At 63.2% G+C, this 57,671-nt stretch carries 46 protein-coding genes, 1 tRNA gene, 1 other RNA gene and 2 pseudogenes (1 of these 50 running past the window's edge); 33 read left to right on the forward strand and 17 right to left on the reverse strand.

What is annotated here, in order from left to right:
* Nucleotides 1-474: 474 nt before the first annotated feature.
* Nucleotides 475-1,665: an AGE family epimerase/isomerase gene (locus ACBR42_RS09205; protein WP_371207813.1), complete on the reverse strand. Its 1,191-nt coding sequence runs from the start codon at nucleotides 1,663-1,665 to the stop codon at nucleotides 475-477.
* Between the two features lie 268 nt (nucleotides 1,666-1,933).
* Between ACBR42_RS09205 and rfaE1 the strand changes: the two genes are divergently transcribed.
* The 3 genes and pseudogenes from rfaE1 to ACBR42_RS09220 all read left to right on the forward strand — a co-directional run bounded on the left by rfaE1 (nucleotide 1,934) and on the right by ACBR42_RS09220 (nucleotide 5,140).
* The gene (rfaE1, locus tag ACBR42_RS09210; protein ID WP_371207814.1) at nucleotides 1,934-3,370 is read left to right on the forward strand and encodes a D-glycero-beta-D-manno-heptose-7-phosphate kinase; all 1,437 of its coding nucleotides are present in this window, start codon (nucleotides 1,934-1,936) and stop codon (nucleotides 3,368-3,370) included.
* Between the two features lie 115 nt (nucleotides 3,371-3,485).
* A pseudogene (locus ACBR42_RS09215) lies at nucleotides 3,486-4,250 on the forward strand (IS5 family transposase).
* Between the two features lie 84 nt (nucleotides 4,251-4,334).
* Nucleotides 4,335-5,140: pseudogene (locus ACBR42_RS09220) on the forward strand (IS630 family transposase).
* 167 nt (nucleotides 5,141-5,307) lie between these two features.
* On the opposite strand, the gene metH reads toward ACBR42_RS09220, so the two are convergent.
* The gene (gene metH / locus ACBR42_RS09225; RefSeq protein WP_371207815.1) at nucleotides 5,308-8,817 is read right to left on the reverse strand and encodes a methionine synthase; all 3,510 of its coding nucleotides are present in this window, start codon (nucleotides 8,815-8,817) and stop codon (nucleotides 5,308-5,310) included.
* A 187-nt stretch (nucleotides 8,818-9,004) separates the two neighbouring features.
* Between metH and ACBR42_RS09230 the strand changes: the two genes are divergently transcribed.
* From ACBR42_RS09230 to ACBR42_RS09260, 7 genes are all read left to right on the forward strand, one after another.
* Nucleotides 9,005-9,376, forward strand: a complete 372-nt coding sequence (locus ACBR42_RS09230; protein WP_371207816.1) for a hypothetical protein — start codon at nucleotides 9,005-9,007, stop codon at nucleotides 9,374-9,376.
* Between the two features lie 87 nt (nucleotides 9,377-9,463).
* On the forward strand, nucleotides 9,464-11,704 hold the full coding sequence (locus tag ACBR42_RS09235) for a peptidase domain-containing ABC transporter (RefSeq protein ID WP_102325144.1): 2,241 nt from the start codon (nucleotides 9,464-9,466) through the stop codon (nucleotides 11,702-11,704).
* Entirely contained in the window at nucleotides 11,701-13,158 is a 1,458-nt protein-coding gene (locus ACBR42_RS09240) for an HlyD family type I secretion periplasmic adaptor subunit (protein ID WP_110547525.1), read from the forward strand. Before ACBR42_RS09235 ends, ACBR42_RS09240 begins: the two co-directional genes overlap by 4 nt.
* A gap of 17 nt (nucleotides 13,159-13,175) precedes the next feature.
* Nucleotides 13,176-14,936 (forward strand): SEL1-like repeat protein, encoded by a 1,761-nt coding sequence (locus tag ACBR42_RS09245; protein WP_371207817.1) that lies wholly within the window; start codon nucleotides 13,176-13,178, stop codon nucleotides 14,934-14,936.
* Entirely contained in the window at nucleotides 14,893-17,850 is a 2,958-nt protein-coding gene (locus ACBR42_RS09250; protein ID WP_371207818.1) for a glycosyltransferase, read from the forward strand. The genes ACBR42_RS09245 and ACBR42_RS09250 overlap by 44 nt, the downstream gene beginning before the upstream one ends.
* A 91-nt stretch (nucleotides 17,851-17,941) precedes the next feature.
* Nucleotides 17,942-19,006: a hypothetical protein gene (locus tag ACBR42_RS09255; protein ID WP_371207819.1), complete on the forward strand. Its 1,065-nt coding sequence runs from the start codon at nucleotides 17,942-17,944 to the stop codon at nucleotides 19,004-19,006.
* Between the two features lie 25 nt (nucleotides 19,007-19,031).
* Nucleotides 19,032-20,285 carry a glycosyltransferase gene (locus ACBR42_RS09260; RefSeq protein ID WP_371207820.1) on the forward strand — a complete coding sequence of 418 codons (1,254 nt, stop codon included), beginning with the start codon at nucleotides 19,032-19,034 and terminating at the stop codon, nucleotides 20,283-20,285.
* A 40-nt stretch (nucleotides 20,286-20,325) separates the two neighbouring features.
* Here ACBR42_RS09260 and ppa read toward each other — a convergent pair whose 3' ends face one another.
* A complete protein-coding gene (gene ppa / locus ACBR42_RS09265; protein ID WP_110547539.1) occupies nucleotides 20,326-20,853 on the reverse strand; it encodes an inorganic diphosphatase in 528 nt (175 codons plus the stop codon).
* A gap of 240 nt (nucleotides 20,854-21,093) precedes the next feature.
* On the opposite strand from ppa, the gene ACBR42_RS09270 reads away from it, so the two are divergent.
* The 3 genes from ACBR42_RS09270 to ACBR42_RS09280 all read left to right on the forward strand — a co-directional run bounded on the left by ACBR42_RS09270 (nucleotide 21,094) and on the right by ACBR42_RS09280 (nucleotide 23,552).
* A tRNA-Ile gene (locus ACBR42_RS09270) sits at nucleotides 21,094-21,167 on the forward strand.
* 100 nt (nucleotides 21,168-21,267) lie between these two features.
* The gene (gene ettA, locus ACBR42_RS09275) at nucleotides 21,268-22,947 is read left to right on the forward strand and encodes an energy-dependent translational throttle protein EttA (RefSeq protein WP_102325150.1); all 1,680 of its coding nucleotides are present in this window, start codon (nucleotides 21,268-21,270) and stop codon (nucleotides 22,945-22,947) included.
* 74 nt (nucleotides 22,948-23,021) lie between these two features.
* Nucleotides 23,022-23,552, forward strand: a complete 531-nt coding sequence (locus ACBR42_RS09280; protein WP_258373466.1) for a GNAT family N-acetyltransferase — start codon at nucleotides 23,022-23,024, stop codon at nucleotides 23,550-23,552.
* 85 nt (nucleotides 23,553-23,637) lie between these two features.
* Here the strand turns inward: ACBR42_RS09280 and ACBR42_RS09285 are convergent, their stop codons facing one another.
* From ACBR42_RS09285 to ACBR42_RS09300, 4 genes are all read right to left on the reverse strand, one after another.
* Nucleotides 23,638-24,252, reverse strand: coding sequence for a phospholipid-binding protein MlaC (locus tag ACBR42_RS09285; RefSeq protein ID WP_102325152.1), 615 nt, complete (start codon nucleotides 24,250-24,252; stop codon nucleotides 23,638-23,640).
* A gap of 18 nt (nucleotides 24,253-24,270) precedes the next feature.
* Complete coding sequence (locus tag ACBR42_RS09290; protein ID WP_102325153.1) at nucleotides 24,271-25,008, reverse strand: VacJ family lipoprotein; 738 nt, start codon at nucleotides 25,006-25,008, stop codon at nucleotides 24,271-24,273.
* A 417-nt stretch (nucleotides 25,009-25,425) separates the two neighbouring features.
* Complete coding sequence (gene thyX, locus ACBR42_RS09295; protein WP_371207821.1) at nucleotides 25,426-26,376, reverse strand: FAD-dependent thymidylate synthase; 951 nt, start codon at nucleotides 26,374-26,376, stop codon at nucleotides 25,426-25,428.
* A gap of 18 nt (nucleotides 26,377-26,394) precedes the next feature.
* Entirely contained in the window at nucleotides 26,395-26,535 is a 141-nt protein-coding gene (locus ACBR42_RS09300) for a hypothetical protein (protein WP_371207822.1), read from the reverse strand.
* Between ACBR42_RS09300 and ssrA the strand changes: the two genes are divergently transcribed.
* From ssrA to ACBR42_RS09325, 5 genes are all read left to right on the forward strand, one after another.
* Nucleotides 26,525-26,848: a transfer-messenger RNA gene (ssrA, locus tag ACBR42_RS09305) on the forward strand. The two genes, ACBR42_RS09300 and ssrA, sit on opposite strands and share 11 nt — an antisense overlap.
* A gap of 205 nt (nucleotides 26,849-27,053) precedes the next feature.
* The gene (locus ACBR42_RS09310; protein WP_102325301.1) at nucleotides 27,054-27,638 is read left to right on the forward strand and encodes an SspB family protein; all 585 of its coding nucleotides are present in this window, start codon (nucleotides 27,054-27,056) and stop codon (nucleotides 27,636-27,638) included.
* A 108-nt stretch (nucleotides 27,639-27,746) separates the two neighbouring features.
* Complete coding sequence (locus tag ACBR42_RS09315; RefSeq protein WP_118962567.1) at nucleotides 27,747-29,399, forward strand: fumarate hydratase; 1,653 nt, start codon at nucleotides 27,747-27,749, stop codon at nucleotides 29,397-29,399.
* A gap of 65 nt (nucleotides 29,400-29,464) precedes the next feature.
* Entirely contained in the window at nucleotides 29,465-29,857 is a 393-nt protein-coding gene (locus tag ACBR42_RS09320) for a VOC family protein (RefSeq protein ID WP_102325156.1), read from the forward strand.
* Between the two features lie 5 nt (nucleotides 29,858-29,862).
* Nucleotides 29,863-30,774, forward strand: coding sequence for an MIP/aquaporin family protein (locus ACBR42_RS09325; RefSeq protein WP_371207823.1), 912 nt, complete (start codon nucleotides 29,863-29,865; stop codon nucleotides 30,772-30,774).
* Nucleotides 30,775-30,783: 9 nt separating this feature from the next.
* Here ACBR42_RS09325 and ACBR42_RS09330 read toward each other — a convergent pair whose 3' ends face one another.
* Complete coding sequence (locus tag ACBR42_RS09330) at nucleotides 30,784-31,278, reverse strand: kinase inhibitor (RefSeq protein ID WP_102325158.1); 495 nt, start codon at nucleotides 31,276-31,278, stop codon at nucleotides 30,784-30,786.
* 103 nt (nucleotides 31,279-31,381) lie between these two features.
* Complete coding sequence (locus ACBR42_RS09335; RefSeq protein WP_102325302.1) at nucleotides 31,382-31,609, reverse strand: hypothetical protein; 228 nt, start codon at nucleotides 31,607-31,609, stop codon at nucleotides 31,382-31,384.
* 202 nt (nucleotides 31,610-31,811) lie between these two features.
* Between ACBR42_RS09335 and queA the strand changes: the two genes are divergently transcribed.
* From queA to ACBR42_RS09360, 5 genes are read left to right on the forward strand one after another with little or no spacing between them, the layout of a single operon-like run.
* Nucleotides 31,812-32,870 (forward strand): tRNA preQ1(34) S-adenosylmethionine ribosyltransferase-isomerase QueA, encoded by a 1,059-nt coding sequence (gene queA, locus ACBR42_RS09340; RefSeq protein WP_102325159.1) that lies wholly within the window; start codon nucleotides 31,812-31,814, stop codon nucleotides 32,868-32,870.
* Nucleotides 32,867-34,027, forward strand: coding sequence for a tRNA guanosine(34) transglycosylase Tgt (gene tgt / locus ACBR42_RS09345; RefSeq protein WP_371207824.1), 1,161 nt, complete (start codon nucleotides 32,867-32,869; stop codon nucleotides 34,025-34,027). Before queA ends, tgt begins: the two co-directional genes overlap by 4 nt.
* A complete protein-coding gene (gene queG, locus ACBR42_RS09350) occupies nucleotides 34,027-35,112 on the forward strand; it encodes a tRNA epoxyqueuosine(34) reductase QueG (RefSeq protein ID WP_174234084.1) in 1,086 nt (361 codons plus the stop codon). Before tgt ends, queG begins: the two co-directional genes overlap by 1 nt.
* Nucleotides 35,109-35,405: a ribbon-helix-helix domain-containing protein gene (locus ACBR42_RS09355; protein ID WP_102325303.1), complete on the forward strand. Its 297-nt coding sequence runs from the start codon at nucleotides 35,109-35,111 to the stop codon at nucleotides 35,403-35,405. Before queG ends, ACBR42_RS09355 begins: the two co-directional genes overlap by 4 nt.
* A 26-nt stretch (nucleotides 35,406-35,431) precedes the next feature.
* The gene (locus ACBR42_RS09360; RefSeq protein ID WP_110547516.1) at nucleotides 35,432-36,247 is read left to right on the forward strand and encodes a TerB family tellurite resistance protein; all 816 of its coding nucleotides are present in this window, start codon (nucleotides 35,432-35,434) and stop codon (nucleotides 36,245-36,247) included.
* Between the two features lie 103 nt (nucleotides 36,248-36,350).
* Here the strand turns inward: ACBR42_RS09360 and ACBR42_RS09365 are convergent, their stop codons facing one another.
* On the reverse strand, nucleotides 36,351-37,499 hold the full coding sequence (locus ACBR42_RS09365) for a P-loop NTPase (protein WP_118962566.1): 1,149 nt from the start codon (nucleotides 37,497-37,499) through the stop codon (nucleotides 36,351-36,353).
* 246 nt (nucleotides 37,500-37,745) lie between these two features.
* On the opposite strand from ACBR42_RS09365, the gene ACBR42_RS09370 reads away from it, so the two are divergent.
* From ACBR42_RS09370 to ACBR42_RS09385, 4 genes are all read left to right on the forward strand, one after another.
* Nucleotides 37,746-38,906, forward strand: a complete 1,161-nt coding sequence (locus tag ACBR42_RS09370; protein ID WP_371207825.1) for an OpgC family protein — start codon at nucleotides 37,746-37,748, stop codon at nucleotides 38,904-38,906.
* A 77-nt stretch (nucleotides 38,907-38,983) separates the two neighbouring features.
* Complete coding sequence (locus ACBR42_RS09375) at nucleotides 38,984-40,552, forward strand: DegQ family serine endoprotease (protein ID WP_371207826.1); 1,569 nt, start codon at nucleotides 38,984-38,986, stop codon at nucleotides 40,550-40,552.
* 6 nt (nucleotides 40,553-40,558) lie between these two features.
* Nucleotides 40,559-41,677, forward strand: a complete 1,119-nt coding sequence (locus ACBR42_RS09380; protein WP_102325166.1) for an FUSC family protein — start codon at nucleotides 40,559-40,561, stop codon at nucleotides 41,675-41,677.
* A 43-nt stretch (nucleotides 41,678-41,720) separates the two neighbouring features.
* Nucleotides 41,721-43,184 (forward strand): mannitol dehydrogenase family protein, encoded by a 1,464-nt coding sequence (locus ACBR42_RS09385; RefSeq protein ID WP_371207827.1) that lies wholly within the window; start codon nucleotides 41,721-41,723, stop codon nucleotides 43,182-43,184.
* A gap of 18 nt (nucleotides 43,185-43,202) precedes the next feature.
* On the opposite strand, the gene ACBR42_RS09390 is transcribed toward ACBR42_RS09385, so the two are convergent.
* Nucleotides 43,203-43,751 (reverse strand): GNAT family N-acetyltransferase, encoded by a 549-nt coding sequence (locus tag ACBR42_RS09390; RefSeq protein ID WP_371207828.1) that lies wholly within the window; start codon nucleotides 43,749-43,751, stop codon nucleotides 43,203-43,205.
* Between the two features lie 81 nt (nucleotides 43,752-43,832).
* Between ACBR42_RS09390 and ACBR42_RS09395 the strand changes: the two genes are divergently transcribed.
* From ACBR42_RS09395 to mdoH, 3 genes are all read left to right on the forward strand, one after another.
* Nucleotides 43,833-44,177 (forward strand): winged helix-turn-helix domain-containing protein, encoded by a 345-nt coding sequence (locus ACBR42_RS09395; RefSeq protein ID WP_102325168.1) that lies wholly within the window; start codon nucleotides 43,833-43,835, stop codon nucleotides 44,175-44,177.
* A 127-nt stretch (nucleotides 44,178-44,304) separates the two neighbouring features.
* Nucleotides 44,305-45,810 (forward strand): glucan biosynthesis protein, encoded by a 1,506-nt coding sequence (locus ACBR42_RS09400; RefSeq protein ID WP_371207874.1) that lies wholly within the window; start codon nucleotides 44,305-44,307, stop codon nucleotides 45,808-45,810.
* Entirely contained in the window at nucleotides 45,786-47,975 is a 2,190-nt protein-coding gene (gene mdoH, locus ACBR42_RS09405) for a glucans biosynthesis glucosyltransferase MdoH (RefSeq protein ID WP_371207829.1), read from the forward strand. The genes ACBR42_RS09400 and mdoH overlap by 25 nt, the downstream gene beginning before the upstream one ends.
* A gap of 21 nt (nucleotides 47,976-47,996) precedes the next feature.
* On the opposite strand, the gene ACBR42_RS09410 is transcribed toward mdoH, so the two are convergent.
* Together ACBR42_RS09410 and ACBR42_RS09415 are read right to left on the reverse strand one after the other, a co-directional pair.
* Nucleotides 47,997-48,449 carry a hypothetical protein gene (locus ACBR42_RS09410; protein ID WP_371207830.1) on the reverse strand — a complete coding sequence of 151 codons (453 nt, stop codon included), beginning with the start codon at nucleotides 48,447-48,449 and terminating at the stop codon, nucleotides 47,997-47,999.
* Nucleotides 48,450-48,863: 414 nt separating this feature from the next.
* Nucleotides 48,864-49,022 (reverse strand): hypothetical protein, encoded by a 159-nt coding sequence (locus ACBR42_RS09415; protein WP_180967544.1) that lies wholly within the window; start codon nucleotides 49,020-49,022, stop codon nucleotides 48,864-48,866.
* A gap of 178 nt (nucleotides 49,023-49,200) precedes the next feature.
* Between ACBR42_RS09415 and ACBR42_RS09420 the strand changes: the two genes are divergently transcribed.
* Nucleotides 49,201-50,517, forward strand: coding sequence for an MFS transporter (locus ACBR42_RS09420; protein ID WP_102325171.1), 1,317 nt, complete (start codon nucleotides 49,201-49,203; stop codon nucleotides 50,515-50,517).
* A 396-nt stretch (nucleotides 50,518-50,913) separates the two neighbouring features.
* Here ACBR42_RS09420 and ACBR42_RS09425 read toward each other — a convergent pair whose 3' ends face one another.
* The 4 genes from ACBR42_RS09425 to ACBR42_RS09440 all read right to left on the reverse strand — a co-directional run bounded on the left by ACBR42_RS09425 (nucleotide 50,914) and on the right by ACBR42_RS09440 (nucleotide 54,160).
* A complete protein-coding gene (locus tag ACBR42_RS09425) occupies nucleotides 50,914-51,192 on the reverse strand; it encodes a hypothetical protein (protein WP_102325172.1) in 279 nt (92 codons plus the stop codon).
* A gap of 131 nt (nucleotides 51,193-51,323) precedes the next feature.
* Nucleotides 51,324-52,394 carry a histidinol-phosphate transaminase gene (gene hisC, locus ACBR42_RS09430; protein WP_371207831.1) on the reverse strand — a complete coding sequence of 357 codons (1,071 nt, stop codon included), beginning with the start codon at nucleotides 52,392-52,394 and terminating at the stop codon, nucleotides 51,324-51,326.
* Nucleotides 52,395-52,482: 88 nt separating this feature from the next.
* Nucleotides 52,483-53,037 (reverse strand): ankyrin repeat domain-containing protein, encoded by a 555-nt coding sequence (locus ACBR42_RS09435; protein ID WP_371207832.1) that lies wholly within the window; start codon nucleotides 53,035-53,037, stop codon nucleotides 52,483-52,485.
* Nucleotides 53,038-53,134: 97 nt separating this feature from the next.
* Nucleotides 53,135-54,160, reverse strand: coding sequence for an MBL fold metallo-hydrolase (locus ACBR42_RS09440; RefSeq protein WP_371207833.1), 1,026 nt, complete (start codon nucleotides 54,158-54,160; stop codon nucleotides 53,135-53,137).
* A 376-nt stretch (nucleotides 54,161-54,536) separates the two neighbouring features.
* Here ACBR42_RS09440 and tkt point away from each other — a divergent pair, with 376 nt between their 5' ends.
* Both tkt and ACBR42_RS09450 read left to right on the forward strand, forming a co-directional pair.
* Nucleotides 54,537-56,648 carry a transketolase gene (gene tkt, locus ACBR42_RS09445; RefSeq protein WP_102325174.1) on the forward strand — a complete coding sequence of 704 codons (2,112 nt, stop codon included), beginning with the start codon at nucleotides 54,537-54,539 and terminating at the stop codon, nucleotides 56,646-56,648.
* A 111-nt stretch (nucleotides 56,649-56,759) separates the two neighbouring features.
* Nucleotides 56,760-57,671, forward strand: partial view of a bifunctional transaldolase/phosoglucose isomerase gene (locus ACBR42_RS09450; protein ID WP_102325175.1) — the 5' end (the start) only. The gene runs 1,947 nt beyond the window's last position; 912 of the gene's 2,859 nt are visible here — the first part of the coding sequence; its start codon is at nucleotides 56,760-56,762; its stop codon lies off the right edge, out of view.

Below are 57,671 nucleotides of genomic sequence, written 5' to 3' on the forward strand. Positions count from 1 at the left end.
TCAGCCGGGCAAGCCGCTCTTCAACGTCAAAAAATCCCGCCTGCTTCATGATCCATACTCCAATCAACGCAAGGAAAATGGAATCACAGAGCAGACCTCAATACCAGAGGGTTTTTCGAACCCTCCACCTGTAACTGGACTCTGAAATCTACTTTCAGCTCCTTTATTTTGTCATACATGGTCATTGACGTTCTCATCGGATATCATGCTTTCAGGACCTTATTTCTGTAGAGAGTATAGAATAAAAATGCCTGTGAAGCGAGGGGGGCGGTCTGCCGTCAAAAAGCATACCCCTTTTTGTTAAGAAGCCATGCCCTGACAGTCTGATCAAAGGCCGTAAGCCATTCATAGAGAAGGGCACTATGTTATGCCATTTAAAAGACCTAATGATGGAGAAGATTGCTCGTTATCAGACGATGTGACAGGCTTCCGCATTTGTATCTGCTAGCGCAGAAAGGACGGAGCACATGGGAATCAATTGGGTTGTGCCGACACCGCGGTCTGTTCCTGCGTAACGGACACCCGCGCGATTTCCCGGGCTGCACCGTAGATATGGTAAAGCGAACTGGCTGGCATATAATCAACGAGCATACGCCCGTCAGGCGTCAACCTGTCTACCCAGCCACCATGCAGGCGTGCCGGTGCATAAAGGGTAAAAAACCGTGTAGCCTGCATAGACAGGAGCGTCCTGTCACAGGGCAATCCGTTTTTCAGGCGCTGGCACAGCAGGCGCATGAATTCGGTCTGGGGCCATATGCGGGTGGATAATTCAAGCTGCGTGCCGGATTCCGTAATTGCATCATATACATCGGCTGTGTCGGGAGCGGTCCCATGGCGACTGCCTGTCTGGAAAAGACCATCGGCTACCCGCAGCAGGGCATCTTCATGGGACTCGTCGGACGCTAGTGTGCAGTATTCGGTAAACAGCCACGACCATTCGAAAAGATGACCGGGCTCTACCCTGTTCTGGCCTGCAGGCTGCAACGGAATCCATTTGGAATCAAAGTATTCCAGCAGCATTCCCGATCCGGGATCGATAAAATGTTTCAGGGCCAACGCAATGATCTGCCTAGCATAATCGAGATAGAAACTGTCAGAGGAGACTTCAAAGAGGGCGAGATAAGCCTCCAGCAGATGCATGTGCGGATTCTGACGGCGGATCATGTCGGGCGTGGGCATGGCGTCGCGATAGCCACCGTTTTCCGCTTTGAAGATCAAGTCGATTTCCAGAACGGTCTGGCGGGCCGTAGCCAGATAAGTCCCATTACCCGTAAGGCGATAGGCCCATGCGTAACCAAAAAGAATGAACGCATGTGCATACAGGTCGCGCGTACGATTGCCCGGCCTGCCATCGGGCGCGAGGGAGAAAATCCATCCCTTTTCCCCATCGCTGCCATGGTAGCGGCGGCCAATCTCCTCCAGACAGTCAATTGCCTGTTCCGCCGCATCATGCACGCCATCCAGTGCGGCACGGCAATAGGTCGCCACCTGACGGGCCTGCACCATCAGACGCAGTTCCGGTAGCAAAACCGGCGTGCCCTCAAAGGTCAGGCGTTCGTGGTAAAGTGTTCTGCTGCGGTCAAAACCACACTGGCTCCACAGGGGAAGCGCCAATTCCTTCAGCCAGTCCTGCCACAGGGTCTTACACAAGCCGAAGTCAATCATCAGGGGTTCCGCAAACACGAAGGGCTGAAAATATGGACAGGAACCATCGCCCTATCAAGTGCCCTGTCCCATTCCCGTGTGCCTGCCACAATCCGCATGGCGATACAAAACTGTTTTCGTGAAATACAACTCGTGGACGCCAGCAGGCTGGGATACTCCCATTGGCAGAACGACCTGTAACCCAGACCTGTCCGTTTTTGATGGGTGAATTTTCATGGTGTTGCCTGTATCTATATCCCTGTAACCCACTCCTGATCGTAAGAAGTTCATGATTGAAAATTTCCAGTTTGGCTCTCTGGTCGTCATCGGTGATCTTCTTCTGGATCAATATATCTACGGCTCGGTGGAGCGGATTTCACCTGAAGCGCCGGTGCCAGTGCTCCGGCGCGACCGACAGGCTTCCGTGCCGGGGGGCGCTGCGAATGTCGCGGTCAATGCGGCAGCACTGGGCTGTGCCGTAAAACTGATCGGTGTGGTGGGCTGCGATCCAGCGGCGGATGCGCTGCGCCATGCGCTGGCACCATGGGACACTATCGACTGCACCGGCATTCTGGCGGACCCTCAATGGACTACCATTACAAAAACGCGCGTGCTGAGTGGGCGCCAGCAGATCGTGCGTATTGATGATGAACACATTGAAACACCGTCGGCACAACTGACCGCCCGGCTCATCGCTGCTGGCAAGGCTGCGATTGCCACATGTGATGTGCTGGTCTGTTCCGATTACGCCAAGGGCGTATTGTCCGAGGATGTGCTGGCAGAACTGATAGCGACCGCCCGCAATCGGGACATTCCCGTTATCGTCGATCCCAAACGCAGGGATCTGGCGGCTTATCGTGGCGCTTCGCTCATTACCCCAAACCGCAAGGAACTGGCCCAGGCGACCGGCTTGCCCCTGCACACGCATGATGAAATCGAGCGTGCCGCTCGCGCGGCATCGGCCGCGTTTGGGGGGGATGTGCTGCTAACCCGCTCGGAAGAGGGCATGACCCTGTGGCGCACGGATGGAACCATGACCGACGCGGCCACCCGCAAATCGGAAGTCTATGACGTGTCCGGTGCGGGCGACACGGTTGTGGCAACGGTGGCGGCAGTGCTGTCCGCTGGCCAGACACTGGATACGGCCATGGTGATTGCGACCACCGCAGCCTCCATCGCCGTTGGCAAACTGGGCACTGCAAGCGTTTCAAAAGAGGAACTGAGCCGCGCGCTGCGGGCTGAAATGGTTGAAACCGGGCAGACCCTACCTCTCGATCAGGCAGTGCAGGTAGTCCAGAACTGGCGACAGCATGGCGCGCGGGTCGTTTTTACCAATGGCTGTTTCGATCTGGTGCATCCCGGTCACATTGCACTGCTGCATGGCGCTGCCCGTGAAGGGGACAAACTGATCGTGGCGATCAATAGCGACCAGTCCGTCAGGCGCCTGAAGGGTGAAAGCCGACCGGTACAGGATGAGCAGGCACGTGCGATGGTGATCGGCGCCCTGCGGGATGTGGATATGGTGGTGATTTTTGATGAGGACACGCCACTTGAGACGATCAGGGCCCTGAAACCCGATGTTCTGGTAAAAGGCGCTGATTATACGGAAGAAAATGTGGTTGGCGGTGATTTCGTCAAGCAGAATGGCGGTCGGGTCGCGTTGATCGATATTGTTTCCGGTCGCTCGACAACATCGCTGGTCAGGAAAATGCAGCAGGCTGTTTAGGAAGGCAGTTACTGGGTAGGCGACTTCCAGTTGATAGGTGGGTTAATTTAAAAAAACAGGGCCTGTTAGGTCCTGAATGACAGAACGGGCTGCACAGCTATTTATGATGAGCATGATGCAGCCTGTCTTTTCTGATCAGGCCTGGTCAGTCTTGGAGCCGCTGATCGAGGGAGTCCGTCCGAAGGGCAAGGCCCCGCCGAGGAACCTTCGACGGACGATATCGGTGATTTTCTGGCGCCATCAGAACGGCGCGAAGTGGCGCGCCCTGCCGTCCGGGTTTGGTCCCTGGTGGATTGCCGCACAACTGTTCATTCGCTGGTCGAAACCCGGTGTCTGGCAGCGCCTGTCTGAAAAGGTCAGGGGCACGGACCCGGCGCCGGGCATGGTTTTTCCTGATGGCACGACGATCCGTGCCCATCACAAGGCGGCCGGAGCCACCAAAAAAGGGGATACGACGAACGTCACAGGGATCGTGAGGCGCCTGGCCGCTCATGTGGAGGTTTTGGCGCCAGGGCCTGCGTAGCCGCAGATGGTCATGGCAGGGTGCTGTCCTTCACGCTGTCGCCCGGTCAGGCGCATGAACTGGCATCCGCTTATGCTCTACTCGACGACCTGTCGCATCCACCGACCTATGTCGTCTGTGACCGTGGGTATGCCGCGCACAAATTTCATGAATATCTCTGGAACCGGTGATCCCGCCAGGAAAGAATGATCCAGAATCGCCTGTCTCAAATGATCTTACAGGCATCGGGATCTGGTCGAAAACCTGTGGGCGAGACTTAAGGAATGGCGGGTTGTTGCAACCCGATACGAGAAGACAGCCTTATCCTTCCTCTCCGTCATTCTCATCGCGGCTACAGCAGACTATATCAAGGCCTAACACTAAAGGATGTAGCCACTGACTCGTGTGTGAAGTGACGAATGGCGTTGGCTCTGATTCTCTTGCTGCGGGAGGAACTGGCTGATGACGAGAGCGGTGAAGCTACGGGATGACTATTCGGCCTCTGACCCTAGCGGCGATCTGTGACGGAGCGAGCCACACCGATGCGGCCCGGGTGGTGGTATGGACCGCCAGACATTGCGAGACTGGGTTCACCGCTTCAATGCCGAAGGGCCCGATGGCCTGCGCGACTATCAGCACCCGGCCGCGTCATCCGGGGCAGGGTCCTGCCGTCATGGAGGCATTCAAAAAAACCTCCCCGCATCCTCAGCGCCCATACCGGCCCTCTGCCACAGGGAAAGCCGATCGAGATATGGTTCCAGGACGAGGCCCGCATCGGCCAGAAGAACGGCACCGTCCGACAATGGGCCAGGCGAGGCATGCGGCCACGCCAGCTGACTGACCAGCGTTACGACAATGCCTGGCCATTCAGGGCAATCTGTCCGGCGCGCGGCAAGGACACCGGCCTGGCGCTACCGTTCATCGGTACGGCTAGTATGCAACTGCATATCGAGGAAATCTCGCGCTGCGTCGCTCGCGGCGTTCACGCCGTCGTGCAACTCGATCGCGCAGGATGGCACATCACCGACGGACTGAAGCTGCCCCGCAATGTCAGCCTGATCTTCCTGCCGTCCCGTGCTCCCGAACTGAACCCGGTCGAGAATATCTGGCAGTTCCTACGCGCCAGCTGGCTGTCCAACACCGTCTTCGACGGCATCGAGCATATCATCGACGCCGTCTGCGGCGCCTGGCACAACCTTGCCGCCCTGCCTGATACCATCCGATCCATCGGTCTCAGAGAGTGGGCTTACACAGGTCAGTCTCTATAACCGTTGGTATAATACGATGTACACAGCGGCCCGGATTTCATAAGCATGAGCCCTGTGCCGGATACCAGCCGTTTTTGTCTACCTTCCCTTTCGGACGGAGCGGCATGTGTATCCATTATTCCGGATCACATACCGCGTGCCTGCGACGCAGTATGGTATGCCCTGCGTCAGATCGAGAAGTACTTGGCGTGCGGGTTTAGGATCACGAGCGCCGATGTGGACTGCTCCGGATGAAGCTGGAAGCCGTCTGTCAGGGATACACCGATCTTTTCCGCATCCAGCAGTTTCAGGATCGGTTCCTGCTCCTCCAGTCGGGGGCAGGCGGGGTAGCCGAATGAATAGCGTGACCCCCGGTAACCCTGCTGGAGCAGTTTCGCCATGTCGCGGTCATCCTCGGCCGCGAAACCCATTTCGGCGCGGATGCGCTTGTGGGTGTATTCCGCCATGGCTTCCGCCATTTCGACCGACAGGCCATGCAGGTAGAGGTAATCCTTGTAGCGGTCAGCCTCGAACCATTCCCGCGCCCGGTCCGATGCATCCTGCCCTACGGTTACGACCTGCAGGCCGATTACGTCGCGCTGGGCGTCGTCGATATCGCGCACGAAGTCGGCAATGCACGCACCGTCCTCACGCGGCTGGCGGGGCAGGGTGAAGCGGGCGACTTCATTCGTGCCATCCTCGCCAAACAGCACAAGGTCATTGCCTTCGCCCGCCGCCTTCCAGTAGCCGTAGCTGGCGCGGGGATGCAGGATGTCCTGCTCTGCGCACATGGTCAGCATCTGACGCAGCACCGGACGCAGTTCCTTGCGCGCCCAGACCATGAAGTCATCCAGCGAACGGCCCTGTTTACGGAAGCCCCACTGGAACTGGTACAGTGAGCGTTCATTCAGGAACGGCAGCACTGCCTCCGGTGTCGCTTCCAGAACGCGTGGTCCCCAGAAGGGCGGGGTGAGGACGGGTTCGTCTGCGGTCATGCGCGCGCGACGGGCACGGCTTGCGGCGACATCCACCGGGCCGAAGCCCCGGGTCGACGCCTCCTCGATATCCTGCGTACGGTTGGTGCGGGTGGCCTTGCCTGCGCGGCGGGACTGGATGGCGGCAAGATAGGTGTCGAACTCGCCCTTCACCACCTTGTCCATAAGCGACAGTCCATCGAATGCGTCACGCGCATAGGCCACGCGCCCGCCTTCGCCATAGGCGGCGGTGCAGTCCTCCTCCACATAATTGCGGGTAAGGGCGGCGCCTCCCAGCATGACGGGTGCATCAATGCCCTGGCGGTGCATTTCCTCAAGGTTTTCGCGCATGATAACGGTGGACTTGACCAGCAGGCCGGACATGCCGATGGCATCAGCCTTGTGTTCCCGGGCGGCGGCGATCATGTCCGCCACCGGCACCTTGATGCCAAGGTTGATGACTCGGTAGCCGTTATTGGTCAGGATGATGTCAACAAGGTTCTTGCCGATGTCATGCACGTCACCCTTCACGGTGGCCAGTACCATGGTGCCACGGGCCTGGCCTTCGGTGCGTTCCATGTGGGGTTCCAGCCAGGCCACGGCAGCCTTCATCGTCTCGGCGGACTGGAGCACGAACGGAAGCTGCATCTTGCCTGCGCCGAACAGTTCGCCCACCACCTTCATGCCATCCAGCAGCACGGTGTTGATGATGTCCAGCGGGGCCATGTCGCGCATGGCTTCGGCAAGGTCATCTTCCAGCCCCTTGCGGTCGCCATCGACAATGCGGTCCTTCAGGCGCTCGGGCGCGGTTTCGGCCCGGGCCTTCTTGACCGCGTCGGCGGCCTTGCGGTCGGCGAAGATTTCCAGCATGCGCTGCAGCGGGTCATAGCCTTCGCTACGGCGGTCAAAGATCAGGTCTTCGGCAACCTTCACCTCTTCCTTCGCGATCAGGTGCAGCGGACGGATCTTGGATACATGCACGATCGCCGCCGTCATGCCTGCACGCACCGCATGGTCAAGGAAGACGGAATTCAGCACCGCGCGCGCCGCCGGGTTCAGGCCGAACGAAATGTTCGACAGCCCGAGCACGATCTGGATATCGGGGAAACGTTCGCGGATCAGGCGGATGCCCTCCAGCGTCCATTCCCCCAGCTTGCGGTCATCTTCAGTGCCGGTGCCGATGGTGAATGTCAGCGGGTCGATCATCAGGTCGGATTGCGGCAGGCCATGCTTCCCGCACGCGAATTCGACCAGACGCGTGGCGATGCGCAGCTTGTCTTCCGCCGTCTTGGCCATGCCGACTTCATCAATGGTCAGCGCGATGACGGATGCCCCGAACTTGCGCGCCAGCAGCATGCGTTCGCTGGCGATCGCCTCCCCATCCTCGAAATTGATGGAATTGATGATCGGCTTGCCGCCATGCAGCTTCAGTGCGGCCTCGATCACGGGGGTTTCGGTGGAATCGATCACCAGCGGCGCATTGACCGAGGCGGTGAAGCGGGTCACGACCTCGTTCATCTCGCGCATTTCATCCCGGCCGACGAAGGCGGTGCAGATATCCAGCGCATTCGAACCTTCAGCCGCCTGTTCGCGGCCAAGGGCCACGCAGCCGTCCCAGTCGCCCGCTTCCTGCAACTGCCGCCATTTCTTCGACCCGTTGGCGTTGCAGCGTTCCCCGATGGAGAAATAGCTGTTTTCCTGACGCAGCGGGACCTGTGAATACAGGCTGGCGACCGACGGAATCCACACCGGCTTGCGTGCCACGGGTGCCGGGCGGATGCGGCCCGTACCTTCCGCGCGGCGGCGCAGCATCTGGTCCAGCGCCTGCGTATGCGGGGTGGAGGTGCCGCAGCAGCCGCCGATGAGGTTGAGCCCGTCCTCGGTAATGAAGCGGTCAACCCAGCTTGCCATTTCCTGCGGGGTCAGGGGGTAGTGCGTCTTGCCGTTGACCAGTTCGGGCAGCCCGGCATTGGGCTGGACCGAGATCAGGCCCGGCCAGTTTTCGGCCAGCCAGCGTACATGTTCGGCCATTTCCTGCGGGCCGGTGGCGCAGTTCAGGCCCATGAGCGGCACGTCCAGCGCGTTTATGACCGTGGCTGCCGCCGCGATGTCGGGCCCGACCAGAAGCGTGCCGGTCGTCTCGACCGTGACCTGCACGAAAATGGGGGTATCCGTGCCCATCTCCGCCCGCGCGATCTTGGCGCCATTGACGGCGGCCTTGATCTGGAGCGTGTCCTGACACGTCTCGATCAGCAGGCAGTCCACGCCCCCTTCGATCAGGCCACGGCACTGTTCGGCCAGACCGGCTTCCAGCGTGTCGTAATCGATATTGCCCAGCGAAGGCAGCTTGGTGCCCGGCCCGATGGAGCCGACGACATAGCGGTGGCGCCCGTCCGAAAAGCTTTCCGCCGCTTCGCGTGCAAGATGGGCTGCCGTGCGGTTGATTTCCCGCGCCCTGTCTTCCAGCCCGAATTCACCCAGCGTGATGGGCGAGCCGCCAAAGCTGTTGGTTTCCACCATGTCTGCCCCGGCCTCGAAATAGCCACGGTGGATTTCGCGTACCAGTTCGGGGCGCGACAGGTTCAGGATCTCGGTGCAGTTTTCCTGCCCCCAGTAATCGCGCTCGACTTCCAGATCCAGTAGCTGCACGCGGGAGCCCATGCCGCCGTCACACAGCAGAACCTGGTCGCGAAGGGCATCGAGAAGATGGGGACGAGTGGTCATTGTTATCCTGAAATCTCATGACAGGGGCATGTCACCACGCGCGGGCGGCAGGTTCAGGCCCGTATTCCGGCTGTCTTGCATTGGGTATGTCTGGTGCTCTTTATTCCCCCAACTTCCGGCCGGTGTCCAGTATCATTGCCCATAAGGGGAGAATGCCGTCGGCCCGGCCCGATGAACGGAGAAAGTCATGACCGCTGACGGGCGTATCCCACTGGAATTCGTGACCGCCATACCCGTCCCGCGTTCCGATACGCTGCTGGTGGTGGGCGATGGCCGCACGCCGCCAGCCGTCGGGGCATGGGCCGATGTGGCGGTGATCAACGCCGTAACGTCCCCGTTTGCACATGTGGCCGGATGCCTGTGCTGCACGGGGCGAGGCGAGGGGATCGCCGCCGCACTGGGCGATATATTCCGCAGGCGTGCTACGGGGGGCGTGAAATGGTTCACCCGCATCGTCGTGCTGCCTCCGACCGGGCAGGAGGCGGCATGGCGTGCGGCGCTGGCGGGGGACGTGCTGGCCAGCGCGCGTTTTGCCATATGTCCGCCGGGGCCTGCATGAAAACATGACCTGTTAAGGAACCCTTCAGCTTTGTGTCCCTAGATCTGGTGGCCGTGATGGACAGAACCTGCAAAGCAAAGGGATGCCGTGGGCCATTCAGACCAGACAGCGGACCAGGCGGGCGGCCCGTCCCGCCCCGCGCCAGCCCTGATCCGGCTACAGGCGGTGCTGCGTGCGGCACGGTTTCACGGCATTGATCTTGATGTGCATGATTTCGCGGGCGCATCCGACGATGCGGCTCCTTCCATCCCCGCCCTCGCACGGTGGGTGGAGGAAAATGGCGGGACCGCCCGTGGCCTGCACCTGCAATGGCGCGACCTTGTTCGCCTGCGTGATGTCCCGCCCGTAGCCCTGATGTTCAACGACGGTTCGGCAGGGCTTATGGTCGGTGCGGACGAGGTGAATGGCGTCATCTGGCTGGTCGATCCGTTCGCCAGTCCCGACAGTCCGCCTGTCGCGGTCGATGAACTGCGCCTGTGCGCCGTATGGGGGGGCGACGTGCTGCTGGTGCGCGGGCGCGGTGGTGGGGCACCGGTCGAGGAACCGGTCGATTTCGCATGGCTGCGGCGGCTTGTGCTGGGGGAACGGCGGCTGCTGCGCGATGTGGTTCTGGCTTCCGTCGTCATAAGCGTGCTGGCGGTTTTTCCACCGCTGATCGTGATGCAGGTGATCGACCGGGTGGTCAGCTTCCATTCCATGGCCACCCTCATTTCCCTGACCGGGCTGGTCGTGGTCATGGCGTTTTACGAAATCCTGCTCAGCTACGCGCGGCGCGAACTGACGCTGGTGCTGACCACGCGGCTGGATACGCGCATCTCTCTGGCGGTTTTCGACCGGCTGCTTGCCCTGCCTCTGGAGTTTTTCGAACGCGAGCAGACCGGCAACGTGATCGGCCGCGTCAGTGCCATCTACAGGGTGCGCCAGTTCATGACCGGCAGGCTGCTCAGTACCTTTCTCGACCTGTTCACGTTGCTGGTGGTGCTGCCTTTCCTGTTCTGGCTCAGCTTTTCGCTGGCGTGGATGACCGTGGCGGCGGCAGCCCTGATCGGCGGCATCATATTGGTGGCGATGCCGGGCATGGGGCGCATGGTGGGGCGGCAGGTCCGTGCCGAAATGGACCGTAGCGCCACGCTGTACGAAACCGTCGCCGGTATCCGTACGGTCAAGACACTGGCGCTGGAACCCGTGCGGCGGGAAGCATGGGATGAAAAAACAGCATCTGTCGTAACGGCATCGCTGGATGCGGGACGCATGGGCAACTGGGTGGCGAGCGCCGTCATGCCGCTGGACCTGTTCATCAATCGCGGCATCATCCTTGTCGGTGCGTACCTGGCCCTGACCGCCCCCACGGCGGACATGGAAGCCGGGGCGCTCATGGCGTTCATGATGCTGGGGGGGCGCGTGGCAGCACCGCTGGTGGGCATGGCGCGGCTGATCGATGACCTGAACGAAGTGCGCAGCGCCCTGTCCGAAGCGGGCTCCGTGCTCAACCGCCCGACCGAGACGCGCGCCCTTACCACCGGCCTGCGTCCGCCCATCCGCGGCGCGCTGGCGTTTTCGGATGTCTGTTTCACCTATCCCGCCGCATCCGGTCCAGCCCTGTCCGATGTCACGTTTTCGGTGCCTGCGGGCACCATGCTGGGGCTGGTGGGGCGCAGCGGGTCGGGCAAGTCCACCATCACGCGGCTGCTGCAGGGCGTCAGCCGCAACTATACGGGGCAGTTGCGCCTTGACGGCATCGACCTGCGCGAGATCAACCTGACCTACCTGCGCCGCTCGTGCGGGGTGGTGCTGCAGGACAATTTCCTGTTCCGGGGCACGATACGCGACAACATCATCGCCGGTCGTCCCGGCCTGACGCTGGAGGACGTGATCCGCGCCGCCCGTCTGGCGGGGGCGGAAGAGTTCATCGAACGGATGCCGGCAGGCTACGATACGTGGATCGAGGAAGGTTCCACCAACATCTCCGGCGGACAGCGGCAGCGGCTTGCCATAGCGCGCGCGGTGATTTCCGACCCGAAGCTCATGATCCTTGATGAGGCGACCTCCGCCCTCGATCCGGAAAGCGAGGCCGTGGTCAACGCCAACCTGCGTCGCCTCGCCCACGGTCGGACCATGGTGATCGTCTCGCACCGTCTCGCCTCGCTGGTGGACTGCAACCAGATCTGTGTGATGGACCGGGGACGTGTCGCGGCCATCGGCACGCATGCCGAACTGCTGACGCGCAGCCCCATCTACCGCACCCTGTGGATGCAGCAGAACCGTTTCAACGATGGTGGCGGCAACGATGCGCCGCCCCCGTCCTCCCTGCACGGAGACGCGGCATGAGCGACGGCGACCTCGCCCCCCCCGCGCCGGACGATGCGGGCGATGATGGCGTGGGCGGCATCCTGTCCGTCCTGCCGCCCCCGGCCGCGGATGTTCCGGCCGATCTGCCGCCCGCGCTGCTGGCGTTCTACTCACCCAGTGCCGCGCTGGTGGATCTGCCGCCATCCGATGCGGCGCGGTATGTGGTCTGGCTGGTCGCGGCCCTTGCCGGGGCGGGTCTGCTGGTCATGACCTTCTTCCCGCTGGATCGGGTCATCAGCGTGAATGGCACACTGACGCCCTTTGACGAGACGATGGTCATCCAGCCACTGGAAACCTCGCTCATCCGCTCGCTTGACGTGCATGAGGGCGATACCGTGCATAAAGGGCAGGTGCTGGCCCGGCTTGATCCGACCATGACGGATGCGGATGTGACCAACCTGCGCCATCAGGTCATGGCGTACCGGGCTGAGGTCGCGCGCCGTACGGCGGAAGCGGCGGGCAGGCCCTACCGGGCTGACATGAACGACCCCGCATCGGTGCAGGAGGCGGCAGCCTATCTGCGCCGGCAGGCGGAATATGACGCGCAGATGGCCGGGTATGACCGTCAGATCGCAGCATTGCAGAGCGAACTGCAGGGCTATGAGGCCAGTGCCGCGATGTATGGCGCCCGCGCGCGCGTTGCCCGCGACGTGCAGGACATGCGCCAGCGCCTGCAGCATGAACAGGTCGGCAGCCGCCTGTCCACGCTGGCGGCACAGGACACCCTGATGGAAGTGGTGCGTTCGCAGGTATCCGCCCGGCATGAGGCCGACAGCACGCGCGCCCGGCTGGATGCGATGAAGGCGCAGCGCGATGGCTACGCCAGCAACTGGCACGCGACCGTGTATCAGGATCTGGCGCTGGCCCAGCACCGGCTGGCGGATGCTGATGGCAGCTACAGCAAGGCCATGCTGCATCATGACCTGATCGTCATGCGGGCGGATCGTGACGCGGTGGTGCTGAGCATCGCGCACCTGTCCGCCGGTTCGGTCATTCAGGCGGCCAGTCCGCTCATGACGCTGGTGCCGACCGGCAGCCACCTTGATGTGGAAGCGACCCTGCGCGGCGTGGATGCGGGTTATGTGCGTGCGGGCGATCCGGCACTGCTGAAATTCGCGGCCTTTCCCTACACCCAGTACGGCGGCGGGGAAGCGACCGTGCGTGTCATCAGCGCGGATGCCTTTGCCGGTCAGCCTGCCCGCGCGGGCGGCGATGCCCAGCAGGGCAGCGACGGGACCGGCGATCCGCTGACGGTCTATTACCGCGTGCGCCTGTCAGTCGACCGTTACACCCTGCATGGGGTGCCGCCCTTTTTCCAGCCCCGGCCCGGCATGCCGGTGGAAGCCGACATTCATGTCGGGCGGCGGACCATGATGCAGTATCTGCTCAACCGCCTGCTGCCCGCCGTGACCGACGGCATGCGCGAACCTTAGGCCGGGGGCGCACGGTCATGCGCAGGCTCCTGTCGGGATTGCGGGATGGTCTTACCCCCGCCGCGCGCTTCCGGCGTGCATGCGACCTGCTGGAACGCGAAGGGCGCGCGGCACAGGGGTTTGCGCTGCTCGGGACACTGGCGCGCGGGGGCATGCTCGCCGCGCAGTATCAGGTGGCCCGCGCCTATCTGGAGGGAACGGGCGTCCCCCCAAGTCCGGTCGAGGGCCTGCGCTGGATGCACGAGGCCGCGACCGCAGGCCATGTGGAGGCCGCTTTTTCCCTTGCCCTGCTGCTGCTGGGGGCGCCGCCCCGTACCGTTGGGGCTGACAGCCTGCTGCCTGTATCCCTGCCCGAAGGCATTGCCGGATGGCCCGATCCTGTTGCCGCCACCACATGGGCCGCGTGCGCGGCGGAAAAGGGCCTGCCGGATGCGCAGGCTTTGTACGGCTATCTGCTCGCTACCGGCCCGGATAGCGTGCGGGACCCGCAGGCGGCGCGGTCATGGTGCGCACAGGCCGCACGCGCAGGCTGCCCGCAGGGTGATCTGGGTCTGGCGCTGGCGCATCTCAGCGCATCCGGTATGGCACCCGGCAGTGATCCCGATGCGGTCGCGGCGCTGACCCGCGCGGCACAGGGGGGGCTGCCGACGGCGCAGTACATGCTGGGCCTGCTGCATGAGCGGGGCTGGGGCGTGGCGCAGGACCGGGCACAGGCCGCGCACTGGTACGCATGTGCCGCCGGGCAGGGCATACGGCCGGCACAGGCCCGTTACGGCGCCCTGCTGTTACAGGGCGTGCAGGGAGCACGCGATGTCATGGCCGCCGAGACATGGCTGCGTCGTGCCGCCCATGCCGGGGACCGTGAAGCCGCCTCCCTGCTGGGGGACATGCACGCGCGCGGGGAAGCCGCCGTGCCCTGCGCCCATGAAGCCGCGACATGGTACCGCATGGCGGCTGAACAGGACCATGCCGTGGCCTGCCGCATGCTGGGAATGCTTTACATACAGGGGCGTGGTGTTCCCGCCGACCTTACGCTGGCCCGTATGTGGGTGAAGCGTGCGGCCGTGCTGGGTGATGTCGCGGCCATGACCGACCTTGCGGCAACCCTGCTGACGGAGGGAGCGGAGGCAGACGTGCCGGGTATTGATTTTCATGCGGCCGCGCAGGCGGGCGATCCGGTGGCCGCCTTCAATCTGGCGGTCAGCCTGTACCGGGGAACGGGAACTGCTCCTGAACGCAGGCAGGCCGTCATATGGATGGAACGCGCGGCCCGGGCGGGTGTGGTCAATGCGCAGTACTGGCTGGGACGCATGCTGCTGGGTGAAGGGAGCGGAACGGCTGATCCGATACGTGCCCGCCAGTGGCTGGAACAGGCAGCGGAACATGGCCTGCCCGATGCCTGCCTTGTCGCGGCCCAGCTTCGGCTGGATGGCCATGGGGGACCGCGCGACCATGCTGGCGCGCTTGCCCTCTATCATGTGGCGGCGCGTGCCGGGCGGGTCGAAGCCATGTTTTCCCTTGGGGCCATGTACGGTGGTGGCCACGATATCGCGCCCGACCGCATGCAGGCGCTGCACTGGTTCCGTCAGGGCGCACAGGGGGGCAATGCCCTGTCACAGCTCATGCTGGGGCGGTATCTGGCCCGCGGGCTGGCGGGGCCGGCAGACCCGGTGCAGGCGCGGGAGTGGTTCGCCCGCGCGGCGGCGCAGGGGCTGGGCGCGGCGCAGGATGAATGTGACCGGCTGGCATGGGTGGAGGCAGACCATACCGCGTCCTGAATCCGGTCCATCCGTTGCGCCGGGCGCGGATGTGGCGGCCGCCGTGGGGCATGCCCGGCTGCTGGCGGGGCAGGGACGGCATGCGCAGGCCCTTGTGTGGATGGAACGCGCGGCGCGGCTGGCACCCGATGACAGGGCTGTGCTGTACGCGCTGGCTGCGGTCCGGCTGGGTGCTGGCGATGGCACGGGTGCCGCGGAAGCGGTGGAAACCGTCATGGCCGCAGGGCAGGGCTTTCGCGCCGGGCTGCGCCTGCTGGTGCTGGCCTGTTGCGCGGCGGGCGCATGGGCGCGCGCGGCAGTAGCTCTGGAGCGGTTTTTTACCCGATACGGCTTTGATCCGGCACTGTCCGTTCCGGCGGATCTGACATGCCAGCATATGGGCCGGTCCGGCTGGTGCGCGCTGGACGGAAGACGGGGCGTGCTGCATTGGGGCGGCCTGCCACAAGGATGCGTGCCGGTGGTCTGGCTGGACGGCAGCAGGTTCGGCCCGCGTCGTATGGCCGGCACGTCCATGTCCCTGCCGCCGCGCTGGCGTCAGGCGCGGGAAATCGGGATATTGTATGATGGCATGCCCCTGCTGGGCGGCAGCCCCGATCCGGTGGCCTTATGCCAGGTCGCTGGCGTAGCGTTGCCAGACGGGCAGGGGGTTGCGGGATGGGCGATCATGCCCGCCCGGCCGGAGGGCCGCCCCGCACTATATCTGATGGATGCACATGGCAGGCGGCGGCTGAAGCTTACACGCAGGATCGTGCCGATGGCGGCGGCCATCGCCGGTCCTTCCACGTCGGTATGGGCATTCCGGGTCGGGTGGGCAGATATCGCTCCACAGGGATGCGTGCGCATTGTCACGGGGCAGGGGCGGGATCTGACCGGTTCTCCTCTCCCGGTCCGCCTGCCACGCGCACGACGGGTCTTTCCCGCCATGCGGGCGCGCGGGGATGGACTTCTACACCCGCCCGGACGCGCCGCGCGCTGCCGGGTCGTGGTTGCGGTCCATGCGGACCGGGAGCGCACCCTCGCCTGTCTGGACAGTGTGCTGGCGACGCTGGCCCGACGTGTGGAAGGGCCAGTAGTGGAAATCATGGTGGTGGATGATGCCTCCCCTGATCCCGCGCTGGCCGCTGTACTGGATGATCTGGCGACGCAGGGGCGGATTGTGCTGCGGCGGCATGAAACCAACCGGGGCTATCCCGCAGCGGTCAATACGGCGCTTTCTGATGCGACCGGGATGGATGTCGTGCTGCTGAACAGCGATACGCTGGTGGCCGATGGCTGGCTGGATGAAATGCTGCGGGCAGCCTATGCGCGCGCCGATGCGGGCACTGTATCCCCCCTGTCGAACGATGCCACGATCCTGACATGGCCTGATCCCGAACGGCCATCCCCACTGGCTGGCGGGATGGAGGATGTGCGCCACTTCATGGCCGCGGCATTAACGGCCAATGGCGGGCAGGGCCCTGAAATTCCCACAGGCCACGGTTTCTGCATGCTGATCCGCCATGACTGCCTGCATCATACGGGCCTGTTCCGTCCCGAACTGTATGGCCGGGGATATGGGGAGGAAAATGACTTCTGCATGCGCGCCCGGCTGGCGGGATGGCGGCATTACGCAGCGCCCGGCGTATTTGTGGGGCATGCGGGTAGTGCATCCTTTGGTCTCAGCCGTCCGGCGCTGCAACAGCGCAACCACTGGGTGCTGAACCGGCTGTTTCCCGGCTATGACCGGCTGGTTCAGGACCATATCGCGGCCGATCCGCTTGCCGCTGCCCGCCAGCGCCTGTCACTGCTGGTCTGGCATCGCGCCGTCCTGCGCGCGAGACTGCGTGGTACGGTGCTTCTGGTCAGCCACGGCAGGGCGGGTGGCGTGGCGCAGGTCGTGGCCGACCGCGCGCGGATGTGGCTGACGGAGGGCGTGCTGCCTGTCGTTGTGGAACCGTTTCCCGATGGCTTTGTCATAAGGGATGGCAGGCATGAGGGGTCATGTCCGCCCCTGCATTTCGTATGGCCCGCACAGGGCGCGGCCCTTGTGGCGCTGCTGCGCGCGCTGGGGCTGGAGCATGTCGAAATCCACCATCACATGGGCCATGGCGACCGGGCGCGTGAACTGTGCCAGCAACTGGCGGTGCCGTATGACCGGTATGTGCATGATTACGCCGGAATCTGTCCCCGCGTTACGCTGGTTGGCAGGGAGGGCCGTTACTGTGGCGAACCTGACATTACGGAGTGCCGGAGATGTGTCCGCGCACTGGGGACGCGGGTGGAGGAAACGGATGCTGATCGCCTGCGGCGCAAGACAGGACGCGACCTGAGCCGTGCGCGGCGCGTGGTCGTACCCTGCGCCGATGTGGCGCGCAGGCTGGCGCGCTATTTTCCCGATATCCGGTTCGGGACGGAACCGCTCGAAGATGACCGCCCTGACCAGACCCTGCGGCAGTTTGCCCAGCCCCTGCACGATCATTCCCTGACCCTTATGCCGGATACGGGGTTGTGCCGGGTCGTGGTGGTGGGCGCGATCGGGCCGGACAAGGGATATGCGGTCCTGCTGGCCGCTGCGCGGGATGCGCGCATGCGTGACCTGCCGCTGGAATTCGTGGTGGTGGGACATACATCCGATGACGCGCCGCTTCTGGAAACGGGGCGGGTATTCATTACAGGTCCCTACGAACCGGGGCAGGCCGTGGCCCTGATACGGTCCTGTGGGGGGCAGGTGGGGCTGGTGCCATCCATCTGCCCCGAGACATGGTGTTTTACCCTGACACTTCTGTGGCGGGCGGGGCTGCGCAGTGTCGCCTTCGATCTCGGGGCGGTGGCGGCGCGTATCAGGGCGACGGGGCGCGGGATATGTGTGCCGCATGGTCTGCCCGTTCACCAATTGAATACGTTTTTACTGTCTTATGCCTCTGCCCGTTCATGACCACAGGAAAGAGGCCTGTCTTGATCCCTATCTCTCCCGCCGGTCAGCTCGCCGTATTCCCTCCCTTTTTCCGTAATGCGGGGAGAGGGTGATGGAAAGCGGACACGCTGCCGCCCGTACGGGGCAGGCCGATACGATACAGGCCACCGCCCGGCTCATACGGCTGGCAGAAGGCACATACTGCATTTTCCATGCTCCTCCGGCGGATATGCGGACTGATGGGCTGTCAGGCATGCGGATCAGTTCTCCGCCGGGAATGACGGCGGTGCAGGTCAGTACGTTCGACGCGGATGGCTGGATCGGGGGGCGCGATGGCGCGGCGCTGGTCCGCATACCCGCGCGGGGCGCCGCAGTTCTGGTCACGACTTACCACGATACGGAGCATGCCCGCGACCTGCCCGGATTGCAGGTGGTCCGCCTGTCCGGCGGGACCGGACGCGTGGCGCCGCCTGTATCCGACCCCGACCCTGCGGAGACCGCCCTGCCGGCAGGGGATCATGACGGAAGCATGACCGCCCATATCCAGCGCCGGGGCGATGTAAAAGCCCCGCTTGGGGCATGGATGGGCAAAACCGGCAGTGGACAATGGATGGAGGGATTTGCCATTCAGCCAGGCAGTGCTGTTGCGGTGGATGATCTGGAATATCAGGCCATTCTGGGTCAGGACTGGTTTTCCCCATGGATTGGCGGTGGGGAATATTGCGGCAGCCGGGGCATGGCGCTGCCCATACTGGGCCTGCGGGTCCGCCTGAAGGGGAAGGCGGCGTCGGCGTTCACCTGTCTGGTCGAAGCCAGCTTCATTGATGGCAGCCGTGTCGGCCCGACTGAAGACGCGCCCGTCATGGCCCCGACACAGGCGCCGCTGGAAGCGTTCCGTATTGAATTACGTCCCTGCCCCTCCCGCTCCGTGCTTCGTCCACCCGTACCGGAAGATGCGGCGGAAGAAGCGCTTCTGGCTGCCCTGACGCCCGCAACCCAGCCGGTCCGGTCATCGCCGGGACAGGTAAGGCGGATGCCTGCGGAACAGTCGATGGAAACGTCCGATGATCTGGTGGTGGAAGGGATTTCACAGGGGAAAGCTGCGGCTGCCCCCGTGGCATCCGCATCTCCCCGCCGGCGTAGGGCTACGCGGCGGCGTAAGCCAGCGGGATCATGAAGGTGGCAAGGACAGGAGATTCCTTATGAAATACCTGTTCGTACACCAGAATTTTCCTGCCCAGTTCGTGCATCTCGTGCGCGCCCTGACGGTGCAGGGTGGCAACGAGATTGTTTTCATAAGTGAATCGGGCCGTATGCAGATACCGGGCGTACGCCGGGTATCGTATCGCATGCCACAACCCGCGCGTGTGGATGCCCCCGCGCCGGTGGATGAACTGGCCAGGGGCATGCAGCGTGCGGCGGCGGTTGCGCGTGCCGCGCGTACCCTGCGCGATCTGGGCTATGTTCCCGATATCATCATCGGCCATCACGGCTGGGGCGAGATGCTGGACCTGCCCGATGTGTACCCCGATGTCCCGATACTGGGCTATTATGAATTCTTCTATCGGCCCACGGGGCTGGATGTGGGTTTTGATCCGGAATTCGCACCTCCAGCCACCGTGGCCCCCCTGATCCGTGCCCGCAATACGCTCAACCTTCTGGCGCTGGCCGGATCAGGCTGGGGGCATACCCCGACCCATTTCCAGCGCGATACCTATCCCGACTGGGCGCGCGACCGCCTGACCCTGATCCCTGAAGGAGTGGATCTGGAAAAATGCGTGCCTGATCCCCATGCGCGCATGCAGTCCTTTACGCTGGGCAACATTCATGTCCGGCCGGGGGAAAAGCTGGTCACCTATGTCGCGCGGGATCTGGAGCCCTATCGGGGTTTCCATGTTTTCATGCGTGCGCTGCCGCGTATCCTTGAACACAGGCCGGAGGCACGGGTCATTGTCGTGGGGGGGGATGGCGTCAGCTATGGCGCGCGGGCACCGGGCGGGATGACGTGGCGGGCGCATATGATGGCCGAAGTCGGCCGGACACTGGATATGGAACGGGTCCATTTTGCCGGGCGCGTGGATTATGGCAGTTTCTGCCGCCTGCTGCAGCGTTCGGACGCGCATGTCTATCTGACATATCCGTTCGTGGTGTCATGGTCGCTGCGCGAGGCCATGGCCTGTGGCTGCGCCATTGTGGGCAGCCGGACGGCCCCGGTGGAGGAATTCCTCCATGATGGCGTGACTGCGCGCCTTGTCCCCTTCCTTGAACCGCAGCGTATCGCCGATGGCGTTGTGGAACTGCTGGAAGACCGGCGGCTGGCCCGCAGGCTGCGCGCCAGCGTGCGCGAACACGCAGTCGCCACGCTGGACATGCGCACCTATCTGGACCGCTATCACCGGCTGATCGGCCAGCTTGTGGCCTGTGGCGGGCGGCCCGCGCTGTGCGACGTGGCCTGACCGCCGGATCCCGACGGACCCGGCGGCTGCACCCTGGGGCTTACTTGCCCGCTACGGCCTTGATGGATTCAACAATCGCCTCACCGGCGGCCTTCTTGTCGGCCCAGCCCGATACCTTGACCCACTTGCCCTTTTCAAGGTCCTTGTAACGGGTGAAGAAATGCTCGATTTCCTTCAGCACGATCTCGGGCAGGTCTTCCAGCTTCTCCACCTTGGAATAGTAGGGGTGGACCTTGTCGTGCGGGACGCAGATGATCTTTTCATCCTGTCCGCTTTCGTCTTCCATCTTCAGCATGCCGATGGGACGCGCGCGCACCACGCAGCCGGGCACCACGGCGGCAGGCATCAGCACCAGCGCGTCGGTCGGGTCGCCATCGGCGGCCAGCGTGTTGGGGATGAAGCCATAGGCTGCGGGATAGACCATGGGCGTGAACAGGATACGGTCGACCACGACCGCGCCGCTGTCCTTGTCGATCTCGTATTTGACGCCGGAACCCTGCGGGATCTCGATGACGACATTGATGTCGTCGGGAACGTCCTTGCCGGGTGAAATCTTTGATACGTCCATTGCTTCCAGACCTCCTGCTGCCTGTGTGCTGTGCCGTAACAGCATGCTGTCGCGGCGTGATTTTACGGCGGTGACGGTATAGCCCCCACGCTTTGCCGCGCAAGCCATGTTCTGCCGGCATGTGCCGCGCATCATGCTTCCTTTTGCCATTGCGGCTGGACGGCATGGAAAAAAAGCGCGGAAATGGGTGCATGGATCTTGCCAAATCCCTCCACATGCGCGAGATCAGGGGCTGCCTGCGCGCCCGTAGCTCAATTGGTTAGAGCGGGCCGCTCATAACGGCTTGGTTGCGGGTTCAAGTCCTGCCGGGCGCAGGCTCTTTAGCATGCAGCACTGCACTGTGGCGCGTCCCGCGCCCGATCGTGTGGTGCGGGTCACTTGCCATTTTCTCTCAGTTATCAGGAGCCGACCGTCATGGCCGCCACGCAATATGTCTATGTGATGAAGGACCTGACCAAGGCGTATCCGGGTGGGCGTGAAGTCTTCAAGGGTATCACCCTGTCCTTTCTGCCCGGCGTCAAGATTGGTGTTCTGGGCGTCAACGGCGCGGGTAAGTCCACGCTGCTCAAGATCATGGCGGGCGTGGAAAAGGAATTCGGTGGCGAGGCATGGGCCGCCGAAGGTGCCCGCGTGGGTTATCTGGAACAGGAACCCAAGCTGGACGAAAGCCTGACCGTTGGCGAGAACGTGGCGCTGGGCTTTGGCGAGCTGAAAAAGGCCGTGGACCGCTTCAACGAAATTTCGATGAAGTTCGCCGAACCCATGTCCGATGACGAGATGAACACCCTGCTGGCCGAACAGGCCGAACTGCAGGAAGTGATCGACGCGGGCGACGGCTGGGAACTGGACCGCAAGCTGGAAATCGCCCTTGAGGCCCTGCGCTGCCCGCCTGCCGACAGCCCGGTGGACAAGCTGTCCGGTGGTGAGCGCCGCCGTGTGGCCCTGTGCCGCCTGCTGCTGGAAAAGCCTGACCTGCTGCTGCTTGACGAACCGACCAACCACCTTGATGCTGAGAGCGTATCGTGGCTGGAAAAGACGCTGCGTGACTACGAGGGCACGGTGATGGTCATTACCCATGACCGTTACTTCCTCGATAACGTCACCAACTGGATTCTGGAACTCGAACGCGGCCGTGGCTATCCGTTCGAGGGCAACTACTCGTCGTGGCTGACGCAGAAGCGCAAGCGCCTTGCGCAGGAAGAGAAAGAGGAAAGCGCACGCCAGCGCGCCCTTGCCGCCGAGCAGGAGTGGATTGGCTCCTCCCCCAAGGCGCGTCAGGCCAAGAGCAAGTCCCGTATCGCGCGGTATGAGGAAATGCTGGCCCAGAACGCCGAGAAGGCCGGTGGCGTGGCCGATATCGTCATCCCGCCCGGTCCGCGTCTGGGTGGCACCGTGATCGAGGCGGAGGACCTGCGCAAGGGCTTCGGCAACCGCCTGCTGATCGATGACCTGAGCTTCAAGCTGCCGCCCGGTGGAATCGTGGGCGTGATCGGGCCGAACGGTGCGGGTAAATCCACGCTGTTCAAGATGATCATGGGGCAGGAAACGCCCGATAGCGGGTCGCTTACCATCGGCGAGACGGTCAAGCTGGGTTATGTTGACCAGTCGCGTTTCAGCCTGGATGACGACAAGACCGTGTGGGAGGAAATCTCCGGCGGGACGGACGTGATCTACCTTGGCAAGCGCGCCGTGCCGTCACGCGCCTATGTCGGGGCCTTCAACTTCAAGGGACCGGACCAGCAGAAAAAGGTTGGCGTCCTGTCGGGTGGTGAGCGTAACCGCGTACATCTGGCCAAGATGCTGCGGCAGGAAAGCAATGTCATCCTGCTCGATGAGCCGACAAACGACCTTGACGTTGACACCCTGCGCGCACTGGAAGACGCACTGGCCGAGTTCGCGGGCTGCGCGGTCATCATCAGCCATGACCGCTGGTTCCTTGACCGTCTGGCGACCCACATCCTCGCCTTCGAGGGCGACAGCCACGTCGAATGGTTCGAAGGCAACTTCCAGGCCTATGAGGAAGACAAGCGCCGCCGCCTGGGACCGGACGCGACCGAGCCGAGCCGGATCAAGTACCGTCCCATCGAACGCTGATTCCATTTGCCACCCGCCCTGTTATCTGCGTCAATAACGGCAGGTCGATAAACCCTGCCGGGATGGAGGCAGCCATGGGTGGCAGATACCGCATACAGACAGGCCGGATGCGGCTTGATCCGGTTTCCTGGGCTGATCTGGAAGATGTGGCGCGGCTCAAGGCCAGCGCCGGGGTATCCGGTCGACTGGCGACCGGGGTATCCAATCGTGTCCTGAGTGAACAGGACATGATGACCGATCTCATGACATGGGGGCGGGAAGGTGTTGGCATGTTCACCATCCGCCAGCAGGACCGTTTTATCGGTCTGGCGGGGGTCCAGCCTTCCGCCACGTCACCTGACTGTCACGAACTGCAGTTCGCCATTGTCCCGCAGGCCCGTGAACCCGGCCTGTCGCGCGAAGCTGCCAGTCTGGCGCTGGCCTTCGCCCATGAAGGGGGCGTCAGGCGGATCATTTCCTATGTAAGGGAAAGCGACATCATGGCCCGGCAGGTCTTTGGCGGGGCGGGCATGAGCGTATGCGATGCGCAGCCCGTGCCGGGGGGCGAAAACATCCTGCTCTATCAGAGCGTGCGTACCGGGACGGATGCCGCCCGCCTGCATTAAATGAACCTGCATTAAAAAGCCGGTAGGAATGCTACCGGCTTTCTGGCGTCCATCTGCCCGCGTTGATGACGGGCAGGCACAGGGATCAGTGGTGGTTGGCGATCTGCTTGTCGAGCGCATGCAGCAGCGCATCCACATTGCCGCTGTTGCGCGCGATGAAGGAGCTGTAGTCCTGCCGCTGCGTCAGGCGCAGGCTCGCGCCTTCGCCCACTACATCGACGACCTTGGGGCTGCCGCTTGCGGTGCTGATGATCCACTGCGTATCGGCACCCGGCTGGCCGGGACGGTTGATGACGGTGGACACCGCCGTATCGTCACCGGACGGGGCACTTGTGCCGACCACGAATGTCACGCCACGGTAGTCGCCGATCTTGTCGGTAATGGCGTTGACCAGCACTTCATGGAACAGCTTGATGTAGCGTGCCTGCTGTTCGGGGGTTGCGATGCGCCAGTAGCGGCCAAGGCAGTAACGCCCGATGGCGTCCACATCGACGTACTGGTTGAGAAGGGGCAGGATGTCCTGCTTCTTCTTTTCCAGTGGCATGTCGCTGTTGACGATGCCGACCAGCTTGTTACCGAACATGGAGACAAAGGAACGGGCCTGCGTGAGTGCATCAACCGCCCATGCTGAGGCAACAGGCGTGGCGGCACAGGTTGCCAGCAGAGCCAGTGCGTGGCGACGGGGGATGGCTGTCTGCATCGCTGTATCCCTTTTTGGTTATCTTGTGTGGTACCAGTCGGGCACGGTGGCCCGGTGGTCGTTCTTTATGGCTTCGGCCATGGCCTGCCGCTGCTGCTGGTAGGCGCTGCGGATGGTGGCATAGGGATCGAGCGAATCCTTCATGACCTGATCGAGCGCATCAACGTTGGTGGCCATGCCGTTGATGGTGCCCATGATGTTATAGGCCCAGTTGAAGGTGATCAGTCCATAGCCCCGGGGCACGTAGTTCCACGGCGACAGGCCGGTATCGATACCATAGCCGATCCCGTCACGGAACGAGGACGGACCCAGCACCGGCAGGAACAGGTAAGGCCCGGACGGCACGCCCCATGTCGCCAGCGTCAGGCCGGCGTCGTTGTCATGGTGCTTGTAACCGGCATAGTTCGCAACGTCGATCAGCCCGCCGATGCCCGCCGTCATGTTGATGCACCAGCGTACGAAGGCGTCGCCCGCGCGGCGCGGCTTGCCCGCGCCCACGTCGTTGAAGAACACGACGGGTTCGTTCATGGTCTGGTACAGACTGCCGAACGAATTGCGCAGCGGGCGCGGCACGGCCCAGATATAGGCCTTGGCGACCGGGCGCAGGGTATATTTGTTGGCCCACATCGTCACATCGAAGGCCTTGCGGTTCAGCTTTTCGTATTTGTCGTTGGCTTCCTTGTATTCAGCCAGCGCATCCGGATCGGTGGGCGGGGGGGCTGCACATCCGGCAAGCCCGAGCAGGCCGAGTGCCACCCCTGCGACGCGAATCGCCGAACGACGCAGGGACGGGAACGGGCGGGACGACCAAGAATTCGATCCTGTCTCTGCTCGCATGCTCGTTTCCGCTTCCCTCTGTCTTCGCTTCCCCGCCATGTGATGGCGGAATGGCCCAATGCGTTTGAAGAATCCTGAACCGGGCGCAACGCCCTTTCTTGCGTCACTCTCTAGCATGGGAATGCTGTTGTGCAATCCGCTTGCCATGGGATCACGGGCATATTGTGTCTGCATTGCAGCAGCAACATGGGGGCTAACCGGCGATGGCAACCGCCATATGCAGGCCATGCCGGTGGAATTGCCCCATGAAGTGTGACGTAGAATCCACAGCCCATGGCCATGACGGGCCGTGCTGGCTGTGGTGGTTCATCACGGTTTATTGACCGGAGCCGGGGGTCAGACCGTCAGCCGGGGCGCGATTTCGGGAAACATCTCAGCCAGTTCGCGGATCTCGCGCTTGGACAGCCCCTGCGCCGCCGGATCGACCGGCTCGCCGCTCATGGCCGCACGCAGCACGCGCAGCGCCGGACCGGACAGCAGCACCGCATCGCGCATGTAATCGGTGAAGGCTTCGAATGTCAGCGGCGCCCACTTTTCGACAAGGCCCAGAATGGCGTCCGCATAGGCGCGGATTTCGTACTGGGCGTGGCTGTCGGCGCGAAGGCGCAGGAAATGCAGCAGGTTCCACAGGTTAATCTGCCAGTAGAACTGCGTCATGATGTTGACCGGCAGGTTCATGCGGGCCAGTTCGCGGGCCACCGACGGGCGGGAGGGGTCGCGCGTCCGTCCGTTTTCGTCCTCGTTGAGCAGGTCCACATAATGGTCGTAGCAGCGCGAGGCGTCATCGCGCAGGATGTCGAGTACCTGCTGCGCCTGTTCGGGGGGCAGGCTGTCGGCACGTCCCTGCTTGTTGTTGGTGGACTGGGTGGCGATGTCTTCGGGCCGGGGGAAGTAGAATTCCTTTTCCAGCACGGAATAGCGCGCCGAGTATTCATTGATGCTGGCGGTGCGGTGGCGGAACCACTGGCGCGTGACAAAAATGGGTGCGCGCACATGCAGCTTAAGCACGGCCAGCTCGAACGGGCTGGTGTGGCGGTGGCGCATGAGATAGCGGATCAGCCCCCGGTCATCGGACGTGCTGCGCGTGCCCTTGCCATAGGATACGCGGGCACCCTGCACCACGCCGCTATCGCCACCCATGTAGTCCACCGCGCGGACGAAGCCGGTTTCCAGTACGGGGACGGGGGCATACAGCACGTCTTCCATCGCGGGTACGACAAGGCGGCGTGTCTGCGCCCACCCGGCGCGGGCTGCCTCGATTGCCGATTTCTGCTCACTGGAAAACATGTATCCTACCGTCCTGTGCTATATGGCCTGCATGGCGGCAACGGCGGCGCGACCGCGGATGGCGCGGATGTCTTTGCGCGCGCCGTCCGCCGCCCCGGCAACATGCCATATCTGGCTGCACCCGACCAGTGGCTTCGCCGCCCTGATGCCCCTTGCCATATGCCTTGGCGCTCCCTATGTTCACAGGTGCAGGAGGGGCTTGCTCCTTGGCTATGGCGATAAACGGCGCGTGGAATAAGTGTTGTGGACCCGGGGGCGGTACCCGGCGTCTCCACCATTTTCTCCTTATATGGGGAACAGGGGGACGAAGCAGGCTCGACACGCATGGTAAAGACCCGCCTTTTGCCCGGCATTGTACCACCGTTATCGGGCTAAATCACAAGTGCCAACGATAACTCTGAGGTGCTCGCTGTCGCTGCATAAGCGATAAGCGCGGTTCGGGAGGGCACCGGGCAACAGAAGCCCTCCCACCTCTGTCTTTTTCGTTTTTCTTTCGCATGGGTCAGGCTGCGGACGTGGTATCCGCTTCGTGAAGGAATGGGTCATGCCGGTGGGTTGCCATCACCGGAAGTTTGACGCACAGCTTGCTACTGTGGCACGGCGTGGTCCGAACCCGCATGTCTGCAAAAATCCGCTCCGGCGCGTGCGTCCGGGCGGATGTCACGGAGAAGTCCGAAATGTCCGATGATCACGACGAGGAAAACGGTTTTGACACCGCCATTCCCGACTGCCTCATGCCCTATGATTCCTGGATCGAGGATGCCTACCGCCAGGTCATGCTGCACGCGCTCGAGCATGCGGCGGCGCACGGGCTGTCAGGCGATCATCATTTCTACCTGACATTCCGGACCGACTGGCCGGGTGTGGAAATGCCCGACCACCTGCGCGCCCAGTATCCCCATGAAATCACCATCGTCATCCAGCACCAGTTCTGGGGCCTGAAGGTGGACCGGGCGCAGCAGACCATATCGGTCGGGCTTTCGTTCGGGGGGATTCCCTCCACGCTGGTCATTCCGGTGTCGGCGGTCTCGGCCTTTGCCGATCCGCATATCCGCCTTACGCTGCGCTTCACCGTGCCCGAGCACGCGCCGATGGCCACCATGCCCGAAAATGTGGTGCAGGTGCAGCCTGCAGGGGAAGCCCCGGCGGAGTCGCAGCCAGCCGCCGGGACGGATGAGGAAGAGGAAACGGACCGGAACGAAAGCTCGCAGGTCGTGAGTCTGGCCGCTTTCCGCAAGCGGGGGCCGGGGGGACCGGGCTGAGCCACACCATCCATCCGGGTGCGCCGGATGCACCGGACGCGCCCTGGATTACCTGAACGCCGCCACCTGGAAACAATCCGGGGGAGATAAGGCAGAGGAGACCGTCCGTTGAATGTATCCGCACCCGCGCGCAAACCATTTGTGTTTGGGCCGCTATTCCCGTTGCATGATGATGATACGCCGTGGAAGAAACTGGAGATCGAGGGGGTAACCACCTCGGTCCTTGGTGGGCGCACGGTCGTCCATGTCCGACCCGAAGCCCTGACCGCGCTGGCCGCACGTGCCTTCAACGACGTGGCGCATCTGCTGCGTCCCGGCCATCTGGCGCAGCTTGCCAGCATCCTCAAGGACCCCGAAGCGTCGGATAACGACCGTTTCGTGGCGCTGGACCTGCTCAAGAACGCCTGCATCGCCGCAGGCGGCGTGCTGCCGATGTGTCAGGATACCGGCACGGCCATCGTGTATGGCAAGAAGGGACAGCGTGTCTGGGTTGATGGGAATGAGGAGGAAGCCTTCTCACGCGGGGTGTACGACACCTATACCGGCACTTCCCTGCGCTATTCGCAGATGGCCCCGCTTTCGATGTTCGAGGAAGTGAATACCGGCACCAACCTGCCGGTGCAGTTCCACATCTCGGCCACCCCCGGCGATTACCATGCCGAACAGATGGACCTGATGTTCGTCGCCAAGGGGGGTGGTTCGGCCAACAAGACCTTCCTGTTTCAGGAAACCCGCGCCCTGCTGTCGGGTAAGGAAAACCTGCTGAAATGGCTGGATGGCAAGATCCGGACGCTGGGCACGTCGGCCTGCCCGCCCTATCATCTTGCCGTCGTGATCGGTGGCATGTCCGCCGAGCAGAACCTCGAGACGGTAAAGCTCGCCTCGACCCGCTGGCTTGACAGCCTGCCCACGCAGGGAAGCCCGCAGGGCCATGCCTTCCGCGATCTGGAAATGGAAGAGGAAATCCACAAGCTCACCCAGCGTCTGGGTATCGGCGCGCAGTTTGGCGGCAAGTATTTCTGCCACGATGTGCGCGTGGTGCGCCTGCCGCGTCATGGCGCGTCGCTGCCGGTGGGGATCGGGGTGTCCTGTTCGGCGGATCGTCAGGTAAAGGCGCGCATCAATGCCGATGGCATTTTCCTTGAACAGCTTGAGACCGATCCGGCACGTTTCCTGCCCGAAACCACGGATAACGACCTTGAGGGAGAGGCGGTGAAGATCGACCTCAACCTGCCCATGGACGAAATCCGTCGCAAGCTGTCGCAGTATCCGGTGCGCACGCGGCTTTCGCTCAGCGGCACGATGGTCGTGGCCCGTGACATCGCGCATGCCAAGTTCCGCGAACGGCTGGAAAAGGGGGAGGGGCTGCCCCAGTACCTCAAGGATCATCCCGTCTATTATGCCGGTCCCGCCAAGACGCCCGAAGGCATGCCCACCGGCGCGTTCGGTCCCACGACCGCCGGTCGCATGGACAGCTATGTCGCCATGTTGCAGAAAGCGGGCGGATCATATGTGATGCTGGCCAAGGGCAACCGCTCGCGCGCGGTGCGTGATGCGTGCAAGGAATATGGCGGATTCTATCTTGGTTCCGTTGGTGGTCCGGCCGCCCGCCTTGCGCAGGATTGCATCCGCAGGGTCGAGGTGCTGGAATACCCCGAACTGGGCATGGAAGCGGTGTGGAAGATCGAGGTCGAGGACTTCCCGGCCTTTATCGTGATTGATGACAAGGGTAATGATTTTTACGATGGCCTGACCGGCTGAACGTGACCCCTGCGGTCCGTCCGGCCTGCCTGTAGGGCCGGACATACCGGAGGTTCGTGAACGCCATGCGTTTTACCGTCGATCGTCTTGACCACCTTGTGGTGAGTGTCCGTGACCTTGAGGTCTCGGCCTCATGGTTCCAGCGTGTACTGGGCATGGAACGTGAGGAATATGGCCGCAACAACCGCACGGCCCTGAAATTCGGCGGCCAGAAAATCAACCTCCGTCCCCACGGGGCGGAGGGATGGGTCACGGCGGAAGACGCCCTGCCCGGCACCAATGACCTGTGCTTCATCACGGCCGTCAACAGTGCCGACGTGATCGAACATCTCGAAAAATGCGGTGTGCGCGTGACGGAGGGGCCGGTGGCCCGCCTTGGCGCGCTGGGGCCGGTTACATCGGTCTATTGCCATGATCCCGATGGCAACCTGATCGAGATCGCATCCTATCAGGGGTAGGGGCGATGGCGGCTGGTACCCCCTCCGCATCGCCCCCTTCCGCGCCGCAGGTCCGTCCTGTTGACCACCTGTTCTACCCGCACCCGCTGGATCGTCCGCTGGCGGGTGCGGCCCGGCCCGACCAGCCGTTTCACCTGCGCCTGTACGCGTGCGAATTCATGGGCACGGTCGTACTCATGCTGGTGGGGATCGTCACCAATGTGCTGATCGGGGCGGCGGCCAGTCCGCTCGCCCCAAAGTTCGCGGGCCATCCGGTCCTGCGGGTCGGGATGGAGGGCCTGTTCTTCGGCGCAGGGGGAACGCTTGCCGCGCTATCCCCCTTCGGTCGGGTCAGTGGCGGCCATGTCAGCCCTTCCGTCTCGTTTGCCTTCGCGCTGGCATCCCGGCTCGCATGGCGGGACATGGTGGGCTACATGCTGGCCCAATGCGCGGGCGCTGTGGCGGGTACGGCCCTGCTGGCGCTGGCCGGGCGGGTTTTCCCTGCCTGGGGGCACTGGGCGGTCATGGACCATTACGCAGGCACAGTCCCCAATCCCGCCGTGCCTGCAAGCTGGCCCTTCATGGGGGAAGCGGGGGCGACGATGCTGCTGATCGCGGGTGTCCTGCTGACCGGCAGCCACGCGCGGCTGCGCTGGCTTACGCCGCTTCTGTCCGGTCCGCTGTTTTTTATGCTCAATCCGTTCGAGGCATGGCTGTCAGGCGACAGCACCAATCTGGCGCGCAGTCTTGGTCCCGCCGTTTTCTCCGGTCAGTGGCATGCGTTCTGGATTTACTGCACGGCCCCGTTCTGCGGGGCGGCCCTTGCGGTCGTGCTGCTTGTGCATACGGGCCTGTTCGGCAGGGTGCGGGTGCTTGAGGCGCGCGTCGCCCATTTCGGGCATCATGGACGCGCGCCTTTCCTGCTGCCGCGTATCTAGGCGCAGGGTTTATCTGGGCTGCTTGCCATAAACCGCCGTAAGCGTGGCCGAGGCAAGACGGTGCTGGTTGATGACAAAGCCCACCATGGCACCCGACGCATCACTGGGCAGTTCGATCCGCTCGATATCCAGCGCATGGATGGTGAAGATGTAGTGATGGTCCGGTCCCGGCGGCGGTGCGGCGCCACCATAGACATTCCCGCCAAAATCGGTGCGCGTCATCTCGGCGGGTTCGGGCAGGCTGTTGTCACCCGATCCGGCACCTGCGGGCAGGGAGGATACGGTGGCCGGGATGTTGATGACGACCCAGTGCCACCAGCCCGATCCGGTCGGGGCATCGGGGTCATACATGGTGATGGCGAAGCTTTTGGTGCCCGTCGGCGCATCCTGCCACGCAAGCGGGGGGGAGATATTGCCGCCGGAATGGCCCATGCCGTCGAATACCTGCGCCTGGGGCAGGCGATCACCATCGTGAAAGCAGCGGCTGGTCAGTGTAAAGGTCATGTCGTTTTCCTGCTCTGCGCGCAGTGGGAAGGCATATCGCACATCCCGTTACCGGGTAGCGCCCGGACAGGGCGCTGTCATCCGGCAGGGATGTGGAAGGGACTTACCAGTTCTGGCTGATCAGCCAGAATTCCTCGGATGTCAGGGTAATGGCCTGATCGCCGTTCTTGCTTTCGGCTGCGGCGCGGGCCAGGGCCTCGATCCGCTGGATCATCAGCGTCTTGCGCTGGTGGGCTTCGGTGCGGTCCTGTTCCTCGACCGTTTCCAGCACATGCAGGGCGGTCTTGCAGGCCTTGGTGATGCGTACGGCATCCAGTGCTGCGTAGGACATGGTGATTTCTTCCTTATGCTGTCGCATCCGGCATGCGGAGGCGGGACGAAAAAATTCCCGCAGGGGAATCGCTGCGTTATTGTGGCGCTCGCCGCCGGTTCTGTCCAATATCCCGGCGCGGGCGGCAGATGGCCCGCGGCTTCATGGCGAAGGGCGTAGTTCGGGCTGGCAAGTATCGTGCGGATTCCGTAAAGGGGGCCGCATGACGGATCTGGTTTCTGATTTCGATTTCACGCTTCCCCCCGAACGGATCGCCGACCACCCGGCCCGCCCGCGTGACAGCGCGCGCCTGCTGGACGTGCCGGTGGAAGGCCCGATCATGGATCGCCACATGCGCGACCTGCCGGGCTGCCTGCGGCCGGGCGACATTCTGGTGGCCAATGATACGGCAGTGATCCCGGCCCAGCTATCGGCCATGCGCGGGGCCGCGAAAATCGGCATCACGCTTGACCGCATCCTGCCCGATGGAACGTGGCATGTGCTGGCGCGCAATGCGCGCCGCCTGCATCCGGGCGATACGCTGACCTTTGGCGAAAGTCCGGTCACGGCGCAGGTGGTCAGCCGTGGCGACGCGGGTGACGTCACCCTGCGCTTTTCGGCGGAGGGGGAAGCCTTCGATCAGTTCCTGCATGATGCGGGCCGTCTGGCGCTGCCCCCCTATATCGCCCGTCCCGAAGGCCCGACGGAAGAAGACCGTCGGGATTACGCCACCATCTTCGCACAGCATCGCGGCGCGGTCGCCGCCCCGACGGCGGGGCTGCACTTCACGCCTGGCCTGCTGGCGGCGCTGGATGCGGCGGGCGTGCTCCGCCAGACCCTGACGCTGCATGTGGGGGCAGGCACCTTCCTGCCCATGCGCAGCGAACAGATATCCGAACACCGCATGCATGCCGAACGCGGCACGATCAGCCCCCATGCAGCCGAACGCATCAACGCCGCGCGTGCGGCGGGCGGGCGTATCATCGCCGTGGGCACGACATCGCTCCGCCTGCTGGAAAGTGCGACGGATGAAAACGGCATCGTACATCCCTTCCATGGCGAGACCGCCATCTTCATCCGGCCCGGTTACCGCTTCCGTGCGGTGGACATGCTGCTGACCAATTTTCACCTGCCGCGTTCGACGCTGTTCATGCTGGTCTGCGCCTTTGGCGGCTATCGCCGCATGCACGCTGCATATGAACATGCCATCGCCAGCGGTTACCGTTTCTATTCCTATGGCGATGCCTGCCTGCTGCATCGCGCCGAGGGAGACCTGCCATGACCTCTTTCCGCTGGCGTCCGGAAGCGCGTGCGGGCCATGCCCGCGCGGGCTGGCTTGATACCGCCCATGGCAGCGTACCCACGCCGACCTTCATGCCCGTGGGCACGGTTGGCACCGTCAAGGCGATGACGATGGACAACGTGCGATCCACGGGTGCCGGGATCGTGCTGGGCAATACCTATCACCTCATGCTGCGGCCGGGGGCCGAGCGGGTGCGCGAACTGGGCGGCCTGCACCGGTTCATGGACTGGCCCGGACCGATCCTGACGGATTCGGGCGGGTTTCAGGTCATGTCGCTCGGGCCGCTGCGCAAGCTCGATGCCGATGGCGTCACCTTCCGTTCGCATATCGACGGCTCGAAACACCGCCTTTCCCCCGAACGCTCGACCGATATCCAGCATGCGCTTGATGCCACCATCAGCATGTGCTTTGACGAATGTCCCGCCCTTCCGGCGGAAGCGGACGTGATCGCGAAATCCATGCGCCTGTCCATGCGCTGGGCCGAACGGTGTCGTGATGCCTTTGTCCAGCGCCCCGGCTATGCGCAGTACGGCATCATTCAGGGTGGTACCGAACCGGAACTGCGCGCCGAAAGTGTCAGGGCCCTGACGGGTATCGGATTCGAGGGATATGCCATCGGTGGCCTCGCGGTGGGGGAAGGGCAGGAACTCATGTTCTCCACCCTTGATGTGACCGTGCCGCTGATCCCCGATGCCAGCCCCCGCTACCTCATGGGCGTGGGAACCCCCGATGACCTGCTGGGCGCGGTGGAACGCGGGGTGGACATGTTCGACTGCGTCATGCCGACCCGTGCGGGCCGCACGGCGCGCGCCTATACCGAACGCGGCACGCTCAACCTGCGCAATGCCCGGCATGCCACCGATTCGCGGCCCATTTCGCCGCATTGCGACTGTCTGGCCTGTTCGCGCCACAGCCGCGCCTATCTGCATCACCTGTTCCGGGCGAATGAAATCCTCGGCCCGATGCTGCTGACATGGCATAATCTTGCCTATTACCAGCGTCTCATGCGCGGGATGCGGGCGGCGATCGTCGATGGCGGCTTTACGGCCCACGCCACCCACCTGCGCGCGCAATGGGCGCTGGATGACTGGAGCGGCGATGAAATGCCCTTTCCCGACATACCACCGGTTGCCTGATGGCCGGGCCGTGCGCATCGGCCATGGCTGATCCGGTGCGCCTTGCCGCAGCCATTGCCGGGCATGCACGGGCACTGGGCTTCGATGCGGTCGGATTCGCCCCGGCGCAACTGGATGATGGCGTGCGCGCCCGTCTGGCCGCGTTCGTGGAAAACGGCTTCGCCGGCGGCATGGAGTGGATGGCGCAGCGCATGGAACAGCGCGGTGACCCGCGGGGCCTGTGGCCCGAGGTACGCAGCGTGATCGCGCTGGGGGTCAGCTACGCACCGGGGGAAGACGACCCGCTTGCCACTACCCGCCAGCCTGAAGCGGGCAATATTTCCGTTTATGCCCGCCATCGTGACTATCATGATGTGGTCAAGGGCATGCTCAAGCATCTGGCCCAGTTCGTGGTGAATGCCGGGCGGCGGCAGGGTGCCGGTGCGGCGGAGGTCAAGGTGTTTGTCGATACCGCCCCGGTGATGGAAAAACCGCTGGCGCAGAATGCCGGGCTGGGCTGGCAGGGCAAACATACCAGCCTCGTTTCCCGTCAGCATGGAAGCTGGCTGTTCCTGGGGGAGATCTACACGACGCTGGACCTGCCGCAATCCGTCCCTTCCGGCGGGGGATGCGGCACCTGCACGCGCTGTCTCGATGCCTGCCCGACCGGCGCGTTTCCACAGCCGGGGATAATGGATGCAAGGCGGTGCATTTCCTATCTCACGATTGAAAACCGCGATCCCATCCCCCATGAATTCCGGCCCGCCATGGGCAACCGCATCTATGGCTGTGACGACTGTCTGGCCGTCTGTCCGTGGAACCGCTTTGCACGGGCGACGAACCACATGAAGCTTGCCGCACGCGATGACCTGCGCGCACCTGCGCTGCGCGATCTGGCCATGCTGGATGATGCGGGATTCCGCGCGCGGTTTTCCGGCTCACCCGTCAAGCGCATCGGTCGCAACCGGTTCGTGCGCAATGTGGCCGTGGCCATCGGCAATAGCGGACGGCCCGAACTGCGGCCCGTGGTGGCCGCCCTGTGCGCCGATGCGGACCCGGTGGTGGCGGAAGCCGCGCAGTGGGCCACCGTGCGGCTGCCGTCATGAACGATCATGCCCTGCCGCTGCCCGCGCAGCGGGGTGCCCGCCCGTTGCACAAGCGCAGCCTGAACCTGTCGGGCCACCGGACCAGTGTCGCGCTGGAGCCCGAGTTCTGGTGCGCCCTGAACCTGATTGCGCAGAAGCGCGCCCTGACCCTTGCGGGACTGGTGGGACAGGTCGACGCGGCACGCCCGCCGGACCGCCCGCTTGCGTCGGCCCTGCGGGTGGAGGCATTGCGGGAATGGATGCCTGACCTGACGGAAATGGCTGATAACAACAGGGAAGATCAGTTGGGTTGAGCCCGCATCCGTGCTAGCGTCGGGGCATGGCGATATGGGGCAAGATTTTTGGTGGTGTTGCGGGGTTCGCGGTGGGCGGCCCCATGGGCGCTGTCGTCGGCACCGCGCTGGGCCATGCGGCGGATAACGGTTCCCTGCTGGAAACGCCGGTAGGGGGCTGGACCGACCGCTGGGGTCCGCGCATGAACGCGGACCCGCAGGGGGCTGCGACCTTCATTGCGGCCAAGATGGCCGGGGCGATGGGCAAGCGCGACCAGATGTATGGTCTGGTCATCATCATCCTTTCGGCCAAGATGGCGAAATGCGATGGCGCGGTGAACCGGGCCGAGATCGACGCCTTCAAGCGCCGTTTCCACCTTCCGCCCGAAAACATGAAGGAAGTGGGGCGCCTGTTCGACAGCGCGCGCCAGCGCACGGATGATTACCGGGCATTCGCTACCGAGCTGGGCCGTGCCTTCGCGGGGCGTACCGGCATGCTGGAGGAGGCGCTGGCCTCCCTGTTCGTGATCGCCCGCGCGGATGGCGAGATCAACGCGCAGGAGGAAGCGTTCCTGCGCGGTGTGCACAAGGCGTTTGGACTGAGCCCCGGCGCATGGGATCGCGCGCGTGACGGCGGTGCCCGCCCCGGTGTGAGCGAGGTCGACGCCTATGCCGTGCTGGGTGTCAGCCGGGATGTGAGTGATGAGGAAGTGCGCGTGGTCTGGCGGCGTCTGGTGCGTGAACACCACCCCGATGTCATGTCGGCGCGCGGCGCCACCCCGGCCCAGCAGGCACAGGGTGCGGCCCGCATCGCGCAGATCAATGCGGCCTGGGACCGGATCAAGCGCGACCGCAGGCTTTAGCGGCTGACCTGTCTCTGATTCCGTCACGTCGGGTCAGGAAGTCGGCATGGGTAACGGTGCGGAACCGGCACCTGTCGATCCCGCGCCGGTTCTTTTCCGTCCGTCAGGTGGCGGCCTTGTTCTTCTTGTCCAGCAGGCGGCGCAGGGCGCCGGCTACCGTGTGGGCCAGCGTGCGATAGGCCTGTCCCGCGGCACTTTCGGGTGCGGAGATCACGATTGGCGCGCCTTCATCCGCGCTGGCGCGGATATCGGCCAGAAGCGGGATTTCGCCCAGGAAGGGTACGCCCAGCTTTTCCGCTTCCGCCCGTGCGCCACCATGGCCGAACAGTTCGGTACGGTGGTTGCAGTTGGGGCAGCAGAAATAGGACATGTTCTCGACCACGCCCAGAACGGGCACGTTCATCTTCTCGAACATGGCGACGCCACGCCGTGCGTCCAGCAGCGCGATATCCTGCGGCGTGGAAACGATGACAGCCCCCGCCAGCGCGGTTTTCTGCGCCAGTGTCAGTTGCGCGTCCCCCGTGCCCGGCGGCATGTCCACCACCAGCACATCCAGCGCGCCCCATTCCACATCGCCCAGCAACTGCCCGATCGCGCCCATCACCATCGGCCCGCGCCAGATCATGGCATCATTCTCGTTCACCAGCATGCCGATCGACATGGCGGTAATGCCCCATTTATGCGGGGGCACCAGATGGCCATCGCGCACCTCTGGCCGGTCGCTCACGCCCATCATGCGGGGCAGGGACGGCCCATGAACATCCGCATCCAGCAGGCCAACCTTCAGTCCCTCCTGTCCCAGCCCCACCGCCAGATTGACGGCGGTGGTGGACTTGCCAACCCCTCCCTTGCCGGACGCCACGGCAATGACCACGCCCACACCGGCAGGGAGCGGGCCGGTGGCCGCCTTGCCGGGCCTGGCCCCAAGGTTGAGCGGGCGGTGACCGCTGGCGGCAGGGGGCGGCGTATCCTGCGCAGGCGCACCCTGTGGCGGGGCAGCACGATGCGCGGTTAGGATCACGCTTGCAGCGGTGCAGCCGGGTACCGCCGCAACAAGGGCGCGTTCCAGTTCCGGCAGGAGCGGCTGCAATGCCGCCGCGCGCGAGCGATCGGTCGCAATGGCGACATGGAGCACACCGTCACGGACCATGAATGCGTCCAGGCTGCCCAGCGTGGCGACGCTGGCCGATCTGTCAGCCGTATGGACCTGTTGCAGTACGGTCTCGATGGTGTTCCGGTCGGGACTGGTCATGCGTGTGCGCTCCCTGCTCTGTCGCCCCTGCGGTATAGAAGGGGCGGCCCGTGGCGGTCGAGTCATGAAACGGCGGGATGACGCATTTGACCGGTGACGGGCGCGGGCAGGGCATGGTCATGCGGGACGCGCGCGCCATATGTGCGGTGGGGGAATGGTCAGCCCACGGGTTTGCTGCTTTACGCTTCCCCCATTACATGAAGGGCACGGCTTTCATGGGTGTCGTTCAGGCGGGCAGGGATTACGATGGGCACTTCCACTCCACAGGCGGCTGTACCGCACCGGCGGGATCATCGGGTCGATGCCCTGCGCGGCGTGGCGCTGCTTATGATGTGTATCGACCACATCCCGCAGGACGTGCTCAACCGTTTCACCATGCGCAATGTCGGTTTTGCCGATGCGGCGGAGGTGTTCGTGCTGCTGGCGGGTTATGCGTCGTGGCTGGCCTACGGGCGCGGGTTTGCCAGAAAGCCGGTGCCCACCGTCCTTGCGCGGATCGGGCGGCGGTGCTGGCAGCTATATGTATTCCAGATCGTGATGGTGGTGGTCTGTGTCGCCACCATTCGCGTATGGCGGAATTTCTGGCCCGTTCCTGTTGATTTTCTGGAACCCGAACTGGCGCATGGGCTGGATTCGGTATGGCGTGTGCTGTCGCTGGTCGCATTGCCGGGCAACCTGAATATCCTGCCGCTGTATATCGTGCTTCTGCTGGGGTTCGCGCCGCTTTACGTGCTGCTGCGCCGGGCGGGGACCGCCGTGGTGCTGGGGCTGAGCGGGCTGGTATGGCTGGTGGTCAATATCAACCCCCGGCTGAACTTTCCCAACTGGCTTGACCCTGACGGATGGTTCTTTGACCCGCTGGCATGGCAGTTCCTGTTCGTGCTGGGGGTATGTGCCGCGCGTGTGGCGGGCCAGCACGATGGCAGCCTGCCGCGTTCGCGCCTGCTGGCGTGGGGATGCGCCATGTATCTGGTCTTTTCAGGCGTGCAGTCCTTTCCGTGGACGCAGTGGGGTTTTCATGACCTGCGCCCCGTCGTCATGGCGGTACCGGACAAGATGATCCTTTCGCCGTGGCGTCTGGTTGACGTGCTGGCGGTGTTCTATCTGGTTCAGTCCTCACACGGGGCGACGCGGCTGGCGAATACGCGTGGAGGACAGCTTATGGCGCTGTTCGGGCGGCATTCGCTGGAAATCTTTACCATGGGTACGATCATCGACCTGTATGGCCGTCTGGTGCTGACCAGTTTTGGCACCGGATGGATGATGCAGGTGGCCGTCAACGTGGTGGGGTTCGTGGTGCTGCTGGCCGTGGCGCGGATGAAGGAACGCGCGCGCGTGGCCGCCCGCACCCCGCCGCAGCCGAAACCGGACGACCTGCACGCGGCCGCGCCGTTATGCCGTAACTGAGGGCGTGGTTTCCGTGCCGGTGACGGGCGTGGTATAGGTACGCCATTCAATCCCGTTAAGCAGGATGTATGTGCCCCATGTCTTTCCGTGCCGCTGCGTTTTCCCGATCCTGCCTTGCCATGGGGCTGCTTACGACACTGGGGGCCAACGGCGCCGCGTATGCGGCCGATCCCGCGCCCGCGCCTGCCCCGGCATCCGCGACACCGCTTCACCTTCCGGGTGAAGGACGCAACATGCCCGACAGCTTTGCCGATCTGGCGGCACGGCTGCTGCCTGCGGTTGTCAATGTTTCCACCACCGAGATGGTCCGTCCCGGCGAGGACGATGATGAAGGCGGCGATGACGGTGACAGCACGCCGCAGGTGCCAAACTTCCCCGAAGGCTCGCCGTTCGAGAAGTTTTTCCACGATTTCATGAACCGGCAGGACAGCCCCAACGCCCCGCCGCGCAAGATGCAGGCGCTGGGCTCGGGCTTCATCATCGACCCTTCCGGCGTGATCGTGACCAACAACCATGTCGTGCGCCATGCCGACCAGATCACCATTACGCTGCAGGACAATACCGTGCTCAAGGCGCGGCTGCTGGGTCATGACGACCGGACCGATCTGGCCGTGCTGAAAGTGGACAGCCCCAAACCGCTGCCCGCCGTGCCCTTTGGCGACAGCGACCATGCACGGGTCGGGGACTGGGTGCTGGCCATCGGCAATCCGTTCGGCCTGTCCGGCACGGTTACGGCGGGGATCATTTCCTCACGCGGGCGTAATATCGAACAGGGGCCGTACGATGATTTCATCCAGACGGACGCCCCCATCAACAAGGGGAATTCCGGTGGCCCGCTGTTCAACCTGCGCGGTGAGGTGATCGGGATCAACACAGCCATCTTCTCCCCTTCGGGCGGGTCGATCGGGATTGGCTTCTCCATCCCCTCCGCCGAGGCGCGGGGCATCATCGAACAGCTTCGCCATCATGGCACCGTCACGCGCGGGTGGATCGGTGTGCGCATTCAGGACGTGACGCAGGAAATCGCCGACGGGCTGGGCCTGCAGAACGCCCATGGCGCGCTGATCGCAGGTGTCGAACCCAAGGGACCCGCGGCCGCGGCCCATCTGCAGACCGGCGATGTGATCGTCAGCCTGAATGGCAAGGATATTGATGGCCGCGCACTGCCCCGGCTGGTGGCCGAGCTTGCGGGTGGCAGTGTCGCGCATCTGGGCGTGTGGCGCAAAGGCCAGCAGACGAATGTCGCCATCACCATTGGCGCCCTGCCCGAAGAAAAGGCCGCCAAGGACGATCCCGACCATGCGGCCGCGAAAAAACCGGCGCAGGGCAGCGTGGCCGTAACGGGCATGGGCTTCACCGTGGGCGAGATCGACGACATCGCGCGGCAGAAATACAACATGGCCGAAGGGCAGAAAGGCGTGCTGGTAACCGGCGTGACCGAGGACAGCCCCGCTGCGGAAAGGGGCCTGCGCCCCGGTGATGTGGTGACGGAAGTGCAGCAGTCCGCCGTCAACGCGCCGGCCGACCTGCGTCGCCAGCTTGATGCCGCGCGTGCCGTGCATCGCAAGACGGTCCTGTTCCTTGTGCAGAATGCCGATGGCCTGCGCTGGGTGCCCTTTCCCCTGCCGGATAATCCCGGGCACTGATCGCACATGCACGCACGCATGAAAATCCTGCTGCATTCGATCATGCAGCAGGGCACATGGCGGCAGGTGGTGCGGATGAGCGTCTCGCTCGTCCTGTCCGGCATCGTTGCGGCCATGATCCATCTGGACGAACCGGTCTGGGCGCTTATCACCTCCGTCATCGTCATTACCCAGACGCGCCTGACCCAGACCCTTTCCACCGGGCGCGAACAGATTGTCGGCACCCTGATCGGGGCTGCCGCCGGTATGTCGGCCATCGCGCTTGAACAGTGGTATGGGTTTTCCCTGTTCGTGGTGTTCTGGGTGATGCTCATGCCGCTGGCCGTTCTGGTGGCGTTGCGACCCAAGATGCGGGTGGCGATCGTAACCCTGATGGTGGTGTTGCTGTTTCCATCCAGCGGCGCGCCGTTTTCGCGGCCCCTGCAACGTATCGCCTCGATCATGACCGGGGTTGTGGTGTCGTTTGCGGTCTCGTTCTTCGTCCTGCGGAACGAGGCGCGGCGCGAAGTGCTGACCAATTCCGCCAGCCTGCTGCGCAGGCTGGCCGATCTGGTTTCGTGCGCCCTGCACCAGCATCCCGATTATGATGCGCTGGCCACGGCGGATGTGATGTGCCGCACCCTGTTGCAGGACATCAACGACGGGGTGCAGGAAGCCGAGGTCGAACATCCCGGCACCCTTGCGCGGCATGACCCGCTGGTGGCCCGCCTGCCGGGACTTTTGCGTCGGGTCCGTGCGGATGCTATCTTTATCGCACGCGCGGCGGTTGAAGGTGAAACCGCCCGTACGGGCGACATGCTCGAACATGAGCGCGACATGCTGGCGCAGATACTGGGCCAGATGGCCGATCGCTGCGATGCGCTGGCGGCCAGCCGCCGTGGCCATGCCCCTGCGGATGAGGGCATGCGCGACATTGTGGACCGGCTGGAGCGTCAGGCAGGGGAACACTGGACCCCCGTCATGCGTTTTGCCCTGGGACTGTTGCACGCCGATATGCGGCTTGCCGTGTGCAATATCTGGTCTGATGGGCAGACCGACGAAAGTCCGTTCCCCCCTGCGGGAGACCCGGTTCTGGCCGAGGTTTCGTTCGGGCCACCGGGCGCCAGCGTGCCGGTGAAGCGATAGGGCTGCCGCGCGAACAGACATAAACAGGAGTTCAAAAGACACCATGCTGAATGAAACAACCCTGAATCATCTTCCCGCTGGCGTGCAGGCGCCGGGTTACCAACCGGCGGAGGTGGGACGAGGGATCGTTCATTTTGGTGTTGGCAATTTCTTCCGTGCGCATGAAGCCTGGTACGTGGATAAATGTCTCGCCCTGCCGGGGCAGTCGGAATGGGGCATTGTCGGGGTGGGCCTTGGTGGCGGCGCACGCGGCGAGGCCAAGGCGAAGGCGTTTCAGGAACAGGACTGCCTGTATTCCCTGACGGATGTGACCGCCGATGGCGCGCGCAGCGTGCGCGTGATCGGGGCGTTGCGCGAATACCTGCTTGCCCCCGCCAATCCCGAAGCCGTGCTGACCCGCCTTGCCGATCCGCAGACGCGAATCGTCAGCATGACGATTACCGAAGGCGGCTACAACATCGATGAGGAAACGGGGCGCTTCCGCCTCGATACCCCTGCCGTCCGTGCCGATCTGGAAAACCCGGGCACCCCCGCCACCGTGTTCGGTTACGTGGTGGAAGCCCTGCGCCGCAGGCGGGATGCGGGGATTGCGCCGTTTACCGTGCTGTCCTGTGACAACCTGCGCAGTAACGGCCATGTCGCGCATGAGGCCTTTGTCGGGTACGCACGCGCGCTGGATGCGGATCTGGCCGCATGGATCGACGCCAACGTGACCTTCCCCTGCGCCATGGTGGATCGCATCACCCCCGGCGTCGATGACGCGACCCGCAAGGCGCTGAACAAGGGCAGCGGTCTGGATGATGAACTGCCCGTCCTGGCCGAGGATTTCAGCCAGTGGGTGCTGGAGGACAAATTCTGCAATGGCCGCCCGGCGCTGGAAAAGGTCGGTGTGGAGTTCGTGGATGACGTTGCCGGTTACGAGCAGGTGAAGGTGCGCATGCTCAATGCCGCGCATCTGCTGCTGGGTTCGGCCGGGCTGCTGCTGGGTTACCGCTACGCGCATGAAACGGTGCAGGACGCGGATCTGGAACGTCTGGTCAACGCATACTGGATGCAGGACGCCATGCCGCAGATCGATGCGCCGGAAGGTGTCGATCTGGATGCCTATCGCCAGCGTCTGCTCAGCAGGTTCTCCAATCCGTCGGTGGCTGACACGCTTCTGCGCATCTGCAGTGATGGTGCATCGAAGGTGCGTGTGTTCTGGACCGATACGGTGCGTCGTTCACTGACCAGCGGGCGGCCGCTTGAGCGTATTGCCTTCGGCATTGCCGCCTATCTGGAAATGCTGCGCGGACATGATGAGAAGGGGCAGGCGTACAAGCCGGTCGAACCGACGCTGAATGAGAAGGATCTGGCGCTGGTTCGCGCCGATGACCTTGCCGCGGCCCTTGCCCTGCCTGCCTTTGACGGCTGGCGTGACATGGACACCACGGCGCTGGACGCAGCGGTGGTTGCAGCCCGCAAGGCCATCCGCGACAAAGGACTGCGCGCCGTGCTTCCGGTGTGATCCGGTTTTATCCCCCGCTTATGTGCCGGGGGAAAGGGGCCTGCGCATCGGGCAGGCCTCGCTGCCATAGGTCGCGGCGATATGGGGCGGGATGTCCGCAATGGGGGTGAAGCCCAGATGCGTCCATAATCCACGCGCGGCCGGTGTCGCCATAAGTGCCAGCCAGTGCAGTCCGTGCTGGCGGGCCCGCCCTGTAACGATTTGTAATGCGTCCCGTGTCGCACCCTGCCCGCGCAGGGCGGGGAGGATGGCGATGTCATGGATGTACCAGCAATCGGGCTGTTCAGGCAGGGTATGGAGGTACGTATCCAGTGCGGGCGGAGATGCGACGCGCCCCGGATGGCTCAGAACATATCCGCCCGGATTGCCGCGCGCATCGGGCAGAATCAGGCATCCGGACGGACATAGCCTGCGGCGTTCATCCAGCACGTCGCGCCGCTCGGGGTAGTCAGGATGGAGTTGTGCCGCCACCGCGACAACGCCATCCAGATCGTCAGCCCGCATGGGCCGCCATGGGTTCGCGGGGGGTATCGTGGTCGGTCCGGTGGAGGGGATGGATGGGCACATGGGGGAAAATTCCGTTCCAGAAGAAGCCGTTTCCGGTAGAAGGGACGGATGATATAGCTGCCGGCGGGAGTACGGAAAACCATGACAAAAATGCGCCTGACAATACGGCTTGACGCAAATGGCAACCCGCTGCTGGGGCACGGCAAGATCAGGCTGCTGGAACAGATTGGCGAGACGGGGTCCATTTCCGCCGCCGCCCGGGCGATGGGCATGTCATATCGCAGGGCATGGCTGCTGGTCGAGGCGATGAACACCGCCTTCACGCATCCCCTGGTGTCTGCCCGCCCCGGTGGTGGGGGTGGTGCGGGCCTTTCGCCCGAAGGGGAAACGGTGCTGCGCCTGTACCGGGAAATAGAGGATGCGGCCCGCGCCGCTGCCGCGGGACCGCTTGAAACATTGGCGGGCATGTGTTCATCCCCGCCGTGAAAAAGCCATAAGCTGTCACGATCACACGTATTACCGCCCCGGCTTTACCAATAAACAAGAATAGTGTGTCAGCGCGTTAAATAAGAAAAATGAACTGGAGTTCAACTCAGTGTTACGACGTGATTTCATGAAAGCGGGTACCGCCCTGTCTGCCCTGTCTCTGGTGGGTATGGGGGCGGCACGACCTGCCGGTGCGGCTGAAAGCGGTAACTTTGACTCCACCACGGTGCGTACGCTGGCGCACCAGCTTTCACAGCAGGCTTACCAGCCGCCTTCACAGACCCTGCCTGCCCCGCTGCGTAACCTGAATTTCGATCAGTACAGTTCCATGGCTTTCCGTTCGGAACAGGCATTGTGGCATGGCGAGAATCTGGGCTTCGATGTCGAGTTCTTTCCCCGTGGCTATCTGTACGCCCCCCGGATCGAAATGAACGAGGTGATTGACGGACAGTCCCGTCCCATCACCTTCAACCCGGACATGTTTACCTATAACGATCCTGCCCTGCGGGTGAGTGACGATATCGGCTTTGCGGGGCTGCGGCTGCGCGCGCCGATCAACACGCCCGGCGTCATGGAGGAATTCTGCGTCTTCCTCGGCGCATCCTATTTCCGCGCCGTGGCGAAGGGACAGAATTACGGTCTGTCGGCACGCGGCTTCGCCAATGGCACAGGCGATCCGGCGGGTGAGGAATTTGCCCTGTTCCGCGCGTTCTGGCTGGAAAAGCCCAAGGCGGGGGTGGACAGCGTGGTCGTTCATGCGCTGCTGGACAGCCCATCGCTTGCCGGTGCGTTCCGTTTTACCATCCGCCCCGGCGAGACCACGGTATTCGATGTCCAGTCCTACCTGTATCCGCGCAAGACCCTTGCGGAATCCGGGATCGCTCCACTTACGGGCATGTTCTATTTCGATGCGAACGACCGCGCGCGCGTGGATGACTGGCGTCCCGCCGCGCATGATAGCGAGGGCCTGCTGATGTGGACGGGCAGCAGCCAGCAGTTGTGGCGGCCGCTACGCAATCCACGTGATCTGCAGTTCTCGGCCTTCAGCGATGTCAGGCCGCATGGTTTTGGCCTCATGCAGCGCAAGCGGGCCTTTACGGATTTCGAGGACGTGGCCCTGAATTACGAAAAGCGGCCTTCCCTGTGGATCGAACCGATAGGCGACTGGGGTGCCGGTGCCGTCGATCTTGTCGAGATCCCCACACCCAATGAGGTGAATGACAACATCGTCTCCTTCTGGCGTCCGCAGGATGGCCTGACCGCGGGACGGGAATACATATTCACCTATCGCATGTACTGGGGCTGGGACACGCCCTGGCCCACGCGGCTTGCCCGTATCGCGGCAACCCGCGTGGGTGAGTCGACGGATGATTCGCATACCCGTTTCTTCGATCTCGACTTTGTCGGCGCACCGTTCGACCACCTGCCCGAAAATCCGCATTTCCACCTGCAGTGTCGCACTTCGGCTGGGGAGATACGCAATGTGGTGGTCGAACCGGTTCCCCCCATCCATGGCTGGCGCAGTACGTTCGAGTTCGCGCCCGGCGATGCAAAGGTGGCTGAACTGAACTGCGTGCTGGCCGATGACAACGGCCCCGTATCGGAAGAATGGGTGTATCGATGGACGCCGTAGGGGAAGTTCCTCCGTCCGGGCCGCAGGTGGCAGCGCCGTCCACCCTTCTGCCGCAGGGCTGGGCGGCGCTGCCACCTGCGGCACCGCTGGACATGCCCGTTCATGCGCTGGCGGATGAACCGGACCTGCATGGGCGTGGTCGTGTGCCGGTCAGCCAGTGGAAGCTGATCCACCTGCGGCGTCTGCTGGTTATCGGGGGCGCCGTCGTCATGACCGGGCTTGCCGGTTATGAAATGGATCTGGTGTTCAATGCCGTGCAGCGTTCGGTTGCCGGCATGGTGATGCTGGTGCTGTTCGTCGTGCTGTTTTTATGGATCGGGCTGGCATTTACCTCGGCCATTGCCGGGTTCTGGTCGATGCTCAACCATGGTGGTCTGGGGCTGGGGATCGAGCGCACCGGGCCGCTGCCGCGCCTGTCCAGCCGCACGGCGCTGCTCATGCCCACCTATAACGAGGACCCCGGCCGGGTCATGGCGGGCCTGCGCGCCACCATCGACAGTCTGAGCGCCACATTGCAGGAACGCGCCTTTGACGTGTTCATCCTCTCCGACACCACCGATCCGGACGTATGGGTGGCGGAAGAAGCCGCCTATATGGCGCTGTGCCGTGCGACGGGGTGGGGCGGGCGGCTGTTTTACCGTCGCCGTGCCGTCAATACCGACCGCAAGGCCGGGAACATCGCGCAGTGGGTGCGCAGCTATGGCGCAGCCTACCAGCAGATGATCACGCTGGACGCCGACAGCATCATGTCAGGCGACGTGATCGTGCGGCTGACCGCCGCCATGGAGCGTAATCCCGGCGTGGGGCTGATCCAGTCCCTGCCGGTGATCGTGAACGGGCGCACCCTGTTCGCCCGCATGCAGCAGTTTGCCGGACGTGTATATGGCCCGCTGATCGCCCACGGGATCGCATGGTGGCATGGATCGGAAGGGAATTACTGGGGGCATAACGCGGTCATCCGCACCCGGGCTTTTGCCGAACAGGCCGCACTGCCGCACCTGCCGGGCCGCAAGCCGTTTGGCGGGGCGATCATGAGCCATGATTTTGTCGAAGCCGCCCTCATGCGCCGGGGTGGCTGGGCAATCCACATGGTTCCGGCGCTACACGGATCGTACGAGGAAAGCCCGCCCTCCCTGACCGATATCGCCATCCGCGACCGGCGCTGGTGTCAGGGCAACCTGCAGCATGCCAAGGTGATATCCGCCCGGGGCCTGCACTGGATCAGCCGCATGCACATGCTCATGGGCATCGGGTCTTATGTCACGTCGCCGCTGTGGCTGGTCTTCCTGCTGGTGGGCATCGTGGTTTCGCTGCAGAACCGGTTCTACAAGCCGGAATATTTTGGGGATACCAAGCTGCTCTATCCCCACTGGCCGCATGTTGACCCGGTGCAGGCCGAATACATGTTCCTGGGTACCATGTTCGTGCTGCTGGCGCCCAAACTGCTTGCTTATGTCCTGCTGCTGCTGGACGGGCCGCTGCGGCGCGGCTGTGGGGGCGCGATTGCCGCGGCCGCATCCATTGTGGCTGAAACGCTGGTGGGCGGCCTGCTGGCCCCCATCGCCATGATGATCCAGACCGGGGGCGTCCTTTCCATCCTGATGGGGCGTGATTCCGGCTGGAACGCCCAGCGGCGCGATGCGGGCGGCCTGCAGATCATGGCCAATGTGCGGCTGTACATGCTCCATACCATACTGGGTCTGGCACTGGCCGCCGCCGCATGGAGCGTCTCGCTGCCGCTGTTCCTGTGGATGCTGCCGGTAACCCTTGGGCTGGTCTGCGCCATTCCGCTGGCCGTGCTGACCGGAAGCGTTGCGGTGGGACAGGCATTCCGTCGCGTCCGCCTGCTGCTGATACCCGAAGAAACCGCACCGCCTTCGGTTCTGAACGAGGCCGTGACCTATATGGACCAGATGGCGGGCCATCCGGTGCAGGAAGCCATTGCCGCCCTGCGGGCGCGGGCGGGGCTGCTGCGGGTGCATGAAATCATGCTGCCGCCGCCACGCCGCAAGGGCGACCCGATCAATCCGGCCCTGCTGGTCGGGCTGCTGAAACTGCGCGAGGCCCCTGATGTGGAAACGGCGGTGCGTGAACTCAACCGTGCGGAAAAATCCGCCGTTCTGGGCAATGCGGAGGGGCTGCGCCTGATCGCGCAGCTTCCCTGACGCGCCCGGACCGTGGGGCCGTCAGTCGCTTGACGTGCCCTGCGGGGCGGAAATGACTTCCTCCCCTTCATCCGAACCATCGACCGACATCACCGCATCAAGCGCATTGCACAGTTTCTTCTGGTTCGCGCTGGCGGACGAACCGGGTGCTTCGCAGAATTTGGCGGCATCGGGGACACAGGTTTCCGTCGCGTCCTCATAATCGGACGTCATCACGTCATGCGCCAGCGACAGGTTGGGGTTATGTGCGCTTTCGCCTGCTTCCTCGATAATCTTTTCCATCTTGTGCAGGTCATCGAGCTTGTCGAGGCATGCCTGACTGGCCAGATCCGGCTTGAGTCGCAGCACATCCAGCGCGCGCTGGACTTTCTGCACCGACAGGCTCTGCCCATGGGCGGGCGCGCATAGCAGCGGGTAAGAAAGCAGTAACGCGATCGGCAGTGCGGCAAGGCGTAGAGACGGGTTGATGTTCACCGTGACCGTTCCGTTTGTCCATATCCCCGGCATGGGTGATGCGGCAGGCAACGGCAGCCGCATGCGGGAGTGAGGCCCCGCCGGACAGGCGGGAGCGGGAGGAGACTATGACAGGAACCCATCCGTTATGAAAGATGGTCCAGACGCTGGGCGCATGCAAGGTCTGCGCAAAATGTGATCCAGAATCTTCTGATATAATAAGGGACAAACGGGAATTGCGTCAAAAATTTGAGAATTCCCTTACATTCATGCGGTTTTTTGAGTATAGATTGATCCCACTGAATATATTTTTTGCGCTTTGGCGGAGGTTGGAAACTATCGCATCACTGTGAAATCGTTCGAAACTGCAACGATTTTGTATATCTGTTCAATTAATGGTCTTTCTGGCGGTGAGAGATCACATAATCGTACCGGCTATTCGGCACGTTTTTGTGTTTTTTCATCAATTTGTAATGAAAGTCGTGCCACAGGGCACGTTTTCCTGCTGGATTGACGAATTCTGTCGGTGACATAGAGGGGAAAGCGCTTTTCCAGCCCGATGCGCTGCTGGTCCGGCGCTGAAATCCGCGCCACGTTTTCCCTGCTGTAACCGGCCCGGGCGCCCGCATGCCCGACCTTATGAAACTGAGGTTCCGCACTGGAGTTCCGGGCAAGGCCCGGATTGTGCGGACGCAGCCTGCATCGACGCTCCGCAATGAGGTGGAGCCCCTCATCTTCGTGTCGGCTGCCTGTGAAAGAGGAGTATCTCCCCTTGAAACAGACAGACAATCTGTCCGAATCAACGTCCTTCGCTGACCGGCTTGGCATTCCGGCACCCCTGTTCTGGGGTTTTGTCGGCCTGCTGTTCTTCATGATCGGTGATGGGGTGGAGGCCGGCTATCTGGCCCCCTATCTGGAGGGGCAGGGCATTTCATCGCGCAATACCGCGCTGCTGTTTACCATTTATGGTGTGACCGTCTCGCTGTCCTCATGGGCATCGGGGCCGCTGTCCGATCTGTGGGGCCCCAAGCGGGTCATGTGGATCGGCCTTGCCATCTGGGGCGTGTTCGAGGTCGTCTTCCTGACCTTCGGCGTGGCCGTCAACAGCTATCCCATCATGCTGGCCGCCTATACCATGCGTGGCTTTGGCTATCCGCTGTTCACCTATGGCTTCCTGGTCTGGATCGCGGCCGCGACCCCGCCGCGTCAGCTTGGCTCGGCCGCGGGCTGGTTCTGGTTCGCCTTTTCCGGCGGGCTGCCCACGCTGGGTTCGCTGTTCGCCAGCTTCTCCATTCCGCTGATTGGCGAAATGGCGACGTTCTGGTCCTCGCTGGCGCTGGTCATGTTCGGTGGCCTGCTGGCCCTGCTGATGACGCGTGAGCCCATCGGTTCCCGCCGCCTTGCCCCGGTGGGCACGAAGCCCGGCACGATCTTCTTCAGTTCGATCAGCATCCTGTGGCGTGAGCCCAAGACGTTTGTCGCCATGATCGTGCGGACCATCAACACGTCGTCCGAATATGCGTTCCTGGTCATCATGCCGGCGTTCTTCACCAAGGTGATCGGCTTCTCGCTGTCGCAGTGGCTGCAGCTTCTGTCGATCATCTTCCTGTCGAACATTCTGGTGAACCTTGTGTCCGGCATCACGGCTGACCGTCTGGGTCACCGCACCGTTGTTGCCCTGTTCGGCTGCGTGGGTGCTGCGATCACCGTGCCGCTGTTCTACTATGTGCCGCAGATGTTCCCCGGCAACTTCCCCATCGCGGCTGCCATGGGTGCGCTGTATGGCGCGACGATTGCCGCCTTCGTGCCGCTGTCCGGCCTGGTGCCGCAGATCTGCCCGAAGGAAAAGGCTGCCGCCCTGTCCGCCCTGGGTCTGGGTGCCGGTGCCAGCACATGGGTTGGTCCGGCCATTGTGACGTGGTTTGAAAGCTGGCGTGGGATCGAGGGGATCATCTGGATCTTCTCCGGCCTGTATGTTGCCTCGGCCCTGATGACGCTGGTGCTGACCGTCTCGCCCGAAGCCCGTCGTTACATTGACGCCGCTGCTGCACGCGGTGATGTGGCGGAAGAAGTGACGCTTGGTCACTGATCCATCATGAATCCTGATCCGGTCGGGTGTTCCGATACGGGTGGAAAACGGGTCTGCCGCAAGACAGGCCCGTTTTTTATTGTCCTCAAGGTTGCAGGTGAGGTGACAGGCTCAGCCTGAAATGCTGGCGTTCAGGGCGACTTTCCCGCAGGCTGGCGCAACCGGTCGTATGGACGGAAACCGGGCAATAGCCGAAGTTTCTGGTGAGGATTTTTTCAAAAAGATTCCAAAAAAACACAGTCTTCTTGAAAAAAGGCGGCATCCGGAAACGCTCACCTGTCAACCGTATGTTTTCAGGCAGTGACGCACCGATGCGATGAACCATAGGGCGGAAATATGAGGCGACAGGGCATGAAAAAGGCCGGTCCCCATGGGGCCGGCCTTTTTCCTGTCTGTTCAGATGCTGCGTTCAGGCCGCCTGCGCGGGCTGCGCGGCCGGTCCGTGCCGCCGGGGCGGGGGGTATTGCGCTGTTCCCCGGTCTTTAGCGCCGGGGCTGCGCTGATTTCGCTTTCAAGCTGGCGGATGCGTTTCTGCACGCTTTCGCGCAGGGCGGGCGATGTATGCGATTTCATGGAAGCCAGCGTTTCGCGCAGGTCGCGCAGTTGCTTCTGCTTTTCAGGAAGCGTGCGACGGATCGGCTGGTTGTCGGACATCTGTCCGTGGAATGCGCGCATGATCAGGTATCCTGTGGACCTCGGGTCCAGGAAATGAGTTGTTAACCATATGTGGAAAGGTGGACAGCACGTACTGACCCGTAGCCCGCCTGTGGGCGGGGCAGCGGGTGCAGTGTGTGATGAACCGGGGGCTAGCCCCCGTTCTGCGCAAGCACGTCGGCCAGTCCTGTTACCAGGGCATCGCATTCGGCGTCGGTGCCGATGCTGATGCGCAGCCATTGTGCGATACGCGGGGTCCGGAAATGACGCACGATGATCGCCCGTTCCCTCAGGGCAGACGCCAGATATGCCGCATCACGGTCCGGGTGTCGGGCAAATATGAAATTTGCCTGCGACGGCAGAACCTCAAACCCCATCTTTCCCAGGCTGTCGGTCAGCCTGTTGCGTGAGCTTATGATCTTCCCGGTGGTCTTTGCAAGCCATTCCCGGTCCTCGATCGCGGCAATGGCGCCCACCTGCGCCAGACGGTCCAGCGGATAGGAATTGAAGCTGTCCTTTACGCGGGTCAGGGCGGCAACCAGATCAGGCTGGCCAATGGCATAACCCACGCGCAGCCCGGCCAGCGCGCTGGATTTGGACAGCGTGCGCACCACCAGCAGGTTGGGATACTGCGTAACCAGCGAAATCGCCGTCTGCGCGCCAAAATCGACATAGGCTTCATCAACCACCACCACCGCATCGGGGTGTTCATCCAGCAGGGCGCGGATACGGGACAGGTCAAGCGCTATGCCGGTGGGGGCGTTGGGGTTGGGAATGATGATGCCGCCGCACGGCCTGCGGTAATCGGCGATGTCGATGCGCATCGCCTCATCCAGCGGCACCGTCTCGTGCCGGATGCCGTACAGGCCGCAATAGACGGGGTAGAAGCTGTAAGTGATGTCGGGGAAAAGCAGCGGGTTTTCGTGGTTGAGCAGCCCCTGGAAGGCGTGGGCCAGCACTTCGTCCGAGCCATTGCCGACAAATACATGATCGGTTGGTACGTCATGGTCCTGCGCGATCGTGGCGCACAGCGCCTGCGCGGTCGGGTCGGGGTAAAGGCGCAGCGTGTCGTCCACCGCCGCTTTCAGCGCCGCGATGACCTTCGGCGATGGGCCGTACGGGCATTCATTGGTGTTCAGCTTGATCAGGTTGGCCAGTCTGGGCTGCTCCCCCGGTACATACGGGGTCAGGGTGTGGACGACAGGACTCCAGAAACGGCTCATCAGGGAAAATTCCAGATCAACAGGGGCAAAAAAATATGCGCCACCATAACGCGATATGGCGGCGCATAAAGGGGGGAAGGCGTAGGGATCAGGCCTGCGTGGCGGCAGCATCCGGGGCGCGGTTCATCGCCGCCAGCAGGGCCGTCTTGCCCTGCCGTGTTGCGAAGATGCGCGCGCTGATTCCCTCCCCGTCCCGCAGGTCGGGATTGGCGCCGTGTTCAAGCAGGAAGGGGACCATGGAATCGCGGTTGAACATCACCGCGAAGATCAGCGGCGTGCGCCCCACAAAATTGGGTGTGTCGATGCCCGCGCCATATTCCACGAGTACCCGGGCGCAGGGCAGGTCGCCCTTGAAGGCGACACCAGCCAGCGCGGTCGCCCCCTTGTCATCCTGCAGGTCGGGGGCAGCGCCACCGGCCAGCAGGGCGCGCACGGTTTCGGCATGGCCGTTATAGGCGGCCAGGATCAGGGCCGTGTAGCCTTTGTCGTTGCGTGTATCGGGGTTTATGCCCGCGGAAAGGAATTCGTTTACAAGATCCGTCTGCCCGTCGCGCGCGGCGGACAGGAACAGGGCCTCGATTTCCGCGGTGCTGAAGGATTCGGGTGCGGCGGCAGGGGTGTCGCTGGCGGTTGTATTGCTCATATGCCTGTCTCGCTGGTCGGTTTGCGGAAAACGGGGGGCCGTTCCGCCTGGAGCCTGTGCATCATAGGATGGTTCGGCTGAAAAGAACATCGGGCAATCATGCCCGCTCGGGTGGGGACCATGTCATGTTGCGGCATTCCCCATGTTGTAGCACGCCCATGGTATCGGGCGGCAGGCCCCTGTCACGCAGGGCCTGCGCCAGACGGTGGACCGGCTCATCCATCGGTTCGTCGGTCAGGCGGAAAGTGCCGAAATGCATGCCGATTCCCCGTCCGGCTTCCAGTTCGCGCAGGCCGGATACGGCTTCCTCGGGCGTGGCATGCACGCTGGCCATGAGCGCGCGCGGGGCATAGGCCCCGATGGGCAGCAGCGCGATATCGGGCGCGCCCAGCCGTTCCCGGATCAGCGCCCAGTGGCGGCCATGCGCCGTATCCCCGGCGAAGAAGAGCTGGTGGCCAGTTTCGTCACGCAGCATGAACCCGCCCCACAGACTTTTGTTGTGATCAAAAGGCGTGCGGGCCGCGCCATGCACGGCAGGCGTGCAGGTGATCTGCACGCCCGCACTGCTGACAGCCTGCCACCAGTCCAGTTCCATGATACGGCGAAGGCCGGTCTTACGCAGGAAACGGGCGTTCTGTAGCGGTGTGATGACCAGCGGGTCGTCGCCCCGGCGTGCCAGCGCGCGCAGGCTGGGCAGGTCCATGTGGTCGTAATGGGCGTGTGAGACCAGCACGATGTCCACCTTCGGCAGATCCGCAAGCTGGCGTCCCGGCGCGCGCACGCGTCGTGGCCCCAGAAAGGACAGCGGGGAACAACGTTGTGAGAAGATCGGGTCCGTCAGGATGGTCGTTATCGTCCCGTCGGGACGGGGCATCCGGATCAGGAAGGTGCTGTGTCCGATAAATGTTAGTTGTACGCCGCCGTGTGGCACACCAGCATGCGGGTCGCCCGTGGGGTGGGGATTTTCGATCCATGAAGGCCAGTCCGATTTCGGCCGGTTCCACTGCCATTTCAGGATGGAAAGTGGCCGGATACGGCTGCTTCCGGCCGTTTCGCGGCGAAGGTAAGGCGGGTTGAAAAAGCGTGTTCCGTCCGTGTGATCGCTGTGGGGCAGCGGCTTCATGCGCGATCTCCATGGTGCCTGCGCGTTCTGGATGGACAGGAGAAAGGGGCCGCGCCGCCGTGTCAAATCCGGCCCCTCTGGCGGCCCCGTGCAACCCGATAACCGACCATACGCTGGTACTACCGGGAAGCAGGGCAGGGGATACCGGGACGAATGGCGCTGGTAACGGCTTGATGAGATGGCTTGTTCCGGCCCCAAGGTCGTGAGAAGGTGCGTGCCGTCAAGAGCCTTTTGGCCCCGTGTCCCCCATTCTGTGGCCTGCGGGCGACAGGCTGCGGGTGGTTGCGGAAAGAAGAGCAAGAAAGGTTGTCCGGCCCCCTGTGTCCTGCCCGGCCTGACCCGGATATCAACCATGGCTGTAAGGAGGCCGGTTTTTATGCGTTCCGTGTTTACATCTCCCCCGATGGCACCAGAAGGAGGCGGCAGCATGCCTGCCAATATCGATACGCTGTGCATCAATACGATTCGCACGCTGTCCATGGACGCGGTGCAGAAGGCGAATTCCGGCCATCCCGGCACAGCCATGGCGCTCGCCCCCGTTGGTTATACGCTGTGGCGCGACGTGCTGAACTATGATCCCGCCGAACCGCTATGGCCCAACCGCGACCGTTTCGTGCTGTCGATCGGGCACGCGTCGATGCTGCTGTATTCGCTGATCTACCTTGCCGGTATCCGCGATGTGCGTCCGGGGAAGGCGCCGGGCAACGGCCCGGCCCTGACGCTGGAAGACCTTGAGCAGTTCCGCCAGCTCGACTCGCTCACCCCCGGTCATCCGGAATATCACCATACCGCCGGTGTCGAGACCACGACCGGCCCGCTGGGTCAGGGCTGCGGCAACTCCGTCGGCATGGCGATTGCGGAAAAATGGCTGGCCGAACGCTATAACCGCCCCGGCTTTAAGCTGTTTGACCATCACATCTACACATTGTGCGGTGATGGCGACAACATGGAAGGCGTAGCCAGCGAGGCCGCATCCATTGCGGGCCATCTGAAGCTTGGCAACCTGACATGGATCTATGACAGCAACCGCATTTCCATCGAAGGCTCGACCGACCTAGCCTTCACCGAAAGCGTGCACAAGCGCTACGAAGCCTATGGCTGGCACGTCCTTGAACTGAAGGACGCCAACGATACGGGTGACTTCCGCCGCCTGCTGGCGGAAGCCAAGGCCGAAACGTCGCGGCCCACGCTGATCATCGTCCATTCCATCATCGGCTGGGGTGCGCCGCACCTTGCTGGCACGGCGGAAGCCCACGGCGCGCCGCTGGGCGTGGAAGAAATCCGCGAGACCAAGAAATTCTACGGCTGGCCGGAAGACAGGAACTTCTATGTGCCCGACGGCGTCGAAGCGCATTTCCAGCAGGGGATCGCAACGCGCGGCGCCGCCGCAAGCAAGGCATGGAACGAACTGTTCGCGGCCTATCGCGCCCGGTATCCCGATGAAGCCGCACAGCTTGACCACATCTTCGCGGGCACCCTGCCCGAAGGATGGGACAGGGACATCCCGGTATTCGACACGGATGCGAAGGGTGTGGCTTCGCGCGCAAGCTCGGGCAAGGTGCTCAATGCGGTTGCGAAGAACTATCCGTGGCTGATCGGTGGTTCGGCGGATCTGTCGCCTTCCACCAAGACGCACCTGACCTTTGACGGCGCGGGCGATTTCCAGCCGCCGCAATGGGGCGGGTCCTATGGCGGGCGCAACCTGCATTTCGGCGTGCGTGAACATGCCATGGGGTCGATCAGCAATGGTATCGCCCTGTATGGCATCCATGCCTACTGCTCGGGCTTCCTGATCTTTTCCGATTACATGAAGCCGCCCATCCGCCTGTCGTCGCTGATGAAGCTGCCGGTCACCTATATCTTCACGCATGATTCGATCGGCGTGGGGGAAGATGGCCCGACCCACCAGCCCATCGAGCAGCTTGCCCAGCTTCGCGCCACACCGGGCGTGACCGTGCTGCGCCCCGGCGATGCGAACGAAGTGGCGGAGGCGTGGCGCACGTTGATCCAGATCCGCGACCGGCCCAGCGTGCTGGCGCTGAGCCGCCAGAACCTGCCAACCATCTGCCGCAAGACCTATGCGCCGGCAACAGGTCTGGCAAAAGGCGCCTATATCCTTGCGGATAGCGAGGGGCGTCCCGATGTGATTCTTATGGCCACGGGCAGCGAAGTCGGACTGATCATCAAGGCGGCGGAAAAACTGAAGGCGGACGGGATCAAGGTACGCCTTGTCTCCATGCCGTCATGGGACCTGTTCGAGGCCCAGCCCAAATCCTATCGCGACAGTGTGCTGCCGCCGGATGTTACCGCGCGCGTGGCGGTGGAAATGGCGGCACAGCTTGGATGGGACCGTTACACCGGCCTTGCGGGTGAGACGATCGTCATGCACGGCTTCGGGGCATCCGCCCCGGCGGAAAAGCTGGAAGTCAAGTTCGGCTTCACGGTGGAGGCCGTCGTGGCCGCCGCCCGCAGGCAGGCCGGAAAATAGAGGATACGACGAAAGCAGGCAGGACCCTTGGTCCTGCCTGCACTGTTTCTGAGGAACTGGTAAGGCGACAGGAAATCTTTCGCGTCGCTGGAAGATAAAGGAAGCACAGCCATGACTGCGCGTGAATCTGGTGGGGAAAATCCGCTAAAGGAACTGGCCCGGTATGATCAGTCCCCCTGGCTGGATTTCATCCAGCGTTCCTATACTGAGAATGGCAGCCTGAAAAAACTGGTGGAAGAAGACGGGCTGAAGGGCGTGACCTCCAACCCGGCCATTTTCCAGAAGGCGATGGGTCAGGGCACGGATTACGATGCGCAGATCCGCTCGGTGCTGGAACACCGGATTGTCGATGCGGGCACGCTGTATGAACTGCTGGCCATTGATGACATCCGCGCGGCGGCGAAGGTGCTCTATCCCGTCTATGAACAGACGAAGGGCGTGGACGGTTATGTCAGCCTTGAGGTCTCGCCCTATCTGGCGCGCGATACCGAAGGCACGCTGCATGAGGCCCTGCGTCTGTGGAAAGCGGTTGATGCCCGCAACCTCATGATCAAGATTCCCGGCACTGACGAAGGCGTTCCCGCTGTAAAGGCCGCCATCGCGCAGGGTCTGAGCATCAACGTCACCCTGCTGTTCTCGATCGATGCCTACAAAAAAGTGCTGGAAGCCTATATCGCCGGGCTGGAAGAACGCCTCGCCCGTGGCGAGAGCGTGAAGGGCATCGCCAGCGTCGCCTCGTTCTTCGTCAGCCGTATCGATGTGAAGATCGACAAGGAAATCGATACCCGCGTCGCCGCTGGCGACAGGGAAGCGGCCAGCCTGAAGGCGCTGCGCGGCAAGGTCGCCATTGCCAACGCCAAGATGGCCTATGAATACTGGAAGGAAGTGACGGCAAGCCCGCGCTGGAAGAAGCTGGCCGATGCCGGTGCCCATCCGCAGCGCCTGCTGTGGGCCAGCACCGGTACGAAGGACAAGTCCTTCAGCGACGTGCTGTATGTCGATGGCCTGATCGGGCCGGAGACG

Origin of the sequence: Komagataeibacter sp. SM21 (assembly GCF_041402665.1) — a bacterium.
GTDB classification, from domain to species: Bacteria; Pseudomonadota; Alphaproteobacteria; order Acetobacterales; family Acetobacteraceae; genus Komagataeibacter; species Komagataeibacter saccharivorans.

Excerpts from the sequence above, each read along its gene's own strand:
- queA (WP_102325159.1), top strand. The coding sequence starts at position 31,812 with ATGACGGATCTGGTTTCTGATTTCGATTTCACGCTTCCCCCCGAACGG.
- ACBR42_RS09425 (WP_102325172.1), bottom strand. The coding sequence starts at position 51,192 with ATGCGCGCATTCCACGGACAGATGTCCGACAACCAGCCGATCCGTCGC.
- ACBR42_RS09205 (WP_371207813.1), bottom strand. The coding sequence starts at position 1,665 with ATGATTGACTTCGGCTTGTGTAAGACCCTGTGGCAGGACTGGCTGAAG.
- ACBR42_RS09310 (WP_102325301.1), top strand. The coding sequence starts at position 27,054 with ATGTCCGATGATCACGACGAGGAAAACGGTTTTGACACCGCCATTCCC.
- ACBR42_RS09375 (WP_371207826.1), top strand. The coding sequence starts at position 38,984 with ATGTCTTTCCGTGCCGCTGCGTTTTCCCGATCCTGCCTTGCCATGGGG.
- ACBR42_RS09365 (WP_118962566.1), bottom strand. The coding sequence starts at position 37,499 with ATGACCAGTCCCGACCGGAACACCATCGAGACCGTACTGCAACAGGTC.
- hisC (WP_371207831.1), bottom strand. The coding sequence starts at position 52,394 with ATGAGCCGTTTCTGGAGTCCTGTCGTCCACACCCTGACCCCGTATGTA.
- ACBR42_RS09240 (WP_110547525.1), top strand. The coding sequence starts at position 11,701 with ATGAGCGACGGCGACCTCGCCCCCCCCGCGCCGGACGATGCGGGCGAT.
- ACBR42_RS09245 (WP_371207817.1), top strand. The coding sequence starts at position 13,176 with ATGCGCAGGCTCCTGTCGGGATTGCGGGATGGTCTTACCCCCGCCGCG.
- ACBR42_RS09285 (WP_102325152.1), bottom strand. The coding sequence starts at position 24,252 with ATGCAGACAGCCATCCCCCGTCGCCACGCACTGGCTCTGCTGGCAACC.
- ACBR42_RS09300 (WP_371207822.1), bottom strand. The coding sequence starts at position 26,535 with ATGGCAAGGGGCATCAGGGCGGCGAAGCCACTGGTCGGGTGCAGCCAG.
- ACBR42_RS09360 (WP_110547516.1), top strand. The coding sequence starts at position 35,432 with ATGGCGATATGGGGCAAGATTTTTGGTGGTGTTGCGGGGTTCGCGGTG.
- ACBR42_RS09230 (WP_371207816.1), top strand. The coding sequence starts at position 9,005 with ATGACCGCTGACGGGCGTATCCCACTGGAATTCGTGACCGCCATACCC.
- ACBR42_RS09440 (WP_371207833.1), bottom strand. The coding sequence starts at position 54,160 with ATGAAGCCGCTGCCCCACAGCGATCACACGGACGGAACACGCTTTTTC.
- rfaE1 (WP_371207814.1), top strand. The coding sequence starts at position 1,934 with ATGATTGAAAATTTCCAGTTTGGCTCTCTGGTCGTCATCGGTGATCTT.
- ACBR42_RS09255 (WP_371207819.1), top strand. The coding sequence starts at position 17,942 with ATGGAAAGCGGACACGCTGCCGCCCGTACGGGGCAGGCCGATACGATA.
- mdoH (WP_371207829.1), top strand. The coding sequence starts at position 45,786 with ATGGGTGTATCGATGGACGCCGTAGGGGAAGTTCCTCCGTCCGGGCCG.
- ACBR42_RS09380 (WP_102325166.1), top strand. The coding sequence starts at position 40,559 with ATGCACGCACGCATGAAAATCCTGCTGCATTCGATCATGCAGCAGGGC.
- ACBR42_RS09325 (WP_371207823.1), top strand. The coding sequence starts at position 29,863 with ATGGCGGCTGGTACCCCCTCCGCATCGCCCCCTTCCGCGCCGCAGGTC.
- ACBR42_RS09370 (WP_371207825.1), top strand. The coding sequence starts at position 37,746 with ATGGGCACTTCCACTCCACAGGCGGCTGTACCGCACCGGCGGGATCAT.
- ACBR42_RS09280 (WP_258373466.1), top strand. The coding sequence starts at position 23,022 with ATGGGTGGCAGATACCGCATACAGACAGGCCGGATGCGGCTTGATCCG.
- ACBR42_RS09400 (WP_371207874.1), top strand. The coding sequence starts at position 44,305 with ATGAAAGCGGGTACCGCCCTGTCTGCCCTGTCTCTGGTGGGTATGGGG.
- ettA (WP_102325150.1), top strand. The coding sequence starts at position 21,268 with ATGGCCGCCACGCAATATGTCTATGTGATGAAGGACCTGACCAAGGCG.
- tgt (WP_371207824.1), top strand. The coding sequence starts at position 32,867 with ATGACCTCTTTCCGCTGGCGTCCGGAAGCGCGTGCGGGCCATGCCCGC.
- ACBR42_RS09395 (WP_102325168.1), top strand. The coding sequence starts at position 43,833 with ATGACAAAAATGCGCCTGACAATACGGCTTGACGCAAATGGCAACCCG.
- ACBR42_RS09320 (WP_102325156.1), top strand. The coding sequence starts at position 29,465 with ATGCGTTTTACCGTCGATCGTCTTGACCACCTTGTGGTGAGTGTCCGT.
- ACBR42_RS09335 (WP_102325302.1), bottom strand. The coding sequence starts at position 31,609 with ATGTCCTACGCAGCACTGGATGCCGTACGCATCACCAAGGCCTGCAAG.
- ACBR42_RS09355 (WP_102325303.1), top strand. The coding sequence starts at position 35,109 with ATGAACGATCATGCCCTGCCGCTGCCCGCGCAGCGGGGTGCCCGCCCG.
- ppa (WP_110547539.1), bottom strand. The coding sequence starts at position 20,853 with ATGGACGTATCAAAGATTTCACCCGGCAAGGACGTTCCCGACGACATC.
- ACBR42_RS09390 (WP_371207828.1), bottom strand. The coding sequence starts at position 43,751 with ATGTGCCCATCCATCCCCTCCACCGGACCGACCACGATACCCCCCGCG.
- ACBR42_RS09385 (WP_371207827.1), top strand. The coding sequence starts at position 41,721 with ATGCTGAATGAAACAACCCTGAATCATCTTCCCGCTGGCGTGCAGGCG.
- ACBR42_RS09260 (WP_371207820.1), top strand. The coding sequence starts at position 19,032 with ATGAAATACCTGTTCGTACACCAGAATTTTCCTGCCCAGTTCGTGCAT.
- ACBR42_RS09330 (WP_102325158.1), bottom strand. The coding sequence starts at position 31,278 with ATGACCTTTACACTGACCAGCCGCTGCTTTCACGATGGTGATCGCCTG.
- queG (WP_174234084.1), top strand. The coding sequence starts at position 34,027 with ATGGCCGGGCCGTGCGCATCGGCCATGGCTGATCCGGTGCGCCTTGCC.
- thyX (WP_371207821.1), bottom strand. The coding sequence starts at position 26,376 with ATGTTTTCCAGTGAGCAGAAATCGGCAATCGAGGCAGCCCGCGCCGGG.
- metH (WP_371207815.1), bottom strand. The coding sequence starts at position 8,817 with ATGACCACTCGTCCCCATCTTCTCGATGCCCTTCGCGACCAGGTTCTG.
- ACBR42_RS09435 (WP_371207832.1), bottom strand. The coding sequence starts at position 53,037 with ATGAGCAATACAACCGCCAGCGACACCCCTGCCGCCGCACCCGAATCC.
- tkt (WP_102325174.1), top strand. The coding sequence starts at position 54,537 with ATGCGTTCCGTGTTTACATCTCCCCCGATGGCACCAGAAGGAGGCGGC.